This is a genomic window from Aliiroseovarius sp. (assembly GCF_965228805.1).
In the GTDB taxonomy this organism is placed as follows: domain Bacteria; phylum Pseudomonadota; class Alphaproteobacteria; order Rhodobacterales; family Rhodobacteraceae; genus JASBTN01.
Genome location: NZ_CBDDIE010000003.1, coordinates 1213412 through 1271082, shown reverse-complemented (window position 1 = coordinate 1271082; position 57671 = coordinate 1213412). Strand labels below are relative to the sequence as shown.

Here is a 57671-nt window from a genome sequence, read left to right as displayed (position 1 = left end):
AGTCCTATGCTTCTACTTGGTTTTTCTCCATTTTTATGCCGTTGTCGAAGGCGCACTGTTGCTTGCAATACCTGCGGCAATCCTCTTCTTTGGAATCTACCGCCACTATCGACAGCTTACGAACGAACGATTTATGCTTGAAACAAGGTTGATTGAAATTAGTGATAGGCAAGGTGCAATTGAAACATCCCGAATCCCCAACGCCTAACGGTTTGCTGACCAAGGTACTGGCGCTAGACCATGGTCTGACTCAATATAGCGGATCTGTAGACTTAGCGACTTTGAGGTGCGTTCTTTCTGAAGCAACACCTCACTTCGGTTCTGTCGTCATGAACTATGGGATGGCTCGACACTTCAACAGCCTTCTTGAGTTGCCACTGATTGTGCAATGTTTCGGGGCTCCCTTCACGCATTATAAGTTCACAGTATGTGGGGTGAGCCAGGCGATTGACCTTGGTGCAGTAGGCATTTCAGTTCAGGTTGATTTTGACTTGGAGGAAGAGCAATTGTCTCAGCAATTGAGCAGTGTTTCGAGAATTATCGGAGAAGCTCACCAGAACAAGTTACCCGTAATGTTCATGGTTTCAGTACCGAAAGAGAAAAACTCAGCAAACCTGATGCAGCAAATCCGTTTCTGCTATGAATTAGGAGCTGACGTTATAAAAACTTGGCTGCCTGATGAGAGCGTAGTCTCTGAAGAAACGAAGCAGCAAATTCATGATAAACTGGTCAAATATCCACCGGTTGTGATGGCCGGTGGAGAACAAAGCTCAAAAATCGTGGAGCGGGCGAAGTTCGCAAGATGCCTTGGGCTTTCGGGCTACTGCATCGGCAGAAATGTTTATCAATCAGACAACCCAGCAAAAGTTGCAATCGCAATGGAAGAAATATGGAAAGACAAAATATGACCAACACAAAGGTTAACCCGACGGAACTTCGAATTCCAACCAAGGCCTACAGCCAAGGCGTTATTGTACCATGTGGCGATACCAACCTAATGTTCGTGACTGGCCAACTCCCGCAAGACATTGATGGTAAGATCGTCCATATTGGTGACCCAGAAGCCCAGACCCGACTGGTTTTCGACCGGATAGGTGCAATTCTCCGCGAAGGCGGAATGTCGTTTGATGATGTCGTGAAGCTCCAAGTCTATGTAAAAGACATCGCAAAGGCCAGCGTAACATCAAAGGTGCGAGATGAGTTGTTCGTCAACAGCAAACCGACCAGCACACTCGTTGAGGTTTCCGGATTTGTTAAGGAAGGCTGCTTTGTGGAGATTGATGCAGTTGCGGCAAGGAAGGTAAACGACTAGTAGATTACTCAGTTTATCGGCACACTTGGTAGTGTGGTTGGTTCGTCCCCTCACTTGTGCACAACTGTACAACTCACCTTGCGGCGAGTCTCGGCGAATTAGTCTTCTGGGGAACTACCAGGCTACATCAGATTGAAAACTGCCTGCAGCTCACGAGGGATGCGTATAGTTCGGTCTGTGTGTCGGTGTGGGGCACATTGCAAAATCTGCCAGACAGCACTTCTCGACGGATTAGTCGTCTGTGGCACTACCACGCTTCATCAGGTTGAAAACTGCCTGCAACTCGCGAGGGATGCGAATAATTCGATCTGTGTGTCGATGTGGGGCACCTTGCAAAACTTACCAGGCAGCACGTCTGGACAAAAGAAAAAGGCCGGATCTTCTGGCCTTTTCCAGATTTCCGACCAATGAGGCTTAACTGGGGTATCTGTCGGTCAACAGCATACTTCCGCCATCAAAGAGGGGTTTGACCAGCACTCTTCCATCCCTATCTTTCCATATTCGTGAATTGGAACAATTCGGGCATCCATGCTCCTCACCGTTAACTACAACCCATTTGGTTCCATCACATTTTTCACAAGACATTACGTTCTCCCTTGTTGATCTACATTCAGTTGTTGTCTGCAGATCTCAAGGGACAACTCTGACTTCAGTAAATCAAATTTATCAAATATTTCAACTACTAACCCAATTAATGCAAGGCGTTACACCTAGGCTGACTAGTCGTCTGTGGCTTTACCGCGCTTCATCAGATTGAAAACTGCCTGCAGCTCGCGAGGGATGCGATTAGTTCGATCTGTGTGTCGATGTGGGGCACCATTCAAGACACTCAGGCCTGTTTCGGCCTCTTCGAGCCAAGAATACGGCTCTAATTCTGGCATTTTCCCAGCGACGGTTCGGTTCGAGAAGGCGTTTTCGATGAACTCCCTTTTTTCGTTCGGCTTGAGGCTTTCGTAAAGCTCTGCAAGGGTTTTCATGAGTTCGATAAACTGTCGGGTATTGGCCTCAACGTCAGCTGGATCAGGCAGTTTTCGAAGTTCTTCCTGCAGCCGTGCGATGGTCAGAGCCGCTTCTTTCTTCTTCTCAAGGTAGGTTTCGTTGTCGAGTGTACCTTCGATTAAGAGGTCCGTGGCTCGGCGCATCCCTTGCTCAACGGAACTGATACGTAACTCGATGGATTTCCGCGTTTCGTCACGCGTGGTTTGCTCCTGGGTATCAAGCCAGTCCTTTTCAAGCTTATCGGCGTCTTCAGTGGAAATCTGGAACTTGCTGAACACCCGATAGATAAACGCGTCGAGCACATCTTCTCGGATGGTTTTGGTGGCACAATCGGGTCGTTGACACCGGTAATACACCCGTCCTTTTTGAAGCTCGGGTGACATCGGGTTGCCGCAATGGCCGCACCGAAACAGCCCGCGAAACAGGTGGTTGTGACGGGTGACTTTCGGGCCACATCGCCCCGCCTTTATGTCCTGAACCAACTGGAACAGCGATGGCGATATGATTGGTTCGTGAATGCCCTTGAAGACTTCGCCCGAGTTCTTGATTTCAATGATGCCCATGTAGAAGGGGTTTTTGAGAATGGTTTCGACACCATGGAGGCTGAGAGGTTTGCCAGCATGATTGAGCAGGCCCCGCCTGTTCATCTCGGATTGCAGGCTGCGCAATGAATGCTGACCTGACCCGTAGAGATCAAACATTTCCCTGACTAACGATGCCTTCCGTGGGCATTGCGCCTTTGGATTGCCCTTGCCGGTGTCGAGATATCCGATTGGCGCACGAAACGGGTAAAGCCCTTGCTTCAACCTGCCCCGAATGCCCTTCCTGGTTTCTTCGCGAAGGTTGCGGATGAAGTCGGCGGCGATAACAGCCAGCATGTCTGCGGTGAGACGGCCACCTCGCGTGGTGAAATCCAAGCTTTCGGTCGCCACATAGACATCAATGCCCTGGTCAGGAAGCTCGGACACAATCGACCAATCCTTCAGGTTACGGGCAGAGCGGTCAATCTTGTGCATAATCAACCCGGACGCCTTGCCGCGTTTCAACTGCCGGAGCATCTGATTGAACTTTGGGCGCCCGCTTTTGGCTGCGGTCTCTTTTTCCTCAAACCAATCAAGGACATCGAGATTGTTCCGACTCGCAAAAGCCAGGATCGCGTCCTTTTGTTCTTGCAGGGACACGCCCTCGCCTTGCTTGAGCGTGCTGACCCGGATGTATCCGAAGCAGGGTTTCATAGGTCATTGGGAATATCCGCTGACTCTAGCACATCCTCGGATTCTGTCGAATCTGCGCCCTCCTTCCACGGCCAGGAACCGTCTGCCGACATACGTTGAAAAACGCGGCGGCAGAGTTCGAGATGGCGTTGTAAGTGTTCGTCTTTGTCCATTGGTCTCAGGATACCCGAGCTGCACGGTTTCGAAAGACGGCCCGGCTTTCAGAAAATGCAGCCGTCGGGTGGGATGGTTGTCATCGAAAAGCTGCGGATGCGTTCTCCAGATACCAAAAGGCGCACGAAAGCGTTGTAGTTGGGCTGCATCGTGATGTTGTGCGGTTCCACCCGCCCGAGCTGACTGCTCATCAAGGGTGTGTCGAGCGCGCCGGTGCGAAAACAAATCAGATTGCCGCAGTTGCCCATTACCGAGGCAAACACTGCCGGATCAGACTGCTGTGCATGTTGCTGGCTGAGGGTGACACCAAGCCTGTACTTGCGGGTCTCAGATAAGAGGTCTGCGATGGTCTGCGTGGTGAAAGAATGGAATTCATCGACATAGAGCATGAAGGGACGGCGTTCGGTTTCAGCCTGGGCGGACCTCGTGAAAGCGGCGTGGGTCATGCTGGAGACAAGCAGCCCACCCAGGACATTGGCGATATCCGATCCAAGCCGTCCCTTTTCCAGGTTGATGATTAGAACCCGTCCTTCATCCATGATCTGACGAAAGCGCAATGGCTCGCGTGGTTCGCAAACCGCTCGACGCACCACCGGGTGAGCCAGGAAAGCACCGAGCTTGTTGGCGATCGGAGCGATGCCATCGGCGGCGGTTTTGTAGTTCATGGCCGGGAATTCTTCCTGCCAGAAACGTAGCACCTGCTCGTCTTTCACATGGTGCAAAACCTCCGCACGGAAATCATGTTCTAGGTAGAGGCGCAGAATGTCCTGCATATTGGTCTGCGGCCTCTCGAGAAGCGCCAAGACAGCATAACGCAGCAGGTGCTCCATACGCGCTCCCCAGGCGTCTGCCCATTGCGCCTTCAAGGCATCCACAAGGCCGGACACGACCAATGGTCTGAGGGCAGAGCTGGTACGGGTCAGCGGGTTGTATCCGTAGGGGCTGTCAGGGTCGGCAACACGCCAATACAGGGTTGCCTCGCCCAGGGTGCCCGCCAGATGCTCTGCCAGATCGCCATGGGGATCAATCACACAGAACCCGATACCAGCAGCAGCATCCTGCCGGGCCATGTGCTCGATCAGAGTGGATTTGCCCGTTCCGGTCTGACCGATGATGTATAGGTGCGACAGGCGGTCCTGCAGGCGGATGCCAAAAGGAAAGCTGCCGCTGTTTCGAAAGGCCAGCCCCAGGGTCGTTACGTTTTCCAGGGAAAATCTCACCCAGTTATTCTGCACCTCGGAGTGTTCAGCTTCCAGACGGCTCCGTACGCAGGAAATCGCAACTTGCAGCAAATGCAAGTGGGTCCGTCTTTTCGGTCAATCCGATCTGCCGCACAATTTCATTGGAGCGTTCCTGCCTCGCCTCGCGGCGCATGGGTCTGAACTGGTCAGGCCCATGCAAGCGCGAGGAGAGAGACATGCCAAAAGACATCGAAACCTGGGAACTAATCGGCGCCTACCCCACCTGCAGCATTTGTGGATCACCACAGGTGGTGCGGGATGCCTGGGCGGAGTGGAGTGTCACCTTTCATGACTGGGTGCTGAAGACTACCTTTGACGAGTTCGCCTGCGACAAGTGCGGTGGTCAAACGAACCCGGTCTGGAAGGTGGACGAAGAATTTCGCACCAAACGCATTGCCCGACTCAATGACGCTTTGCGTCATGGCGAACTCGATCACGCAACGGTTGTTGTAACCTGTGGCGTCCAATCCATGGGTGAAGCGTTCTTAGCTAAAGCAGGCCGTGCCGTCATCGCCTATGACGACTTCTCCGAGGACAATGACCCTCGCGGAGAGCATGATTTTGGTGCGTTTGAGGTGGATGGTGAGAAGCTGTTTTGGAAGATCGATCCGTTCGATCATCAGATGAAATGGCATTCGCCGGATGCTGCCAACCCGCATTTGACCCATCGGGTGCTGACAATCATGCTGGCGAGCGAATACTAGGCGCCCAGGGAACGGGTCGCGGCATTCAGCCCATCCTGAAAAGGGTGGGCTGTTCTTTTCGACTTGCGTGAAACTACGGGTCGGCCCGTCTGGCGCGGGGTAGCAAAATGCGCAAAAATACCCGTAGGGAAATGGTGAAAACGGGTTTTGCCGCCGGTCTGCAGGGGCGGGTCCTGGCGAGGCGAAAGGGGCTTTGCCCTTTCGCTTCTCGATCCCTCAGCCAGGATCCGATCTCGGTTGGAACCGGCAAAACCCGTTTTCAAACACTGCAACCCGTCACCAGTTTCCCGACGTGGAGCGAGGGGCTACCATGGAGTCCGTTATTCGCTAACCAAACCAAGTATGTTTGATGAGTTCATTTTTGATCTTAAGGCCGCGCGTAAGATGTCCGGCCTGACCCAGAAGGATTGCGGTCACCTTATCGGTGGATCCGAATACCGGATCAGCCAATTAGAACGTGGCCAGCGCCTGCCGACGATACGGGAAATCTGCACCCTTTCTCTTGTCTACGGGAAGAACTTCGAAAGCCTCTATGGGGCAATATTCGATGAGATACGCAAAAAGCTGGATCAGCGTCTGAGCAACCTGCCGGAGCCAGAAAAATCCATCCCGGGCCACCACAACCGGGTACAGACGCTTGAGCGTCTGCAGCAGCGATTATTAGACGAAAGCGGGACGGAACATGACCGCTAGCGGAAAGCGGGTGCTGGCGGTGGCGGTGCGCACAAAACGGATCGCTTGTGTGGTGTTTGAGGATGGCATTCCGGTGACTTGGGATGCGGTCGGGAAGAAACACAAGACGCCGGAGAGAGCCGCCGAGAAACTGCGGAGCTGGATCGACGAACACAAACCCGATGTGTTGGTAAGTGAGAACCCGGACACGGCGACCAGAAAGGGCAAGCGACAGATCGCGGTGTTGAAAGCCTTCCAGGCGGTCGGTGAAGAGTTGCCGCTCATCCATTTCATCGTTGAGCGTAAAAGGCGGTTCGACAATGTCTATGTAGAGGCCGCTGCCTTCGGAGAACAGTTTCCAGATTTGGCCGGGCTGGTGCCGAGGCCAATAAAGCCATGGGAAAGCGAAGGGCACAATGTGGTGTGCTTTGAGGCGCTCGCTCTGGCGCGCGATGCTGGGGTGATTGCCGACACGAAATCAGGTTCTTGAATCCAGCCCCTTCTCAACCGTCCTCGATGAGGGCGGTTTTTTTCTTCGGGTGCGACATGATGGAGCATGTCCGTTTCAACTATTGAGAGATCATGGCTGCTGTGCAGGATGTTTTCCATTAGGAAATTCTATTCAAAGGACCAGCAAAATGTCCGAGCAAATGCGTTCATACGGCGTGGCACGCACGTTGTTTTCTATTCTGGAGATTGTCGGTTGGCTTGTAGTGGTTGTCGGGATCATTGCTGGCTTTACGCTGGCTGGCAGCGCTGGACGTTACGTGCCCGACTCCCAAAAAGTGCTTCTCTTTCTCATGGGGGCCAGCAGCTCACTGGTCGGCCTGTTCTTTGTAGGGGCAGTGCAACACTGGCGCGCTGGTGTCGATAGCGCCGAATACAATCAACAGATGCTCAAGGTGGCGCGTGACCAACTGGCCGTTTCCAAGCAGGGCTTGAAACAGAACAACAGCTCGCCGCACGGCTATGCCGCTAAGACGGAGGAAAGCCCAATTGCCAACCGTCGCAGCTTTTCAGCGGAAAAGCGTGAGGCCTCCCGGGCGCCAAAAGTACAACCCGAGCCTCAAACAAGTGCGGGACAGAAGATCGAACACAGTGGGAAGACTATCCTCGTTGAAGGCGACACCTACTCGTACGACGGCATCCCGTTCAAGAGCCTGGAAAAGGCCCAGCACTATATCGATACCTACGCTTCAAAGTCGTTGCCGGAGCCCTTCCGAGTGCCGGAATGACCCCCATACGAACCCCCAACCCCTATGGGTATTCCGTATGTGTGTTCAGCCCGGAACATCGGGCCACATAGCTGAACAAAACGAGGCCCTTTCAAACCATGACTTCATCCGCTTTCGCGTCTTCACCCGCCGCCCCAAATTGCAAAGTAGCCTGCCCGGCTTAACCTGATGCGTATCTCCATCGATCATCACACCATCCGCAAAGGGCTTCTGCTGAAGAAGACCTTTCACGAGGTTCATCTCACTGTCGCCTTTACCCACGAGGAGAAGCAAATCATCCGCCAAAGGGGACTTGTGAAAACCAAGCTGGTGGATCGTCGCCCGGCCAATGCCAAGGTGGATGATCGCGATGAGAAGTTCGAGCTGCGGGTTGAACATCTGATGGATGGACGCACGGATCGCTTTCTCTGCGCCACACCTTCGCAATCCAAGATCTATGAGGAAGAACTACTGGCAATGCTCACCCAGATGAAGGCTTGGCTGGATGACAACGCCGAGACTGGCAGCCGCACCGTGGTGGAACTCTGATGAGCACGTCTCCGCTGGATGGTTTCTTTGGCACTTATGTCACCTTCGTCATAGTGGCGCTGTTTCTGGCCTTGGCGATCATTGTGACGCCTTTCCTGATTTTGGGCGCGGTTCTCTATGTCGGTATCCGCATGTATCTGGAAAGCCCCGCCCGTCTGGAACGTCTTGCCCGGGAGGAAACTGACCTGCTGTACCGCCACGCTCTCTCAGGCACAGCACAACTCTCGGATGAAGAGATCAACACAGCCCTGGCGCATCACTGGCCACCGGACACGCCGGACCATCTGAAACTGCAGCTCCTTGAAATCGGTCGGGGCCTGTTCGAAGCGGAAGGCTTGCAGCCGGACATCCCGCCACCCCCGGCGCTCTGCAACACGGTAGAAGGTGCCCGCTATCGCGACATGCTGGCCCGGGCAGGCCAGGCGCGTAGTGATCGGGTGATGGTGCTGTCAGCCTTAGAGGTGATCTCCGAGAGCCTGGCCACGTTTGCCGAGGCGGTGCCACCGATTGATGGCGATGTGCTGGTTGAGGTGACCCAGTTCGTTCACCCGCTTGGCAATGCCGTGCAGAACGTGATTGCCCCCTTCTTCCAGGACAATGACTACAACCACTTCAAGCGGCTGCGCGAACGGCTTGATGCAAATCTTGCTAAGACCCACCGCAGCCAACCGGTCTTCCCGCGCGACTACAAGGGCGATGATGTGGTTGGCACCTACCTGTCCGGCACGTTCCTGAAAGAGCTCTTCGCGCTCAAAACCCCGTTTGAAATCCCGGAAGAGCGCCGATTTGAACACAGCCATATCGTGGCAGGATCGGGTCACGGCAAAACCCAAACGCTGCAGTATTTCATTGCCAGAGATCTGGAAGAGGTCGCCAGAGGGGACAAGTCTGTTGTCGTGATCGACAGCCAGGGCGATCTGATCAATACGATTCTCAAGGCCAAGCACCTGCCACCGGAACAGATCGTATTGATTGATCCAGAGGACATCGCCTTCCCCGTCAGCCTCAATCTCTTCTCCGTGGGGCAAGAGCGGCTCCAAAACTACGACGCCCTGGAGCGTGAACGCCTCACCAACTCGATCATCGAGCTTTATGACTTCGTGCTGGGATCGCTTCTCTCGGCGGGCATGACCGCCAAACAGAGCGTGGTCTTCCGCTATGTGACCCGGCTGATGTTCCATATTCCTGATGCCACCATTCACACGCTCCGCGAGTTGATGGAACCCGGCGGCACGGACGCCTACCAGGAGCACATTGCAAAGCTCGACGGCACGCCTCGGCGTTTCTTTGAGACCGAGTTTGACAGCAAAGAGTTCACCAACACCAAGACACAGGTTCTGCGCCGCCTTTATGGCGTGCTCGAAAACCAGACCTTTGAGCGCATGTTTTCCCACCCACAATCAAAGCTCGACATGTTCACCGAGATGAATGCGGGCAAGCTGATCCTGATCAACACCTCAAAGAGCCTGCTCAAAGAACAAGGCACGGAGATCTTCGGGCGGTTCTTCATTGCGCTGATTGCCCAGGCGGCTCAGGAACGCGCCACCCTGCCAGGTCATGACCGCCTGCCGGTGATGGTCTATGTTGATGAAGCCCAGGACTACTTCGATCAGAATATCGGCGTCATTCTCAGTCAGGCGCGCAAATACAAGGTCGGCATGATCATGGCGCACCAATATCTGGGGCAACTGTCGAGTGGCCTCCAGGAAGCCTTTGAAGCCAACACCTCGATCAAGCTGGCAGGCGGTGTCTCGGCCAGAGATGCGCGCGCCCTGGCCGGTCAAATGGCCAGCACACCGGAGATCATCCAGAAACAACCCAAAGGCACATTTGCCACTTTTGTGCGCGGTCTCACCCAATCTGCCGTGCCGATCAGCTTTCCATTCTTTGTGTTGGAAAATCGACCCCGTACAACCAAAGACGAGTTGAAAGCCATCCGCGAACACAGCCGAAGAACCTATGCCTCCCCATGGCAGGACAAACCGGAACATAGCGAACCAGCAAATCACCAAAACCAGGATAAACCTGAAGAAAATCAGGACGATGATCCAACTTCTCGTTCTCCGGAACTGTGATCCCGGCTAGTGTTCAGCCCATGAAGATGACCGACAGCATCGGCAGATCGACGTTTTACCGGATTGCATCGCAACCAGATGTGCGACCAACGGCCAGAGAGATCCGCTGGCTGAAACACATTGAACGCCACGGACCTCAGTCCTCCCAATATCTCTATGAACTGACCCGGGACACACACCGCTGCAAAGACACGGCACTTCGGCAAATGCAGAAACTGCGCGCCGGTGGTTTCCTGTGTCTTCCACCACAACAGCGTGCCACCGAACAGGCTGACTTCAATCCCTATATCTATGATCTGACGAAAGCGGCGAAGGATCACCTCAATGACCTCGGCATTGCTGAACCCACGGTGCGACCCACTGGCCATTGGTGGCACGGCTATGCCACGTCCTGTGTGACCAGCTCCATCGACATTGCGGCTGCCAGGCAGAGCGTGCGCTACATCCCAGCCCACACCATCCTGGCCAAACGCAATGCCTCATACGAAATCCCGCTGAACCGAGGCAAGCTGATCCCGGATCAACTTTTCGCCCTCGACTATGGTGGCAGTTTCCGCGCCTTCGCTTTGGAGGTGGATCGCGGCACCGAACCGATCCAATCGAAAGCCGCGCGAAAAAGCCTGGCACGGTCAGTCGATCAATATGCCGAGATTCTGGAACGCGGTGTCCATCGCAACCACTACGGCCTCAAGGCCAATCTTTTGGTGCTTTGGGTGTTCATAAGCCGGATCAGGCAGGAGCGGTTTCTTGAGAAGCTAGAGGGGTGTTCGCCGCTGGTGCGGCAGAGCGTATTGTCGACGGTTGTTTCCGAGAAGGAACAAAGGAAGTATCCAGTTACGGACCTCTTGATCAGCCCCACCTAAGTGGTCCAGTCTGAATGTTAGTGCATGATTGGCCTGGGTTCCATCGGGACGATGGTTTCCGGGGCCGGTGGGCGGTAGCCCAAGGCACTATGTGGCCGTTTGGTGTTGTAGTGCTTCCTCCATTGTTCAATCAGGATTTGCGCCTCCCGTAAGCTGTAGAAGACTTCACCATTGAGCAGCTCGTCGCGGAACCGGGCATTGAAGCTTTCACAGTATCCATTCTCCCATGGTGATCCCGGTTCAATGTAAGCGGTCTTGGCTCCGACGGCTGCAATCCAGTCCCGGACAGACTGTGCGATAAACTCAGGGCCGTTATCGGAGCGAATGAAAGCAGGGACACCACGCAGGATGAACAGGTCCGTCAGCGCGTCGATGACCTCGGTCGAGTTCAACTTCCGCTGCACACGGATCGCCAGACATTCCCGACTATATTCATCCAAGATGTTGAGGGTGCGAAACACCTTTCCATCATCCGTTCGATGATGAACGAAGTCATAGCTCCAGACATGATTGCGATACTTCGGTCGCAGCCGGACGCAAGAACCGTCATTCAGCCAGAGCCGCCCTTTTTTGGGTTGCTTCATCGGTACTTTGAGCCCCTCGCGTCGCCACAGACGTTCGACACGCTTGTCGTTCACCAGCCAGCCTGCATCTCTCAGCAAAGCGGCGATCCGGCGATAACCATAGCGACCATACTGGCGCGTCAGCGCGATCATGTCGGCCACCAGGCGATCTTCGTCAGCACGCCCAACAGGCATCCGTCTTTGTGTGGATCGATGCTGTCCCAAGACACGACAAGCGCGACGCTCTGAGATGTGAAACTGGCTTCGCACATGCTCAACGCAGGCGCGGCGACGCGAAGGGCTCAGTAGTTTCCCCGTGCGGCCTCCGATAGGATCAGCTTGTCCAGCGTCAGGTCGGACACGGCCCGGCGCAAGCGATCATTCTCTTTCTGGAGCCGTTTGAGTTCTTTCAGTTGGTCGGTTCCCATACCGCCATATTGCTTACGCCAGCGGTAAAACGTCTGCTCGGTTATCTGCACCTGGCGGATCGCATCAACTCGCGGCATCCCTTGGCCGCATAGCACCTCAACCTGCCGCAACTTCGTGACAATCTCTTCCGGTTTGTGGCGATTAATTCCCATCTTTGATCCTCCGTTTCCTAACTATAGGGGCGGACCACTTCAGTGGGGGAGGATCACGTCCGGCTGCCGGTCTCGGCATTGTCATCAAGCCAGAGCTTCATCTGAGCGAGCACTGCGAGAAGATCTTCTTCATAGATCTTGGCCTGAGATGGCGTGGCGCAGAGGAAGCGATCCACGCGCCCATCCATCAGATGTTCGACGCGCAGCTCGAACTTCTCATCGCGATCATCTACCCGGGCATTGGCGGGACGCCGATCCACGAGCTTGGTCTTGAGCAGTCCCCTTTGCCGGATGATCTGTTTCTCTTCATGGGTAAAGGCAACAGAGAGATGGACCTCATAGAAGGTCGTCTTGAAGAGCCAGCCTTTGCGAAGGGTGTGATGGTCTATTGAAATACGCATGGGGTTAAGCCGGGCAGGCTATCTTGCAATTTGGGGTGGTGGGTGAAGACGCGAAAGCGGATGAAGTCACGGTTTGAATGGGCCTCTTTCTGGTCAGCTATGTGCATCAATGTTCCGGGCTGAATACACATAGGCGATACACATAGGGGTTGGGGGTGCCTATGGGGATCATTCGGGGGCTCGGAAGGGCTCTGGCAAGGACCTCATTCCGGGTTCGTCGATATAGGCCTGTGCCTCTTCCAGGGTTTCGAAACGAAGGCTGTTGTAGGCATAGGCGCCGTTTCTGATCTCGATGGTCTTGCCCTTGTATGCGATGGTCTCGGCCCCGTTCGGTTGGGGTTGGGCGCGGGCCTGTGCCTGAGGCTGGCTCTGTGGTTCAGGCCGAGGCGGCGCCGTCGCTTGGCGCCTGTCCGCCGCGAAACCGTGTCGGCTGGTTGGAGGCGTGTCCTGTGTCGCGGCGGCAAAGCCCTGGGGCTGAGTGGTACCTTGTCTCAGGGCCTGTCTGGACACCGCCAACTGGTCACGCGCCACTTTCAGCATCTGCTGATTGTACTCCGCCGAGTCCACACCGGCGCGCCAGTTCTGAACGGCGCCAATCACGATGAGGCCAATGAAGGAGGCGCCGAGACCAACGAGAAGAAACAGGAGAATTTTAGTCCCATCCGAGACATAGGTTTCGACCGATGCCGCAAGGATGTATCCCACGATGAGACCGATAGCGATGATCACCCGGCCGCCGAACTCGAGAATGGAGAATAACCTGCGCGCGGTGCTATATGAACGCATTTGCTCGGACATAATGCCGATCCTTTCAATGTCTTTGTCTAATGGCTGATATCCTGCACAGAGCCATGACCTGCCTCAACAGATGAATGCTGGCTGCTCCGACATGTCGCACCCATCAGACAACCGCCCTCAATGAACAGCTTCGTCAGGCCCTGTGGGGTATCTAAACTGGTTTTGTAAAGGATGGTATTTCGCTCTCCAAGACCACCAAGTAGCGTGTATGAGAAAGAAACCCGGATCGTTCTGGAAGGCTTGCGCAGCGAGAAAAACATCGCCGAGCTCTGCTGGCGCGAGCCAAGGCTTCTGTTTGATGGCGACTACATTGAAGAGAGTTGGGTGGATCGCACGCTGGATGGCGGTAAGAAAGAGCTAATGAGGATGCAACTTGCGGCATAATGACCGTTGACCCCAACAGTCAGAATTATAACTTGCGGAAATGAAGTTTTCGTTTGTGCCGTCGGCTCACAGACGTATGTATTGTTTAAGGGGCGGATGTTGATCGTGCGTTATTTTTTAGAGAAGGTTAGCGACCTTTCGTTTAGCGTCTTGCTAAGTCTGGCACAAAGATTGCTCGGCAAGAGGTCTGTGTCTCTCTCCCTGTCTTTGACCAGTACGTCAAGTACAAGGGCCGCTCAGGCGACGTGGCCGACGGACGAAACAAACACGGAGGCTGGTTGTGGCACAGGCCGACGGCCCCTTAATTCAGTCATCGTTCTTGGGCTTGCAGTTTGCCTGTTGAGTGCGCAAGCCGCCTTCAGCCAGATTGCTTCGGGCGCAACAACTAAGGGCGGCGTTACCAGCGGCAAAGTCCAAGAGGTAGATGAAGCTGGGCTACTGTTGCTGGACAATGGCGCAACGATTGACCTTTGGGGCTTGCACATTCGAGACTATGACCGATTTGCTGAATGGTTGGTCGGGCGCGAGGTGCTGTGCTCGATCCTCGGCGGCACGTCCGCTGTCTGGCTGGCAGATTGTGTGCTAGCTGCGGAACGATCTGATCCGCCAATCGTCGCCAGATCAATCACTAGCCTGCACCTCTATGTCTGGCTGCCTGAATTCGGAATAGCCGAGCACCGTTGCTCGAAGGATGATATTTCAATTGGCACAGTCCGGCATGCTAGGGGCTTAACCTACAAATGCCGCGAGGATGGGCAGCCCTACAGGGCTGCCCCCCTTTCGATAAGATGACGAAATAATTAGAGGAAAAACAAATGTCTATTCAGGCTTTGATTGACGAGGGGTTTATCTCGTTTGTGATCGGCATTTCCCCGGAAGACGAGACGGTTCTAACATCTCATTTGAATACTATCTATAATTTGCCTGGTGGGGCTGAACTTTTTGAGTCACTTAGGAGTTATGATCGCACCGTCGTGTATGGAACTGATCAGCCCCACCTAAGTGGTCCAGTCTGAATGTTAGTGCATGATTGGCCTGGGTTCCATCGGGACGATGGTTTCCGGGGCCGGTGGGCGGTAGCCCAAGGCACTATGTGGCCGTTTGGTGTTGTAGTGCTTCCTCCATTGTTCAATCAGGATTTGCGCCTCCCGTAAGCTGTAGAAGACTTCACCATTGAGCAGCTCGTCGCGGAACCGGGCATTGAAGCTTTCACAGTATCCATTCTCCCATGGTGATCCCGGTTCAATGTAAGCGGTCTTGGCTCCGACGGCTGCAATCCAGTCCCGGACAGACTGTGCGATAAACTCAGGGCCGTTATCGGAGCGAATGAAAGCAGGGACACCACGCAGGATGAACAGGTCCGTCAGCGCGTCGATGACCTCGGTCGAGTTCAACTTCCGCTGCACACGGATCGCCAGACATTCCCGACTATATTCATCCAAGATGTTGAGGGTGCGAAACACCTTTCCATCATCCGTTCGATGATGAACGAAGTCATAGCTCCAGACATGATTGCGATACTTCGGTCGCAGCCGGACGCAAGAACCGTCATTCAGCCAGAGCCGCCCTTTTTTGGGTTGCTTCATCGGTACTTTGAGCCCCTCGCGTCGCCACAGACGTTCGACACGCTTGTCGTTCACCAGCCAGCCTGCATCTCTCAGCAAAGCGGCGATCCGGCGATAACCATAGCGACCATACTGGCGCGTCAGCGCGATCATGTCGGCCACCAGGCGATCTTCGTCAGCACGCCCAACAGGCATCCGTCTTTGTGTGGATCGATGCTGTCCCAAGACACGACAAGCGCGACGCTCTGAGATGTGAAACTGGCTTCGCACATGCTCAACGCAGGCGCGGCGACGCGAAGGGCTCAGTAGTTTCCCCGTGCGGCCTCCGATAGGATCAGCTTGTCCAGCGTCAGGTCGGACACGGCCCGGCGCAAGCGATCATTCTCTTTCTGGAGCCGTTTGAGTTCTTTCAGTTGGTCGGTTCCCATACCGCCATATTGCTTACGCCAGCGGTAAAACGTCTGCTCGGTTATCTGCACCTGGCGGATCGCATCAACTCGCGGCATCCCTTGGCCGCATAGCACCTCAACCTGCCGCAACTTCGTGACAATCTCTTCCGGTTTGTGGCGTTTAATTCCCATCTTTGATCCTCCGTTTCCTAACTATAGGGGCGGACCACTTCAGTGGGGGAGGATCAACTGAATCGACGCGGAAAATCTCACAAATTCAGTCAAAGCGTCGTAGCGTTCCCAATCCCATGTGTAGAACCTCACGCGACCTGAGCTAAGAAGACATTTTTGCCCCAATGCCAAAAGGCATTATACTAACAGCGACTTGGGGGAACGACCTATTTTAAAGGAGAGAGTTCATGAAAGCGCTTCTTTACAGCACAGTTATTTGGGTACTTACTTCAGTTTCAGTCAGCGCGGGTACGCTCGATCAGACCTGTCAAAGCGAATGCTTCAATCGCTGGTCCCACTGCCTTCAGACAACAGGTGGCTGCCAAGGCAGTTATGATTTTTGTGTTGGTACGTGTTTGACCGATGGCAAACCAGCGAAGTCGGGTTGTACCTGGTACGGCTTCGCTAATCACAAAGGTCCTGCGGATAGAGACAGCGAACTAATCGATCACACAGGCGGTTTCACAAGGGTCATAGATGGGCATGATCATTGGGCTGGGTTGTGTGCAAGCCAAGGACTAAAATGCCAATACGTTATGGATTGGACTGGGCATCAGGGCCACCTTTGCGATGGCGTAGGTCGTGATGGAACCCGCGTGGCTTGCTGCAAGTAGCAAACAGTAGCTTCGCCCCCGATAGGTCGCTGCCTTGCAAGCCGAGTGCTGCGATCGCAGTGTGCCGCTGCCAGTCCGCAGCGGGCATCTGGCTTGGGGTTCTGCTCGGGACTTAGACAGCCGCCAAATCACCAAGCTTTTCGATATTGAGGATCCGCTCGGGCGGGGTTGCGACCTGCTGCATCATGCAACAGTCGGTTTGTAGCTTTGCGATTTCAAAGCTTGGTTTCGCTGTTTTGAATGCCCAAGCGTCCAGAAAGGTCCGCGCAAGCCCAGGGATTTCGCCCATGTCGACGACGTCGGAATAGCTGGAGTATGGGTGAGTTCCTCGAATGAGCTCCCCACCATTGATGCGGACATGAACAAGGATAGGAACAGTCTCAGAGTTCAGCAGCTGAAGGCCTGATCGATCACCAAACAAACGCCGCACAACGTGCTGATCAAACTCAGACCCGTGGGTCAAGTAATGGTCGAAACCATTGACTAGACCTGACCTAGAAAGGCTAAAATGGACTTGCCTTTCTCTCCGGCCTTGCTTTTCCCCAGGACCAACATCTGCAAGCACTTCACAGAGTTTGTCTTTTACAGAAAACCATTTGGGATGGCGATCAAGGATTTCTCTGAGGCGTTGTTCGCGGTCTGTGGCTCTTAGGGGTTGCAGCCCTGTCCGTTGCACAGAGAGAATTTCTTCGGGTAACAATCTCGTTCCATGGAAAACACAAAACTCACGTGACTGAAGCCAACTCTGAATTTCGCTTGAGGCGGTTAAAATGTCCGTATGGGTGGCCAAATAGTCTCCTGCATCTTCAACATACTCGAAACTAGATGCAGCGAGGTTACCAACTACATGCTTACCCACCAGATCAACTATCAGGTCGCGGAAATCCCCCGCCCACGTCTCAAACTTGTCATAGTAAATCATCAGATCTCCAGTGATGTTAGGCGAACCTGCAACGTCACTGGTCTAGCTTGTTTGGTAAGCGTTGCAAGCGGCGTTCCCTGCACAAAGCGGACTCAGGTTGATGTACAGGCTACTCCTGCAGCTGCTCTGTTGGGTAGATAATAGGTAGCCCACCCAGACAATGCGAATAGCTGGGTCGACCTAGGCCGGCCCTTTTCTATTGCCTGCGGAAAGGAAAATCTTTGCTTCAAAAAAGTTAAGAACTTCAGGGGGTTTTGGAGCTCATGACAAGATCTGTTCAGGAAATCATGCCCTGCAATGGAAAACCTATGCTTCAAAGGCCAACAATTGGAGCATGAAGCATTGGTCTTCCATTTTGGAAGCATAGTTGTTCCATTTTGTTGACTAGCTAGTTTCCCAGATCATCATCAATTCAGAGGGCAGGTAAGTAAGAGTGCTTGGCCTCCGTCGCGTTCCGTGGGCATCTCTGTCATTTCACCTGATCAATGATCCCTTGTTCCCACATCGAGACATCCACGGCTGTTGAACTGGAGAGTCGGGCGGTTAGCGGACGTTCGCTGCGCATCGCGTGAATTGCTGGTATGCGCAGATCGCGGCGTTTGCAAAGTCACACGACGGCCCACAGCGGACAAGCAGCCCGACCTTTAGAAAGGTCCGCTATGGCGTTCCCCTACTCCGGTCCTTCCTTATGAGGGACAGCAGATGCCAGCGGTATTCTGCAGTCTGGGAATCAACAAGTGATCTGCTGAAGAGAGTTCAAGATGAAACCTGCAGGAAAGGGCGGATGCGACGCGTTGAACTTTAATGAGTCAGGAATAGCTGCTCCTATCAGGCAGTATTGAGCCTCCCTCATTGAAGTGGTCTGCACCCACAGTTGGGAAACGGAGGATCAGGTGGTTCAACAACAATGCAGCAGCAGACCGTCCAAGGCGATGGGGACGGTCAGGTGACTGCCTCTTCCTGGATTAGGCGTGCTATGGGCATAACGTTCTGACCCGAGGCAATGCAAATCGACCTTATCCGGTCCAGCGCGAAGTCAAACCATCTCTGGCGGAAAGCTTCGAAGCTCTCATTTGCTGCAACCCCTGGCCCGGGCTCGCAGTCACAGACGATCCTGGCGCCCTTCCAGTAGCTTGCCACCCAGACGATCGGCAGACCGAACCGATGTGCAAGCTGCGGAATGGAATCCGGAAGCGCAAAGTTCACCCGCTCGTGGACCGTCCGATGCAATTGACTTCCCAGCGTGCCGTCGCATGCCAGTCCGACGATCCGCCTCTCCTGGATGTGGCGCATCAGGACGCGAGCGGTTGCGGTCGGGCTTTGGTCCTTTGGGATCGAGTTCAGGCGGTTTCCACCATCCAGGAGCCGAGACATGACGAAGTTGCCCCCGACGATCTCGACAGGAATACTGTTCTTCTCGAGCTGTGCCAGGGTGCCCATTAGGACCCCCGCATGTGTGGTGGCCAGAATAGCAGGGGCCCTGGTTTCGGCGAGTGCACGCAAATGCCCCAGATCAGCCATCTCAAGGGATTCCATGAAGTTGGTCCAGGCAGCAGGGTCTGCTTGCAGGCGAGCCTTGATCTCCTTGCGGTCGGTCGCTCCCTGCCAGACAGAACGCGCCCATGCGCCCGGCGCCTCCACGGGCAAGCCCAGCCATTTCCGGAGCAGATCGCCATGTGGTACCGCGTGGTCCACATCCGCGTGGGGGCGGGTTTTCTTGTGCTGATCAAGGCCGCGATCCGGTGAAGCGCCATGCCGAGCCCGATACTGACGCACCAGATCGAGTGCGGTTTCGGACTTGCCGTCATTTATCAGGAGGTTGCTAGCAGCGGAAAGCAATGTCGGCGACCCAGCACAAATGGCGACATCGGCCAACGTGGTCGAAAGGCTGCCCTGCTTTTCTTCGTCGGAAAAGGTGGCCCAGGCCCGCCTCAAGTACATGTCGAAGCGGTTGTTCGACAAGCGTTCTATTGCAGGCATGCCCTTGATGATTGCGGCTGCGTGGCCATGACGCAGACCACGTTCGATAAAATCAATGAAGGCACTGTGGGGGACCTTGTCATCGACCGTCAAGGTCGCGATCAAATCCGCTGTCTCATCAATGGCGCCAACAGCGAGAAACGACAATGTCGATTGCCGCCGCAATGCCGGGTTGCCGGGATGCGCAGCCAGCGCCTGTTCGGCGATATTGGTGACCTGGGCCCGGTCTCCAAGATCCGTTGCCGCACGGAGTCGCAGCAGGGCGTCGGTTTCTTTGGCCGGCTTGTCATCTGCCTTGATCGCAGCGTCGATCGCATCCAGCGCGGCCCGGGCATCACCGCTTTGATAGTAAGCCCACGCGATGACCCGCAGTTCAGCGGGTCTCGGCGTTTCCATGCCGCGCAACACCTCTATAGCAGCCTCGGGAGTTCCTGCTCGCAGATGTATACGCGCCTGCAGAAGCGCGCCCTGACGGGCATTGATTTCGTCCCCTGATTGGTCAAGCATCGACTGCGCCAGCCCTGGATCGTTGCCGAGAAGGGCTTGGTGGACTTTTGCTTCAGCGCTTGGCATCGCTTGCGTCATGCCGAGCGTCCTTGCTCCATCCGCAGCTGCGCCTTGGAAATCTTGCCAGATGGCGTCATGGGCATCGCCCCAACCTGTACCAACCTGCGCGGGACCTTCCAGCTTACAAGACGGTCCTGGCACCATGTCCGCAGCGCCTTGGTGTCGAGTTCCGGTGTGCCCGTGAAGTAACCGACCACGATTTCGCCAACCCCGTCGTGGGGCTGGGCGATGACCGCCGCTTCGCCGACCCCGGGGTGATCGCGCAACACCGACTCGATCTCTGATGGATAGACGGTATTGCCTGCGGTCTTGATGATTTCCTTTAGCCTGTCGATGAGTTCAAGGTGACCGTCGGCGTCAATACGACCTATATCGCCTGTGCGGAACCAGCCGTCATGGAAGGCTGCGGCGTTGGCAGTGTCATTTTGCCAGTACCCCGGCGTCACAACCGCCCCACGCACCAGGATTTCACCAGGCTCACCCGGTTTGACGGGGGCGAAACCCGTGTCGACAATCCGCATCTCAACGCCCTTTGCAACACTCCCGACATTCCCACCGCCAAGCTGCGCTGTATCCAGCATCATGGCCAGGGGAACGGCTTCGGTCATTGCGTAACCGGTCATGACTTCGCAATCAAAGCGCCGGGCAATCGCATTGGCCATGTTGGGGTCCAGCTTTGTGCCCGCGAGAAGCACCCGCTTCAGATCAGGCAAGGGGTTCTTGGTGTCTCCGGTGGCCTTGAGCATCATGCCGCCCACCATCGGCACGCCAGCCATGAACGTGACCTTGTCGCGGCGCATCGCCTCCAGGATCGTGTCCGGCCGCGGTACAGCAGGTATCGACAAGGTGGCGCCGGCCCGCAGCGCCGTTGCGACAAGGGCGGTTCCGTAGACATTCGCAAGTGGCGCGGCCAATAGGAGCGTGTCCGTGTCATCGACTCGGAAGAAGTCGTGCACCAGCCGGTCGGTCATCGCAAGGAGATTGCCAAGCGTGATGGTTACGCCCTTGGGGGCGCCGGTGGTACCGGATGTGTAGAGCAACGCGGCGATCTGGTCCGCGCTGCCTGACAGTGTCGGGGCATGGCAGGCCACGGGATCGAGGCGGGAGCTTATGTGCGCGATGGTGTCTGCGCCGGTCAAGTCGGCGAAGTCCCCGTGGTCACTGATCATCGCCGCCGCGCCGCTGGCGACGAGCAGCCCTGCCGTGGCGGCCGGTGGAGAGGACGGGTGAACGGGAACCGCAACGAACTCCGTCATCAGCGTGGCAATGAACCCGATGATGGCGTCAGCGGGGGAACGGCAAAGAAGCGCGACCCTGTCCCCCGGTTTCAGGCCAGCAACTTCAAGAGCATCAGCGACGGCCCGGGCTCGCGCGAAGGCATCAGCGCGCGATAGACGTCCGCTGGCGTCGGACAACAGGTCTGATTTACTGGTTGTGAAAAGCTCATCGGACAAAGCTATATTCCGTTCTGTAGCTATAATGGCGACCCGATGCCGCGGATCCATCACATTAGTAAACACGCTGGCACCTGAGTAAACAAGGCACTGCGGTACAACGGCTCGCACCTTTGCCCGTTTGCTCCTTCACTTGCTCGCATCGATCAGATTGCAGAGTTTTGCTGATCGCATTGCCGGCGTCGGCTTGAGCTCTCCAAGCTCAACTCATTTCTGGGATGCTGCCTGGACCATGAAGGCAGTATTCATGGGGGAACCGGCAAATGACTGCTGCGGTCCACCTAGCTGACCTTGAGGCTAATCGCAGCAAAAGACCGCTTCCCGCCCTGGGTGAAGGACGGTCACGACCGCTTTGGGCTGCCTGCGGTCATTCGCCACGATTGCCAAGAGTAGCAGCCTCGGGCCGAAACCGGTCGCAAGATCTTTCAGATCGTGCTGGTGGATGTCACCGACCCCGGCTCCGTCCATGCTGCTGCCGCTGCTGGTCGAACTGATGATCATCGCCGTGCTGCTGACCGCCCACCTGGCGCCCGTGATGTGAGGTGATTCTGTAGAAGTGACACCCCCGGTTGACCTGCCAGGCCCGCACATATCTCGAAGGCCGGACAACACCCGTTTTACGGCGTGTTTCAGCGCTGGCAGGTCCACAATGCTTGACAAACTGCCGCAGGCCGGATTTCTGTAGCGCTGATGGTTCCCGCCAGACCCAAGGTCGCGGGATGAAAAGGGAACACGGTGAGGTGTAGCCATCAGGCGCCAATTCCGTGACTGCCCCCGCAACTGTAAGCGGTGAGCGACGTCGAAGATACCACTGACCTCGAAGGGGTCGGGAAGGTCGACCAAGCTTTGACCCGCGAAGTCAGGAGACCTGCCATCCAAGTTGAAACTGACCCGGAGCGGGGCGCTCTGGAAGGAGGCTGGATGACACGTCTTTCGCGTAAGGACAAACTGGGCACCTTCGTTCTGCGCTTGATGGCAAGCGGGGGCGACCATGTCCCAAACAGATAATCACCAAGACCACACTTTGTTGGTCTGCACGACATGTGCGGGGCCAACTGCGGCGGCACGAATGCGGGCTGCGTTGACAGCGCGACTGCCAACCGGCTTCACCATCCGCCCGGTTGACTGCATGGCGGGATGCGACCACCCGGTGGCCGTCGGCTTTCAGGCGCCAGGCAAGGCCACCTATCTGTTCGGCCCCATCGCCGGGGACGAGGATATCGCGGCCATTGCGGAGTTCGCCCATCAATATGATGCGCATGAAACCGGTTGGACCTCGGCAACCGAGCGCCCGCGCGCGCTCTATGACAAGACCCTGGCCCGCCTGCCCGGGCACAAGTCGCGGGGGTGGGCGCATGCATGATTTTTTGAGTGTCGATAACCTGGAGTATTTTGCGCTGAACGGCGACCGGCTGATCAGCGATGTCTCGTTCGACCTGCCCCGCGGCGCTCGACTGGCGATTGCCGGGCCAAACGGGGCGGGCAAGACCACGCTTTTGAACCTGTTGTCGGGGATCGAGGAAATCGCCCTGGGCGACGTGACCATCGAAGGGCAGAGCCTGCGTGACATGCCGCTGGAGCAGCGGGCCCGCCGCATTGCCCTGGTCAGCCAACATTCGGCCCCGGATGGGCGGTTGAAGCTGCGGGAGTACGTGGCCTTGGGGCAAATGCCGATTTGGGCCGATCATTCTGCCACTGAACATGCCGAGGCCATGGACCGCATCCTGGGCCTGACCGGGCTTGCCGCGCTGGCCGACAAGCCGATGGACCGCTTGTCGGGTGGCGAACGTCAACGGGCGCATATCGCCCGCGCCCTGGCACAGAAGCCGCAGATCCTGTTCCTGGATGAACCGACCAACCACCTCGACCCCGATGCCAAGGGACGCATGCTGTCGCTGGTGGCCGCGCTGGGGGTGACGGTGATCATGGTGGTGCATGACCTTGTGATGATCCCGGAGTTCGCGACCCATGTCGCCCTGATGAAGGACAGCCGCCTGACCGGGTTCGGCTCGGTTACCGAGGTTCTGACCCCCCAGGCAGTCCATGACACGTTCGGCGTCAATTACCTGCTGTTGCCCCATGGCGACCGGCAGATCCCGACGCTGGATATCCGAAAAACAGAAATCCACATCTGAAGGAGTGAGTGAGGATGAAGATGTACCTGCCCGCAGCCGTGCTGCTGGGACTGGCCCAGGCCGCCTCGGCCGAGGTCACGGTGGACAATTGCGGCGCGCCGCTGGTGTTCGAAAAGACGCCCGAACGCATTGTCGTGCATGACATGAACATGACCGACATGGCCTTTGCCCTGGGTCTGCAAGACAAGATCGTCGGCCTGACCGGCATTACCGGCTGGTACAAGACCAGCCCGGATTTCGACGCCATGCGCGGTGACATCCCGGAGCTGGCGCCGAAATACCCCACGGTGGAAAACCTGGTCGCCGCCGAGCCCGACATGTTCTTTGCTGGCTGGTATTACGGCATGAAACCTGGCGGGGACGTGACCCCGGACACGCTCGCCCCCTTCGGCATCCAGACCATGGTGCTGACCGAAAGCTGCGTGCACCTGCACGAAGGCCGCCCGGTCGCCTCGATGGACCTGCTGTTTGGCGACGTGCTGCGTCTGGGCGAGGTCATGGACGTGAGCGACAAGGCCGAGATGCTGGTTTCCGGCTGGAAAGAGCAGCTGGCGGCGATCGAAGCCAAGACGGCGGATGCCGAAAAGCCGCGTGTCTTCCTGCTGGACGGCCCGGCGGACGCGCCCTTTACCTCGGGCAAGTTCGCGATCCCCGACGCGATGATCTCTGCGGCTGGGGGCACCAACGTGACCCATGACATGGACACCAGCTGGGGTCGCACCTCGTGGGAGGCCGTCGCCGCCGCCAACCCGGAGTTCCTGGTCCTGCTGGATTATCAGACCGGCAATGGCGCCGCCGACACGTTCAAGTTCCTGCAGGAACATCCGGTCATGGCCCATATTGACGCGGTCAAAAACGAGCGCTGGATCGGCCTGCGCTACGAAGAGCTGACCCCTGGCCCGGCGAATATCGACGCGATCGAAGCCATAGCGAAAGCCATGCACCCGGATCTGTTCTGAAGTGGGTCGTTTCGGCCTGATACTGATGGGAGGGGCGGCCGTTCTGGTCGCCCTGATCCTTCTGTCCGTGCTCTACGGCACGACCGCCATTCCCCTGGCCGAGGTCTTCGCCGCCATCGCCACGGGGCTTGGCTGGAGCGACGCGGACCCCACCCCGATGGGCCGCATCATCTTTGACCTGCGCCTGCCGCGCGCGCTGTTTTCCGCCATCATCGGCGCGGGGCTGGGCATTGTCGGCGTCGTACTGCAAACCACCACACGCAATGACCTGGCGGACCCGTTCCTGTTCGGCCTCTCCTCGGGGGCCGCTGCCGGCGCCGTGCTGGTCATTACCGTCACCGGCGATGTGCTGGGCATCTGGACCCTGCCGCTGGCCGCCTTCTGCGGCGGTATCGTCGCCTCAGGCATCGTGCTGGCGCTGGTGCAGCGCCTGCGCACCAGCGCACCCGAGAAACTGATCCTGGCGGGCCTCGCCGTGTCCTTCCTGTTCGCCGCCATTACCAATTACCTGATCTTCGCGGGCGATAGCCGCGCGGCCCATTCCGTGATCTTCTGGATGCTCGGCGGGCTTGGCCTGTCGCGGTGGGAGACCTTTCCCCTGGTCCTGCTGGGCCTTGGCATGATCTTCGCCTATGCGCTCTTTCGCCGCCGCTGGCTGGACGCACTTTTGGCGGGAGATGTCACGGCGACCAGCCTGGGCGTGCCTGTGCATCGTCTACGCATGATGATGTTCCTTGTTGCCGCCCTGTCCACGGCGACCTTCGTCTCGGTCGCGGGCGTGATCGGCTTCGTCGGCCTGATGGTGCCCCACCTGGCACGCGGGCTGGCCGGGCCGCTTCATACCCGCCTGGTGCCCACCGCCGCGCTGATCGGTGCGATGCTGCTGACCGCGTCGGACATCCTCTCGCGCCTGCTGCTGGCCCCGCAGGAGCTGCCGGTCGGCGTGGTCACGACCTCGCTGGGGGCGGTCTTCGTCTTTGCGCTGCTCCTGGGAAAACGCGCGCGTCACTAGCGCCCGCACCACCCCGTTGGGTTTCGCCCGCTTTGGCGCTATCACGGGGGCACTCCGGACAGTCACGAGGCTCCCATGACCCAATTCGCCACCTACCCCAGTCTTGAAGGCAAGACCGTCCTCGTCACCGGTGGCGCGTCTGGCATTGGGGCCGAGATCGTGCGCAGCTTCGCAGAACAGGGCGCGCGGGTGGGCGTTGTCGATTTCGACGTGGATACCTCCCACACCCTGCTGTCGACACTCGATGACCGCCACGCCTTCGCTCCCTGCGACCTACGCGACATTGCGGCACTGCGGGCGGCCTTCGCCGATCTGACGGCCCAGCTCGGCCCCGCCCAAGTGCTGGTCAACAACGCCGCACGGGACGATCGGCATGGGTGGCAGGATGTAACGCCGGACTATTGGGATGAACGCATGCAGACCAACCTGCGGCACATGTTTTTCGCGGCCCAGGCGGTCGCGCCCGCGATGATCGAGGCCGGTGGCGGGGCGATCATCAACATGGGCTCCAACGCTCCGAAAGAGGCGGTGGGCGGCATGGCGGCCTATACCACCGCGAAACAGGCGGTACACGGGTTGACCCGCAGCCTCGCGCGGGACCTGGGTCCGCACCGCATTCGCGTGAACACCGTCGTGCCCGGCTGGATCATGACCGAGCGGCAAAGGGCGCTGTGGGCCACGCCCGAAGCCCTGGCGAAACATCTGGACAAGCAATGCCTGCCCGATGCCATCGACCCGGTCCATGTGGCGCGCATGGTGCTGTTCCTGGCCTCGGATGACGCCGCCATGTGTACCGCCGGCGAATACCTGGTCGAAGCGGGCACCGCCTAGGCCAAACATCGGAAATCGGGGAATTTCCGCCGATTTCTGTCAAAAATGACAGTTATATATGTGACTGCCTTTACATTGGGCGGGCAGGCCCCATGTTCAGGGCATTCGACACGGCAGGGATGTTCTTATGCGCGACGACAAGCAGACACAGAGGTTGGAGTTTACCTCGGACCCCGGGGCGGGGCGCTCCAAATATGTCGCGGCAGCGCTGCTAGGGCTTGTCGTCTTGTGGATGGGCAGCGGGATCTTCTTCCCGTCCGCCCCCGAAGAGGACGCGGAAGGCGGCTCCGAGGCTGCCGCCGCAGTAGCGGTGCAGGTCCTGCCCTCAGAAGCGGCCCCTGTCACCCGCCGCTTCGTCGCCAAGGGCCAGGCCCTGCCGCATCGCGACAGTCAGGTGCGCGCGGAAACCTCGGGCAATGTGGTCGAGCTGCTCTTGGACAATGGCGCCACGGTGACCAAGGGCGCGGTGATCGCTCGGATTGACGATACGCAATACCAAAAGGCCGTAGCCGCCGCGCAGGAAGAATTCGACCGCGCCCAACGCGAACTGGACAATGCCCGCACCCTGCGCGAACGGGGCACCGCCACCAATGACCGCGTGATCCAGGCCGAAGTCGATCTGGCCGCCGCCGAAAACACCCTGACCCAGGCCCGCGAGGCTTTGGACGATACCGCCGTCATCGCGCCCTTCGACGGGCGCCTGGAAGAACTGCCCATCGAAGTCGGCGAGTTCATTTCAGCAGGCGAACCCGCCGCTCGGGTCGTCGATATCTCGCCCCTGACCGTCACCATCCAGGTGCCGCAACAGCTGCGCAACCGCCTGATGGTCGGGGCCGAGGCCCAGGTCGCCTTCCTGACCGGCGAGGCCACCACCGGCACGATTCAGTTCGTCGCCGCCGCCGCCGACCCTCATACCCGCACCTTCCTGACCGAGATCGAAGTCGCCAATATCGACGGCGCCATTCCCGCCGGGGTCAGCGCCGAGGTCATCATCGCCACCGGCGAAGTCACCGCGCATTTCATCTCGCCCGCGATCCTGTCACTGGACAGCCAGGGACGGCTGGGCGTGAAGACGGTCACCGAAGACGACCACGTCGCCTTTCACGAGATCACCATCGCCACCGCGGGCACGGACGGGATCTGGGTCACCGGCCTGCCCGATCAGGCGCGCATCATCACTGTCGGCCAGGGTTTCGTCACCGAAGGTGACCTGGTCGCCCCACAGGACACGGCGCAATGAACGCGCTGATCGATTTCGCCTTCGCCCGCACCCGGGTGATCCTGCTGGCGCTGGTGGCCATTCTGTCGATCGGCACATGGGCCTATGTCTCGATCCCGAAGGAGGCCAACCCCGAGGTACCGATCCCCATCGTCTATGTGGTCACCACGCTGGACGGGGTTTCGCCCGAGGATGCAGAACGGCTACTGCTGGAACCGCTTGAGACCGAATTGGGTTCGCTCGAAGGACTGGATGACATCGTCGGTCACGCGGGCGAGGGATACGCAAGCGTACAGATGGAGTTCAACCCGGACCTGCCGGTGGACGAGGCCATCGACAAGGTGCGCGAGGCGGTGGATCGCGCCAAGGCCGACCTGCCTCAGGACGCCGACGATCCCACGGTGCACGAGATCAACACCGCGCTCTTCCCGATCCTGAACATCGTGCTCTCCGGCGCTGTACCAGAGCGTACGCTCAACGACATGGCCACCGCGCTTCAGGACGACATCGAAGGTCTGTCCGGCGTGCTGGAAGTCGATATTGGCGGCACTCGCGAAGACCTGTTGGAGGTCATCGTCGACCCGACCGTCTTCGAGACCTACAACATCACCTTTGCCGAGCTGATCACCCAGGTCACGCAGAACAACCTGCTGGTGGCGGCGGGTTCGATCGACACGGATGCGGGTCGCGTGGTCTTGAAAGTGCCCGGGTTGATCGAAAACGTGCAAAGTGTGCTGAACCTTCCGATCAAGGTTTCGGACGGCACCGTCGTGACGTTCTCGGATGTGGCCACCGTGCGACGCACCTTCAAGGATCCCGAAAGCTTTGCCCGGATTGACGGTCAACCTGCCCTGGTACTTGAGGTCAAGAAACGGGTCGGCGCCAATGTGATCGACACGGTCGCCGCCGTGCGAGAGGTGCTGGCCGCCGCCCAGGCATCCTATCCTGAAACGGTGCAGGTGCAGATCACCTATGACCAAAGCGACGAGGTGGTCACGATGCTGGACGACCTCGAGGCCAACGTGATCACCGCGGTGATTCTGGTAATGATCGTCGTGGTCTGGGCACTGGGCTTCCGATCGGCCCTGCTGGTCGGGCTCGCCATCCCGGGCGCCTTCCTGGCCGGTGTCGCGGCGATCTGGGCGATGGGCTATACGATGAACATCGTCGTGCTCTTCGCGCTGATCCTGGTGGTTGGTATGTTGGTCGATGGCGCCATCGTCACCACCGAACTGGCCGACCGCAAGCTGCAGGAGGGCGTCGAGGTGCACGAGGCCTATGCCTCCGCCGCCAAGCGCATGGCCTGGCCGATCATTGCCTCGACCGCGACCACCCTGTCGGTGTTCTTTCCGCTCCTGTTCTGGACCGGCATTATCGGCGAGTTCATGAAATACATGCCGATCACCGTCATGCTGACCCTGGGCGCGAGCCTGTTCATGGCGCTGATCTTCATCCCCGTGCTGGGCGGCATCATCGGCCGAAGGCAACCGCAATCCGCCCGCGCCAAAGCAACACTGCAAGCCGCCGAACATGGCGATCCGCGCGACATTCCCGGGCTGACCGGCGCCTATATCCGCCTGCTGCAATGGGCCATCCTGCGTCCCGGCGCAGTGGTCATGCTGGCCGTCGCCGCCCTGCTGGCGGGGTTCGGCATCTACGGGCAGTTCGGCCGGGGCCTGGCCTTCTTCCCCGAACCCGAGCCCAGCGCCATGGTGATCGAGGTGCGCGCGCGCGACAATTATTCGATCTGGGAACGCGACGCCCTGGTGCGCCAGGTCGAAGAACGCCTGATCGGCCATGCCGAAATCGACACGGTTTATGCCCGCACGGTCCTGTCCGACCGCGACGACGCCGAGATCATCGGCACCCTGCAACTGCGCATGAACGACTGGGATACCCGCCGCAAGGTGGCCGAGATCATCCCCGAGATCCGCGCCGACATGTCCGACATCGCAGGCGTCGTGGTGCAGGTGCAAACACAAAGCGAAGGGCCTACATCCGGCAAGCCGGTCAACCTGAACCTGGCCTCCGACGACCGGGCAGCGCTGACTGTCGCCACAGAACAGGTGCGTGCACTGATGGACGGGATCGGCGGCTTTACCGATGTGACCGACACCCGCCCCCTGCCCGGCGTTGAATGGGCGCTGGTTCTGGACCGCGAAGAGGCCGCGCGCTTCGGCGCCGACGTCGCCCAGCTGGGCCAGGCGGTGCAGCTGCTGACGCAAGGTGTGGGCGTGGCGACCTATCGCCCCGATGACGTGGATGGGTCGGTCGATATCCGCGTGCGATTCCCGTCCGAGGACCGCACCCTGGACGAGCTGCAAACCCTGCGCATCCCCACCGCCGCAGGCCTGGTGCCGATCAGCAACTTCGTGCGTTTCGAACCGGTTCCCCGGTCTGGCCAGATCACCCATGACGACCAGCGCCGCGTGATCACCATCGAGGCGGACGTCGCCCCCGGCCTGTTGGTCAACGACCAGATCCTTGCGCTGGAGGCCGCCATATCCGAGGCCGGTCTGCCCGGCGACGTGACCCACAGCTTCGCGGGTGAGGCCGAGGAACAGGCCGACGCCATGACCTTCCTGGTTGGCGCCTTCATCACCGCCATCGTGCTGATGTTCGCCACGCTTCTGCTGCAGTTCAACAGCTTCTACCAGGCCTTCGTGGTGATGAGCGCGATCGTCTTCTCGATCGCCGGGGTGCTGGGCGGGCTCTTGATCACCGGCCAGCCCTTCGGCGTGGTCATGGGCGGGATCGGCGTGATTGCCCTGGCGGGCATCGTCGTGAACAACAATATCGTGCTGATCGACACCTACAACGACCTGCGTCGGACCGGTCTGCCGCCGTTGGAGGCCGTCTTGCGCACCGGTGCGCAACGTCTGCGTCCCGTTCTGCTGACCTCGATCACCACCGCCTTGGGGCTGATGCCGATGGTGCTGGCGCTGACCATCAACTTCGGCGCGCGCACGATCCAGGTCGGCGCGCCCTCGTCGCAATGGTGGACGGAACTCAGTTCCGCCATCGCCGGTGGGCTGGTCTTTGCCACCGTGCTGACCCTGGTTGTCACGCCCGCCATGCTGATGCTGGGCGAGCGCAAGTGGTTCAAGGCGCAGCATGCGGCCAAGGCCGCCGCAGCCAAGTAGCGCTTACAGGAAGGGTTTGGCCTTCATCGTCTCGGGGATCGGCACGCCCAGACGCTTGAGAATGGTCGGGGCCAGCTGCAGCTGGTCCAGCCGCTCGTCATAGTCCGGCCCTTCCGCTTCGCCGAAGTAATAGAGCGCAAAGTCCTGCTGCAGCTCACTGTGCCCGCCATGATGGCCGCGCTCGTCCTGGCCGTGGTCAGCGGTCACGATCACCTCGTATCCCGCCTCGCGCCACTTTCGGATGAAGGGGGCCAGCATCTCGTCGGCAACGAAACAGGCGTGGTCCATCTCCGGGCAATCATGATGGAACCGGTGCCCCATGCTGTCCAGCGTACAGGTGTGCAGGATGCCATAGTCCAACCCGTGACGCTGGCACAGGCTGGTGAGCGTGGCATAAAGGTCCACGTCCGAGGGCGTCATCTGATTGGCGTGCCCATAGCCGGTCATCGAATGGAAGCGGCCATGGTTGATCGTCATGCTCTCGGGCTCGTCATATTCGATGTCGCGTACGTAATCGAAAGGGTGGCGGTTGAAGAACTCGGACCAGAAGCTGTGCGTCACCGCCCCGGTTACCCCACCCGCCTTGCGCACTTCGGAAAAGATGTCGGGATGGGACAGGCGGAAGACATTGCCATTGCCGGTGCAGCCATGTTCCTGCGGCGTCACCCCGGTGTGGATCGAGGCGTAACAGCTGGCCGAGGTCGACGGCAGCACCGCGCGCATCTTCCAGCGCTGTGCCTCGCCGCTGTCCACCCAGCCTTCCAGGTTGCCGAACAGGCGGCGCCAATTTCGCCAGGGCACCCCGTCCAGAATGATCAGCAGAAGTTTCCGGTCCATTGCGCGGTCTCCTTTATGCGCGTCGGTTTGGTTGAGCCTAGTGGGGCCAGATCACCGTTTTATGCCAGGTCGCGCCAAGGTTGGTCCTTTTGCGACAGGAATTGCACAAGAATAGGGGCCGCCTTTCAGCAGCCCCCTTCAATCCGTTACGAGGATCAGTTCCCCGCGCTTTCCATCTTGCGGTTGGCGATCACCTCTTCCAGCCAGCCCAGGCGCATTTCCGGCACCGAGGACAGCAGAAGGTCGGTGTAATCGTCGAACGGCGGGCTCAGGACCTCGGTCTTGGTGCCATAGCGCACCAGGTTGCCCTGATACATCACCGCGATGCTGTCCGCGATGGCGCGCACCGTGGCCAGGTCGTGGGTGATGAACAGATAGGCCACATCCTCGATCTCCTGCAGATTCAGAAGCAGGTTCAGGATCTCTTCCGCCACCAGCGGATCCAGCGCCGAGGTCACCTCATCGCAGATGATCAGCTTGGGTTTGGCCGCCAGCGCGCGGGCAATGCAGACACGCTGTTTCTGCCCACCCGACAGCTCGGCCGGATAGCGGTCGATGAAGCTCTCGCCCATCTCGATCTCATCCAAGAGCTCGACGATCCGCTTGCGCTTCTCCGCCCCTTTCAGGCCGAAATAGAACTCCAGCGGGCGGCCGATGATCGTGCCGACGGTCTGGCGCGGGTTCATCGCCACGTCCGCCATCTGATAGATCATCTGCAGCTCGCGCAGGTCGTCCCGCGTGCGGCTTTCCATGTCGCGGGACAGCTCACGCCCATCGAACTCGATCCGCCCGTCGCGCGGCGGCAGCAGGCCGGTGATCACGCGCGCAAGCGTCGACTTGCCGGACCCGGATTCACCAACAACGGCCAGGGTTTGCCCCGGGTGCAGCTCGACATTCACATCATGCAACACGTCGAAGTTCGTGCCTTTGTAGCGCGCGGTGATGTGTTCGCATTTCAGCACCGCTTCTGGGGTCGGCGGCTTTTCCGGGTGTTCGTTGGAGCGGACCGAGACCAGCGCCTTGGTATACTCCTCCTGCGGGGCGTTGATGATCTGATCGACCGTGCCGTATTCCACCGTGTCGCCCATGCGCAGCACCATGATGTCATCGGACACCTGGGCCACGACGGCGAGGTCATGGGTGATATAGAGCGCGGCAACGCCGGTATCGCGAATGGCCTCCTTGATCGCCATCAGCACGTCGATCTGGGTCGTCACATCCAGCGCAGTCGTCGGCTCATCGAACACCACCAGATCAGGCTCGGGACACAGCGCCAACGCGGTCATGCAGCGTTGCAGCTGCCCGCCCGAGACCTGGTGCGGGTAACGATCCCCGATGTTCTCCGGGTCCGGCAGACCCAGTTTCTTGAACAGCTCGATGGCCTTGGCTTCAGCGTCCTTTTTCGAGAACTTGCCCTGGCTGACGGCCGCTTCGGTCACCTGGTCCATGATCTTCTTGGCCGGGTTGAAGCTGGCCGCCGCCGATTGCGACACATAGGTCACCTCGGTCCCGCGCAGGGCGCGCAGGTCCTTCAGCGAGGTGTCCAGGATGTTGCGGCCGTTGACCCAGACCTCGCCGCCTGTCAGCTCGACCCCGCCACGCCCGTAGGCCATGGCGGACAGGCCAATGGTCGACTTGCCGGCACCGGATTCACCAATCAGCCCCAACACCTTGCCCTTTTCCAGGTCGAAGGAGACACCGTGCACGATCTCGATATCCTTGGGCTTTTCGCCCGGCGGATAGACCGTTGCACCGATCTTGAGGTTGCGGACCTTGAGAAGTTTGTCGTCGCTCATCCGCGGCCCCCTTTCAGGCTGGTGGTGCGGTTCAACACCCAGTCGGCAACAAGGTTGACCGAGATGGCCAGCGTGGCGATGGCCACGGCAGGCCACAACGCGGCGCCAATGCCCCAGACGATCCCGTCCTTGTTCTCCTTCACGATCCCACCCCAGTCAGCGGCGGGGGGCTGCACGCCGAGACCCAGGAACGACAGGGTCGAGACAAAGAGCACCATGAAGATGAAGCGCAGGCCCATTTCGGCGACCAGTGGCGACAGGGCGTTTGGCAGGATCTCGCGGAAGATGATCCAGATCCGGCCCTCACCGCGCAGCTTGGCGGCCTCGACGAAGTCCATCACGTTGATGTCCACCGCAACGGCGCGCGACAGGCGATAGACGCGAGTGGCGTCCAGCAGGCCCATGACGATGATCAGCATCGGGATGGTGACCGGCATCACCGACAGCACCACAAGGGCGAAGATCAGCGTCGGGATCGACATGATCAAGTCGACGAAACGGCTCATCGCCTGGTCGATCCAGCCACCGATGACAGCGGCGGTAAAGCCAAGGACCGACCCGGTGGTAAAGCTCACGAAAGTCGCCGCTGTGGCGATGAAGATCGTGGTGCGCCCGCCGTAGATCATGCGGCTCAACAGGTCGCGGCCGATGTTGTCGGTGCCCAGCCAGTGCTTGGCGCTCATCGGTTCCCAGACACCGCCGACCACCTCGGCCATGCCATAGGGGGCAAGCAGAGGAGCGAAGATGGCGACCAGGAAATAGGACGCGGTGAAGATCAGGCCGATCATTGCGGCCAAGGGGATTCTCATCATTTCGGATGCCTCAGACGCGGGTTGGCCAGGATCGAGACGATATCGGCAATCATGTTCAAGCCGATATAGACCGCGGCGAAGATCAGGCCGCAGGCCTGCACCACGGGCACGTCCCGTTTGGACACGTGGTCGACCAGGTACTGGCCCATGCCGGGATAGGCAAAGACGACCTCGACCACGACGACGCCGACGACCAGATAGGCCAGGTTCAGCATCACCACGTTGACGATCGGTGCGATGGCATTCGGGAAGGCGTGACGCGCGATCACCTGGAAGGCCGACAGGCCCTTCAGCTCGGCGGTCTCGATATAGGCCGATTGCATCACGTTCAGGATGGCCGCACGGGTCATGCGCATCATATGCGCCAGAACCACCATGGTCAGCGTGATCGCGGGCAGCAGTACCAGCGTCAAACGCTCACCGAAGGGCATACCGTCATAGACGGTGGCCAGCGGCGGCAGCCAGCGCAGTTTCACCGCAAAGAACAGGATCAACACATAGCCGATGAAGAACTCGGGCAGCGAGATCGAGGCCAGGGTGACGCCCGAAATCAGCTTGTCCGGCCAACGCTCGCGGTAACGCACGGCCAGCAGACCCAGCAGGATCGCCAGCGGAATGGCGATCACCGCCGCTACCCCGGCCAGGAACAGCGTATTGCCCAGGCGGGCGCCGATGGCCTCGGAGATATCAGTGCCGGAGGTCAGGGCAGTGCCGAGGTCCCCGGTCAAAGCCCCACCCAGCCAGGTGAAATAGCGGGTGACGGCAGGTTCGTTCAGACCCATATCGCGGCGCAGGTTGGCCAGCGCTTCGGGCGTTGCGGATTGTCCCAGGATGGATTGTGCGACGTCACCCGGAAGGATCTGGGTGCCGGCGAAAATCAGGACCGAGACGGCGAGGAGGAGGAGGAGGCCCAGCGCAAGGCGCTGGACCACCAGTCGTGTTGCAAGACCCATCTTAGCCCACGAGCCACAGTTTCGCCGGAGCGTAGTTGTTCATGATGTCGAAGCCGGCGGACGGACCCCAACCCGCAACCTTGTCGGTGGTCGCGTCGATGAAGTCGTTGAACATCGGGCAGATCAGCCCGCCCTCGTCGCGCAGGATGGTCGACAGGTCGGCATACATCTGGGTCCGGGTCGCTTCGTTCAGCTCGGCACGGGCGGCAAACAGCAGCTGGTCGAACTGTTCGTTGAAGAAGCGGGTGTCGTTCCAGTCTGCGGTCGACAGGTAGGCGGTGGACAGCATCGCGTCCTGGGTCGCCCGGCCCGACCAGTAGCTGGTGCAGAACGGCTTGTTGTTCCAAACTTCCGACCAGTAACCGTCATTCGGCTCACGCTTAATCTCCAGATCAATGCCGGCGCCTTTCAGCGACTGCTGGAACAGCGCGGCGGCATCCGGCGCACCCGGGAAGGAGTTGTCCGAGGTGCGCAGCAGGACCGAGCCTTCGTGGCCCGAGGCCTTGAAGTGCGCGGCGGCCTTCTCCGGATCATACTCGCGCTGATCGGTCTCGGTGAACAGCGGGTAGGAAGCGTTGATCGGCGTGTCATTCCCGACCGAGCCATAGCCGAACAGGATCTTGTCGACCATTTCCTGGCGGTTGATGCCGTATTTCAGCGCCATCCGCAGGTCCTTGTTGTCGAAGGGCGCGGTGTTGGCATGCATGATGAACACATAGTGGCCCGGACCGGCGGTGGTGTGCACGTTGACGCCCGGTGCGCGCGAGATCAGACCGGCGATCTTCGGCGGCACGCGGTTGGCGATATGCACCTGACCCGACTGGATCGCGGACATGCGCGCGGTGTCATCGTTGATCGGCAGGATCTCGATGCTTTCGGCATAGCCCATGCCGTCCAGCCAGGCATGCGGGTTGCGCTCGAACACGGTGCGCACGCCAGCTTCGTGTTCCTTGATCATGTAGGGCCCGGTGCCGATCGCGGCGGTCGGGTTGTCCTTGCCACCATTGGGCTGGATCATCAGGTGATAGTCGGTCAGCAGATAGGGAAGGTCGGCGTTCGGCGTGTCCAGCTCGATGACGAAGTCACCGTTGTCGACGCGCATGTCCTTGATGCCCCGCAGGATGCCCAGCGCACCGGATTTCGACTCCTCGCCCGCGTGACGTTCCAGCGTCGCCAGAACATCCTCGGCCGTCACCGGCTGACCGTTCGAGAAGCTGATCCCCTTGCGGATCTTGAAGGTCCAGGTCTTTGCATCCGCAGAAGCCGAGAATTCCTCGGCAATGATCGGGTCCAGACCACCGGTTTCGCTCAGCTCCAGCAGCGGCTGGGCCCACATGCGGATGATGGTCGCCATGGTCGGGTTGGTCGACAGCGCCGGGTCAAGGCTGTCAGTGGCCGAGCCGCCCGACACCGCAATCTTGATCGTGCCGCCCATGACCGGACCGGCGGCATTGGCCGCAGTCGACAGGAAGGTGCCGGCGGCAGTGGCGCTGAGGCCCAGGGCCGAAGCACGGCCCAGGAAGGATCGGCGGTTCATCTTGCGCTGAATCACGCGCGAGGCGAGATAGTCGAGTTCTTTGGACATTGAGAGCTCCCTGAATGGCGGCCCCTTTGGGGCCCTTGTTGTTTTTTGCACCGGTTAAGCTTTGCCCAATAATTTGCATCGGGCAAGGGTTCTGTCGTTTTCAGATGGCCTGAAAGCGACACACCTACAAGCAATTGCGAATTATCTGCGGTTCTTCGTCGCGGGCATGCAGAAGTGTACCGCCCTCATAGGCCTCGATTCGTGCGCGAAGGTGGAAATGGGTCGCGTCAGACCACATACGTGTCGAGGCTTCGGTCCGCACCGACCAATCGCCCCGCCGCAAGGTCTGGGTCCAGCTGGTTTCCCCAACGGCAGATGTGGGGTCATCCGGGTGAATGACCCAGCGTTCCCGCGCAATGGTGCCTGTGATCAGACCATGATCGGCATCCTCAATCTCGCCAAAATCATCCTCGATCATCAGGGTCATGTAACCGGTGCCGTGATCGGTCTTGGTCACCCGGCTGTTGGAAGCTTCACGCAGGGTGCGCGTGACCCAGGGATCCGCCGCATCCGGGGTCTCGAACTGCCACTCGTCATGCTCCGCCGTGGGCCGCACCGGCAGGTCCAGATACCCCCCCGTCAGGGTCAGCATGGCCTGTTCCGGCGCAGGCCAGACCATCGGCCAGTAGGCGTTCGAGATCGACACGCGCAACCGGTGCCCGGCGGGCAGGCGGTAGGCAATCTGGTCCAACTGCAGGGTCAGCCCGACCTCTTCCCCCACAGGCATAGGCTGAGGGGCGGCTGCGCTGTCGCGATGGGCCAGGTTCAGCACACCCCATGTGATCCGGGTCGAGGCACCATCCGGGTGGACGTGGCACAGGCGAACGGCAATCTGCCCCTGCGGCTTGTCCGACATCAGACGCAGGCGCACCGCAGGAGCGCCGACGATATCCATATCCGCCGCGATCGGCGCGCTGTCGAAACAGATCGACAAGCTGTCATCACGCCGCTGGTCGCCCGGCAGTTCCGGCCCCAGCCAGATCGCGCAATATTCACCGCCCGCATAGCCGGTGGTCTGGATCGACGAGATGATCTCGGACAGCTCGGCACCACCATCCCCCAGGCTGCGCCCGCGCCCGAAGGGCAGGCGCTGCACAGGCACTTCGCCGGGGTCCCTGGACATGGCAATCCAGCGGCCCGGGCGGTGTTCATACCAGGTCGCAGGCCGCACCCCGTCCATCAGGTAATAGCGCAGGTCCGGGTCGTCCTCGACGCCCGTTTCGATCCCCTTCAACCACTTGTCCCACCAACGCAGCGCCTCCTGCAGGAAACCGATGCGCGGCTCGGGCACGGCAAAATGCGGGTATTTGTGCACCCAGGGGCCGATGATGCCCTTCGCGGGGGCGGAAAGGTTGCGCACCAGCGCCGGGACGGCGTTCTTGTAGGCATCGCCCCAACCGCCCACCGCCAGCGTCGCGGCCTTGATCGCCGAGTAATCCTCACTGACCGAGCCATGCTGCCAATAGGCATCCCGTGATTGATGTTCGAGCCATTTGGCGGCCAGGAAGGGCAGGCTTTCCAACCGCTCCAGCCACATATCCCGCCATTTGTCGCCCACCAGCGCCGGGTCGGGCGGGCGCGAGCTGTAGCTCCACATCGTGCCACCCCAGCCGAGGTTTTCGCTCAAGAGGCAGCCGCCCTTGTAGTGGATGTCATCAGCAAAGCGGTCGACGGTGGAACAGAGGGTAATGATTGCCTTCAGCGGCGCCGGGTCCAAGGCCGCCACCTGCAGCGCGTTGAACCCGCCCCAGCTGATCCCCATCATGCCGACGTTGCCGTCGCACCACAGCTGGGCGGCGAGCCAGTCGATCACCTCCAGCGCATCCGCCTGTTCCTGCGGCGCGTATTCGTCCTCCATCAATCCTTCACTGTCGCCGCTCCCACGCATGTCGACACGGATGCAGGCATAGCCCCGCGCGGCGAAATACGGATGCGTCAGCGCGTCCCGTGCGCAGGTGCCGTCGCGTTTGCGATAGGGCAGGTATTCCAGGATGGCCGGAACCGGCCTGCCATCCGCCGGGCGCCAGATACGGGCCGACAGTCGGGTGCCGTCAGAGAGCGTAATGCCCTCGTCCGGCAGTTCGATGATCTCATGCAGGGTCATGGGACCATGGGGAAAGGAAAAGGGCGCCCCGTCAAGTGCCGGAGCGCCCTTTTCAATGTCGTTTTGAACCGATCAGAAGTTCAGCGAGATATCGCGGTGGTAGGACGAACAGCTCGCCAGCTCCAGCGCCTGCTCGCGCGTGAAGCGCTCTTGCAGGCGCACGCCCAGCGTGCCGCGGATCCCGTCCATATAGGCCTGGATCCCCGGTTTCAGGGCCTCCGCCTCGGCACGCCAGACGAGCTGTTCCTCGAAGGCGGCGACGGCCTTGTCGAACTCCTCAAGCGCCTTCTCGCGGTCCGGCGTGCGGGCGCGCAGGGCCTTGCGGGCCTTGTCCAGCGCCTTCTTGACGTCGCTTGCCCCGTCAACCGAACCGAACTGCCGTGCCAGATCCTTGACCAGTTCCTGGCTTTCATCCTCTGACAGGCTTTCGATCTGGCTCCGCAGCTCACGCAGCGGGGTTTCGAGCGCAGCAAAGGCCTCGTTCGCGTCGATCACTGCCAGCACCTCGACCGCGCCTTCCCAGGCGCCATCGGCGGCCCGGCGATAGGTGGTGCGGGCCTTGGTTTCGGCCGTGGTCAGCTCAGCGAAGGTCTTGTGCACCTCCTCCCACGAGCCCGGGATAGTGGCGTCCAGATGTTCGGCTTCGGCCCGCAGCGCAGCAACCTCGGCTTCCAGCGCGGCACGGGCGTCGGCCTGCGCCTCATCGCGCATGCGCCCGGCGCGGGTTTGCAGCTCCTTGGCTTCGGCTTCCAGACGGCGGATCTGCTTTTCGATCCCGCGCACAAGAGTCAGCTGCGGACGGTAGTCGCCCGAGGCCGCCTCGACCGCGTCAGCCGCGACAAAGACCGCCTTGATCTGCTCAAGCGCCTTGTCGGCATTGCCGAGCGTATCCTCGAAGTCGCCAGCCAACCCCTTGGGCAGCACCGACAGGTCCAGACCACGCGCGGCCTCGATCGCCTGCACGGTCGCGGCTTCCTCGGCCAGCTTCGCGCCGACATAATCCTCAAGACACAGTTGCAGCTTCGGGTTACGCGGCGGCGGGCTGCTTTCCGACAGGAAGCTCACCCGGTTCGGCAGGTAGTTCACCAGCGGCGGGTAAAGCCCGACGATGGCCAGCGCGATCAGCTGCAAGGTAATGAAGGCGATCACACCCTTGTACATCTGCACCGTCTTCACCACCGCCGGCGCCACGCCGCGCAGGTAGAACAGCGCAAAGCCGAAGGGTGGGGTCAGGAAACTGGTCTGGATATTCAGACCGATCATCACGCCCAGCCACACGGCGGTAATGTTCGCCTGCGGATCGGCCAGCAGGATCGGGGCGACAATCGGCACCACGACCACGGCGATCTCGATGAAGTCCAGGAAGAAGCCCAGGATGAAGATCACCAGCATGACGATGACGAACTGTGTCCAGAACCCACCCGGCAGCGAGTTCAGGAACTCGCGCACCAGCTCTTCGCCCCCGAAGGCGCGGAAGGCGGCGGTCAGCATCGCGGCGCCCAAGAGGATGATGAAGACCAGCGCAGTCGTCTTGGCGGTCTCCAGCATCACGCCTTGCAGGGTGGCTTCCAGTTTGAACACACGCCAGCCCGACCAGATCAGCGCGGTCAGGAACATCAGCGTGGCAAGCACGCCCAGCGCGATGCCCAGCTGATCACTGCCATTGCTGACGGCTTTCACGTTCATCTCGAAATTGGACAGCGCAAATCCGACCACCACCAGCGAGGCGATGGCCAGAAGGGCGGGTGCGTAAAGCCCCTTGGACTGTTCCGGCAGGCGATAGCCCGCCATGATCATAGCGCCCGCAGCGCCGATGGCACCGGCCTGGTTCACCGTGGCGATACCGGCAATGATCGAGCCCAGAACCAGAAAGATCAGCGCCAGCGGCGGCACCAGGGTGATCAGCACGTTCTTGACGAAATCGCCATCATACTTGCCCTCGTAGGGCACGGCAGGGGCCTGTTTCGGACGCAAGATCGCGTAGACCAGGATATAGACCATGTAAATCGCGACCAGCAGAAGACCCGGAACGAAGGCACCCAGGAACATTTCGCCGGCAGAGGTCGAGGCCACGTCGAAGGTCGAGGGCATCGACAGCTCGCCGGTCGCGTCCTTGTGCAAGGCCTTTCGCAGCGACGACGCCTGGTCTGTGGCCGAGGCCAGCTGGTCGGCCAGGATGATCAGCACGATCGACGGCGGAATGATCTGCCCCAGCGTACCGGACGCGGCAATCGTACCGGTCGCCAGCGACGGCGAATAGTTGTTGCGCAGCATTGCAGGCAGCGAGATCAGGCCCATCGCCACGACGGTGGCGCCGACGATCCCGGTGGTGGCGGCCAACAGCGCGCCCACGAAGACGACCGAGATGCCCAGACCGCCCGGCACCGGGCCGAACAGGCGGGCCATGGTGACCAGAAGGTCCTCGGCGATCTTCGAACGTTGCAGCATGATCCCCATGAAGATGAAGAGCGGGATGGCGATGAGCGTATCCCTCTCGACCTCCCAAAAGACCCCTCGGAGGTTGGTCACCCCCGCCGACAGCCATTGCTGCGGTCCGCCGGAGTGGAAGAAGGCATCAGTGCCTCCTCCGAACAGGTAACCGGTTCCGGCCGCCAGGCCGATGGTGATGATCGCAGCACCCGGCAGCGCGAAGGCGACGGGAAAGCCCGAGCCCAGCGCCATGGCCATGATCAGGATGAGAAGGGCGAGGAAGAAAAGTTCCATTGTCGTGTCCTATCCGTTCTCAGTGCGCCGCGGGGGTGATGTCACGGTGACCGGGCTCATCCCGCTTGTCCGCGACCGCGTCGAAGAAATAGCTGACGAACTGGATCAGCATGGTAATGGCGAAAAGGCCCAGGAAAGCGGCCATCTGGTATTTGATGAACATGCCGACCGAGCCGGTCTGCGAAACCTCGAAGTTTGCAACCGGGCTGTTGATGATCGACCGGGCGCCGTTGAAACCGATGCCGATGATCACCCAGCAGGTGCTCATGCCCAGGGCGATGGCGCCGATGGCGTTGACGAAACCGCGGGTCGTGGGACCAAAACCCGCGTACAGCACGTCGACGCGCACATGGCCTTCCTCGAACAGCGTATAGGCCGAGGCGAACAGGAACAGGGCGGCGTACCAGTAACGCACCAGGTCGCCCATCAGCGCCTGTTCATAGGAAAAGACGAAGCGCGAGATCACGATCAGCAGCTCGGCGACCACGACCATCAGCGCCAGCCAGGTAAAGCCCAGCGTGCGGGTGAAGAAGGCCAGGATGAAGCCGACGGCAATCAGCGGCATGTGGATATAGGGACCGACCCAGCGCGCCTTGCCGAACACCCGGGCGGTCTCTTCGCCCAGGAGCGCGTCAAAGATGTTTTCGACCCGCATGAAGGCGACCGTGGCATCGACGATGCCGACGAGGAAGACCGCCCAGAACAGCGCGCGGATCAGATAAACGTTGAAACTGTGCACCAAATGCGCATCCCAGCGCAGCGCGGTGGTGGTTGAGCGCATCACATACGCCACGGCAATGACGATGGAGACGCCGTAGATGGCAAGCTCCAGCCAGGTGCCGGCAGTGGCGCCGCCCGAGATGAGCGAGGTCACCGGCGCGATGCCGAAGCCGACGGTCAGCACGTTGTTGACCAGGAAGGCGAACAGAACCGCCAACATGCACCAGCCGAACAGGCGGGCAAGGATAGCGGGATCGCCGGTGCGCGGAATTTCGATGGGTGTGCTGGCCATTTGGTCCCCTCAACTGGCAGCGCGGGCGGGTTTTGACGCCTGCCCGCTTTGAAAAAGAGCGGGACCGAAGCCCCGCTCCCATGTGTTTTGCAAGCGGTATGGGCTTAGCCGCCCAGACCCAGCACGCGGTTGCGCTCGTTCACGAACTTGGTTTCGAACAGCGCCATGGCGCCGCCGATTTCGCGCAGCGCGGCCTGGAAGGCGTCGTCGACTTCGACGGCCAGGTCCGAGTGATCGCGGGTCTCTTCGAACACTTCCGCGGCAGCTTCACCGAAGGCATCCCAGACGTCTTCGCCGAACTCGCGCACTTCCACGCCCTGCTCGTCGATCAGTTTGGCCAGGTACTGACCGTTCAGCGCCATCGCCTCTTCGTACATGTTGGCGGTCTCTTCGGCCGAGGCGGCCTCGATCACGGCGCGCTCCCAATCCGACAGGCTTTCCCACCAGGCTTTGTTCATGCCCAGCGCCAGGTTGGCGTTCGGCTCATGCATGCCGGCGGTGTAGTAGTACTTGGCCGCTTCATAGAACTTCATGAAGTAGTCGTTATACGGACCCACCCATTCGGTCGCGTCAATGGCGCCCGAAACCAGGTTTTCGTAGATCTGGCCACCCGGCAGAGACACGGTCGACACGCCCAGTTTCGACATCACGTTGCCGCCCAGGCCCGGGATACGCATCTTCAGACCCTTCAGGTCTTCGGGGCTGTTGATTTCCTTGTTGAACCAACCACCCGCCTGGGTGCCGGTGGCGCCGCAGACCAGCGATTTCAGGCCGAACTCGCCCGACACCTTGTCCCACAGGGCCTGACCGCCGCCGAATTTGACCCAGGCGTTCCATTCCACCACGGTCATGCCGAAGGGCACGGCGGTGAAATAGGCAAACGCCGGGTGCTTGCCGACCCAGTAGTAGTCCGCGGCGATATAGGCCTGCGAGTTGCCCGAGGCGACTTCGTCAAACGAGTCGAACGCACCGACGCGTTCCCCGGCGGCGAAGTATTCGACGTTGATCGCGCCGTCCGACAGCTGGCCGATACGGGCAGCCAGACGCTGGGCCGAGATCCCCAGACCGGGGAAGTCGCGCGGCCAGGTCGACACGATGGTCATGGTCTTACCGCCTTGGGCGAGGGCCGGGGTCGCCAGCGCGGTGGCACCGGCACCAAGGGCTGCGCCCTTCAGGAATTTACGACGTTCCATTTGAAAAAATCTCCTCCGAGTTTGGACAGTATTCTTGTCACAACGCACCCGGCCGGGTGTCCCGGCAGGGGCTGCACGCCAATTACTACGGAAGTGGGACTAGATTTCAAATGGATTTTTCCTGAAGTGGTAATATATCTTTACCAACCAAATGCCTCGTTTGAGGCAAGCCCAGCAAAATCACGACCTGCGCCGAGGACATTAGGTATTTCTACCCTACGCCCGCCTGACGAGAGTCCGGTTTGCTTGACGCAAGGTAATGGCGTGGAGCGAAGCAGCTTCCCCACCTACTCTACAGTGCTTGGTTGAAAGCGAAACAAGGCGCTCTCCTTTCGCACGGCGCTGACAATGAAATCGGCCGCGGTGCGAATGCGGGGTTGGTCGCGAATATCCTCGGGGATCAACAGCCAATAGGCGCGTTGAAATGCAACACGTTCAGGCAGGACCGGCACAACGCCCCGGTCCCGCGCCATGTAGCTGGGCAGGACGCCCAGACCCGCTCCGCCGCGCACCGCATCCAGCTGGGCCTGCACGGTGGCGGCGCGGTAGGTCTCGACCAGGCCCGGATGGATCGCGCGGTTGAAGTCCAGCTCGTCTGTATAAAGCAGATCACCGATATAGCCGACGAAGGGAAACCGCCGCAGATCCTCGGGGCTCCCGGGCGGCCCCAACCGCGCCAATAACTTGGGTGCGCCATAGAGCCGCAGGTCATAATCCACCAGCTTGCGCCGCACCACACGCCCGGTTTCGGGCCGTTCCAGGCTGATCGCGATATCCACATCGCGTTTCCACAACTTGTGTGCACGGGGCACCGGCACCAGCTCGAAAGCCATCGACGGCTGCGCCACTGCCAACTGCGGCAGCACGCGCGACAGGAAGGCATTGCCGAACCCGTCCGGCGCGCCGATCCGCACCGTGCCCGACACATCGCCCTGCCCCGCCAGCCGGTCGCCAATGGCCGTACCCGCATCCTCCATCCGCTGCGCAAGCGCCAGGATCTCGACCCCGGCCTCGGTCAGGCGAAAGCCTTCACCCCGCTCGAACAGCTCCACCGACAGGCTGTCGGTCAGCCGCGCGATATGGCGGGCTACGGTCGTATGGCTGACCCCCAACCTCCGCGCGGCCCCGGTCAGGCTACCCGCGCGATGCGCCTCCAGAAAGAAACGAATATCGTCCCAGTGATAGAGCATTTGAACCCTTTCGAACGATCCCTGTGCGTAATCGTTCATTGCTTGCGGTCACTCTTGCCCCGATCCTGCACGCGATCAAGGGAGGCGGCCATGAAACAGCTGGGCAATTTCGACTATATCATCGTCGGCGCGGGCTCGGCGGGCTGCGTGCTGGCCAATCGGCTGTCCGAGGATGGCACGAAACGCGTGCTGCTTCTGGAGGCCGGGGGCAGCGACAATTACCACTGGATCCACATCCCGGTCGGCTACCTCTACTGCATTGGCAACCCGCGCACGGACTGGATGTATTCGACCCAAGCCGAACCCGGGCTGAACGGGCGCGAGATCCTCTATCCGCGCGGCAAGGTTCTGGGCGGCTGCAGTTCGATCAACGGCATGCTCTACCTGCGCGGCCAGGCGCGGGACTACGACATGTGGCGCCAGGCCGGGAACACAGGCTGGGGCTGGGACGACGTGCTGCCCTATTTCCTGAAATCCGAGGACCACTTCGACGGTCAGACCCCGATGCACGGCGAAGGCGGCGAGTGGAAGGTGAACAAGCAACGCCTGAGCTGGGAGCTTTTGGACCGTTTCGCCGATGCCTGCGAGGCGGCAGGCATTCCGCGCACCGATGATTTCAACACGGGCACGAACGAGGGCGTGAGCTATTTCCAGGTCAACCAACGCAACGGCTGGCGCTGGAGCACCGCCAAAGGCTTCCTGCGCCCTGCCAAAGGCCGGGCCAACCTGGTGGTGGAGACGGGCGCGCAGGTCGAACGACTGCTGTTTGACGGCAAACGTGCCACCGGTGTGCGCTTCATCCAGAACGGCGGTCCGGTGGAGGCGCGAGCGAATGCCGAAGTCATCCTGTCTGCCGGCGCCGTGAACTCGCCCCAGATCCTGATGTTGTCGGGCATCGGACCAGCGGATCATCTGAAGGGTCACGGGATCGAGGTCCTGCACGATGCGCGTGACGTCGGTGGCAACCTGCAGGACCACCTGCAACTGCGGCTGAGCTATAGGGTCGAGGGGGTCAAGACGCTGAACCAGCAGGCGACGACGCTTTGGGGCAAGGCCGGTATCGGGCTGCAATACCTGCTGACCCGCTCGGGCCCCATGTCGATGGCCCCAAGCCAGCTGGGCGCCTTCATCCGATCCCATGAAAGCGTCGAGACGCCGGATCTGGAATACCACGTGCAACCCCTGAGCCTTGCCAGTTTCGGTGGTGATCTGGACCCGTTCCCGGCCTTTACCGCCAGCGTCTGCAATCTGCGTCCCGACAGCCGGGGCAGGATCCGCCTGGCCTCGGCCAACGCAAGTGACGCACCGCTGATCGCCCCCAACTACCTGTCGACCGAAAGCGACCGCCTCACCGCCATGCGCGCGATCCGGCGCACGCGTGAGATCGTCGCCCAGGCTCCGCTGGCGCAGTTCAATCCCGAAGAAGTGCGCCCCGGCCCCGCCTATGAGACCGACGAAGAACTGGTCGAAGCGGCGGGCAATATCGGCACGACCATTTTTCACCCGACCTGCACCGCCCGCATGGGGCAGGATGAGCACGCGGTGGTCGACGAACGCCTGCGCCTGCGCGGGGTAGCGGGGCTGCGGGTGGTGGATGCCTCGATCATGCCCAATATCGTCTCGGGCAATACCAATTCACCCACCATCATGATCGGCGAGAAAGCTGCAGCAATGATCCGCGAGGATGCGCGGTAGGAGTTTTCGGAAACGGAAGGCTCCCGCCCGCCGGGGCTGCCTTCGGCATCCGCGACCGTTGGGCATGGCTCATGCTGCGCATGAGCCTTGGGGGGATCACCAAGGGAAAAGCCCCAGCGTTTCCGCCGGGGCCTAGATCATTCCATCAGGGTCCATTCAGACCTTGCGCACGGCCCCCTTGGCCGCCGAGGTGGTCATCGCGGCATAAGCCTTCAGCGCGGTCGAGACCTTGCGCTTGCGCGGCTCGGCCGGGTGCCAGCCCTTTTCGTCCTGCGCCTTGCGGCGGGCGGCCAGCTCCTCGTCCGAAACGGCCAGGTTGATGGTGCGGTTCGGAATGTCGATCTCGATCTTGTCGCCGTCCTGCACCAGGCCGATCGCGCCGCCCTCGGCGGCTTCCGGCGAGGCGTGGCCGATCGACAGACCGGACGTGCCGCCCGAGAACCGCCCGTCCGTCAGCAGCGCGCAGGCTTTGCCCAGGCCCTTCGATTTCAGATAGGAGGTCGGGTAGAGCATCTCCTGCATCCCCGGACCACCGCGCGGACCTTCGTAGCGGATGACGACCACGTCGCCCTCTTTCACCTTGCCGGTCAGGATGTTGTTCACCGCCGCATCCTGGCTTTCGCAGACATGGGCAGTGCCGGTAAAGGTCAGGATGCTTTCATCCACACCAGCGGTTTTCACGATACAGCCATCCTCGGCGATATTGCCGAACAGGACCGCCAGACCACCATCCTTGGAAAACGCGCTTTCAGCCGAGCGGATCACGCCATTGTCGCGGTCCGTGTCCAGCTCCTTGAACCGGTTCGCCTGGCTGAACGCCTGGGTCGTGCGCACGCCACCCGGCGCGGCCTTGAACAGGCTTTCGGCCTCGGGGTTGTTGGCGACCTTGATGTCCCACTTGGCAATCGCCTCACCCATCGAGGCCGAGTGCACGGTGGACACGTCATTGTGCAAGAGACCCGCACGGCTGAGTTCGCCCAGGATCGAGAAGATGCCACCGGCGCGGTGCACATCTTCCATATGCACGTTGTGGATATTCGGCGCGACCTTGCACAGGCAGGGCACCTTGCGGCTGAGCCGGTCCATGTCGGTCATGTCGAAATCGACCTCGCCCTCCTGGGCAATCGCCAGCAAGTGCAGCACGGTGTTGGTCGACCCACCCATGGCAATGTCCAGGGACATGGCGTTTTCAAACGCCTCAAAAGTCGCGATCTCTCGCGGCAGCAGGCCCTTTTCCTCGTCCTGGTAATGCCGCTTGGTGATCTCGACGATCTTGCGCCCGGCCTCCAGGAACAGCGCCTTGCGGTCGGCATGGGTGGCGAGCGTCGAGCCATTGCCCGGCAGCGCCAGGCCCAGCGCCTCGGCCAGGCAGTTCATCGAGTTCGCGGTGAACATGCCCGAGCACGAGCCGCAGGTCGGGCAGGCGTTTTCCTCGATATGCTGGACCTGCTCGTCGGTGAACTTGTCATCGGCGGCGGCAACCATGGCGTCAACCAGGTCGATCTTGTTCATGTCCAGATCGGCAATGTCGATCTTGCCCGCTTCCATCGGCCCGCCCGAGACAAAGATCACCGGGATGTTCAGACGCATCGCGGCCATCATCATGCCGGGCGTGATCTTGTCGCAGTTCGAGATGCAGACCATCGCGTCGGCACAGTGCGCATTGACCATGTATTCGACACTGTCGGCAATCAGCTCCCGCGAGGGCAGCGAATAGAGCATGCCGTCATGGCCCATCGCGATGCCATCATCCACGGCGATCGTGTTGAACTCCTTGGCGACACCACCGGCGGCCTCGACCTCGCGCGCGACCATCTGGCCCAGGTCCTTCAGGTGCACGTGCCCGGGCACGAACTGGGTAAACGAGTTCACGATGGCGATGATCGGCTTGCCGAAGTCACCGTCTTTCATCCCCGTCGCGCGCCAAAGGCCACGCGCGCCCGCCATGTTGCGGCCGTGGGTCGAAGTTCTGGAGCGATAGGCTGGCATGGTTGCACCTGGCTTGATTGATTGGACGGCACCCTTTTGGTCCTTCGCGGGTGAAGAAACAAGGGGGGAGGCCGCCCAGGCGGTGCTTTCGTGATCTTCCTGGGAGAAAATGGCGCCTGTGTCTCGCGCAAACTACTTGAAGCAACGCAGATATTATCCCCAGATAAGAGGATCGTGCAGTAAATGTTTAGTGACTAACGCTCACTAACCAGGTTGCAAATGCCCCCAATGCCGCCTTACCGTCGCGGCATTCACACAGCAAAAGGCATTTTTTGTAAATGGCACGAAGGAAACCTGTTCGAGTCTACCTAGATTCTCAAGATTTTATTAATTTTTCCCATTCGCCTAGGAGCGTACGAAGCGAAGAAGTGTTCCTAGAACTCCTCACGCTGAAACAGGAGGGAGTGGCAGAGTTCGGTATCTCGTTGCTTCACGTCGCAGAGGTACTTAACCCGGACAACCGTGACTATTCCGGCTACCATAGGCACACAGGAAAAGTGATCCACGCGCTGACAAACGGTAATGCTTTTCCTTACCTATCTGAGGCCCTCGACGGGTCAGCCAGCTTCCCCAATGGCGGGCTTTGGTTCCCTAAGCAGGGCGTCGATGGCTTGAAGGGGCTAATTGATGAAAAATATATCAAAAAGACAATCCTAGAGCAGATTGGTAGTGATCCCGCAATTACGCGACAACAGAGAAGGGCTGTCACTAAACCCAAAAACCTCGCGGAGTTCTTTCATAAGAGTGACTTCGAGCTCCCGCCACTGTTTGACGTTATTGGATTTTCGAAGAGAGACATTGCAATACTGATTAGCTCACCCGCTTTGAAGCGCAGAGACCTTAGAGATCGACTAATGCGTTTCCTCTCAGACCCGCGATACTACTGCGAAGCAATTTCAAGTGTACGCCCCGGAGAGAACCCGGTTCGGGAGTTGCTAGATCAGTTCTTTGAAACCGCAAAGTGTGACCTATTAAAACTCCAAGACGCCTTACGCGAATACAAAGACGTTTACGAAGGTGCTCAAAAAAATGCCCGTGAAATTGAAGAAATTGAGAAGCGGCATCTCGGAGCGAAAGGGTCTGGCACGAAGAGAGCAAAGGAGCAGCTAAAGCAGATGAGGCGCGAGAAGAATGCAATAATAAACGGCATCTCAATCCCGCTAGACCCCGAACGTTTCTCCTACCTGCGCTCCTATTTCGAAGGATTGTATCGGGTTGATGGAGACTCACAGCCTTCCGAAGTGATTGACCTCTTACACTTGGGATACCACTCAGATGTTGACCTCATTCGAGTAGACGGACGAGTAGCAGAGATTTTGAAGAATGACCCACTTCTAAAAGGGAAATTGGTTTCGCGTCTTTCTGATCTACCCAAGGAGATTGACCGCATCTACCAAACGATAGGGTAGAAGGTTTTCTTGTTCCCAACTTTTCCCAAGGGAAAATGGTGCCGATGATAGGACTCGAACCTACGACCCACGCATTACGAATGCGTTGCTCTACCAGCTGAGCTACATCGGCACGCGCGGCGTCTTTAGCATCCCCGCAAGGGATTGGATAGCCCCAAAATACGGGGCCACCGTCAGTGTTTTGCTTCGACTTCCGGGGCCAGGATTTCACCGTCCACGGGGGCGTCTGCATCCACGTAATCGGCGTGGGGCGGTTCGGGGGTGGTCTCTGGCTCGACCTGCGCACCATCCATCTGTTCCGCCTCTTCGACCACCTCGGCCTCGACCTCCGGTGCCGGTTCCGATGTCGGTGCGGCGACGATCAGGGGCAGCATGTCGGAACCTGCCATGACAGAAGCTTCGCTTTCCGGTGGGGTCTGCCAGGACAGGGTGTCGAAGCCACCGCAATTGTCACAGACCGGCGCCCAGGTGCCGTGGATGTGGTTGCAGTTGTCGCAGACCCATTGCGGCCCGCGCGGGGCGGTCACGGCCTTGGCAAGCCAGGCGCGGATCACCGCGTCCTCGGCCCCTTCGCCGCGTTCGATGGCGGCCATCAGGGTCAGCGAGCGCTGGGTCGGCTGGGTGTCTGCCAGGTCACCCAGGGCAGCGCGGGCGGCCGGGAAATCCTCGGCCGCGATATGCAGCTCGGCCAGCAGCATGCGGGTGTCAGCGTCGCCCTCGCGGTGTTTGGTCAGCGCGCGGAAGCGCTTGAGCCGCGCGGCAGGCGCCTCGTCCGGTTCGATGGCGGCAAAGGCCGCGGCCAGATCCGGGTGGGGCTGGGCGATCCAGGCCTTGGTGATCACCTTGGTGGCCTGACGTTTCTTGCCCTGTTCGACCAGCGCGCGCGCGGCCATGGCGGCGGCGGGCACCAGGTCGGGGCTTTGCTTGTTGGCCTCGATTGCAGCCAGCTGTTCGGCCTCACTGGCCGCGCCATTCAGCAGCACACCGGCCTCCGACAAGGCCAGGACCGCATCGCGCCGCTTGTGAACGTCGCGCGGCAATGCGCCGTATTTCAGCTTGGCACCCAGGGTTTGGCGCGCGCCGGTCCAATCGCCGCTGTCGGCCTGCAGTTTCAGCAGAGTATCCTGCGTGTCCACATGGCGCGGCTGCAGGGCGAAGGCCTTTTCGGCCAGCTTCATCGCGACGTCGGTGTTGCCCTTGTCCAGCTCCGCTTTCATCAGCCCGCGCACGCCGACAAATCGGGTGCGATCATCCTTGAGCAGTTTCTTGTAGGCCTGATCGGCGCGGATCTTGTCGCCCTGCATCTCGGCGGCCTGGGCAACCAGCAACGTGGTCAGCTCGGGCTTTTGCAAGTGGCGTTCGGCCTTGGTGGCCTTGGACAGCGCCGTCGCCCCGTCGCCCGAGGCCAGCGCCATCATCGCCTCGCCCACCTCGCGGTAACCCTTCTGTTCGCGATTGCGATCGAAATAGCGGGAGATGGCGGTTTCGTCGCCATTTAGGAACTTGAACACTGCATGCAGGAAACCCAGCACCATCAGGCCCAGCCAGACGACCGCGACCAGCAGCACCGCCGCGATGGCGGCTTGCAGCACGCCCAGCGACAGCTCCCACCCGCCGAACTGGATCAGCAACCCACCTTCGCTTTCCAGCAGCCATTCAGCGCCAAGGGTCAGCGCGGCAACGGCGACCACGAAGAGGATGATCTTGAACAGGGACCACAGCATCGTCGTTACCTCACTTGTTCAGTTGGGTGGCGAGCGCCTGGCCCGCATCCAGGGCCGCCGCGCGGGCCTGGGCAGTGGAAATCCAATCGGCCAGCGCCGGTTGCGCGGGGTCGGGCAGGCTGGAAAGCTCGCTCAGCGCCACGGCAATCTGACCATGGCGCAGCGCCTCTTCGGCGCGCGACAGCACCGCGTCGGCATCGTCGCCCTCCTTGGGCTCCAAGGAGCGCACGCCAAGTTGCGTGCGCAGGAAGGCCTGGGTGCGGCTCATCGAGCCATCCTCGACCGCCGCCTGGATGGCGATGTCGAGCGCTGCGCGGGCCGCCTCCGGAAAACTTTCTTGGAGCGCAGCCAGGGTCGGCACACCATCGGCGGCCATGGCGGGCAGCGGATCGGGCAGAGGGGCGCCCATAACTTCGGTCAACTCCGCCGCGGAATCGGCGAACGGCGCACCGCTGTCCAGCGCGGCCATAACACCGGCAAGAGCAGCCCGGGTCGCGGCATTGGCCGACAGCGCCTGGGCGTCCTCCTGTACCGCACTGACCTTGGCCAGTTCCGCTTCGAACATCGCGCGCAGCTCGGTCAGCTCGCGCTGATAGGCGGCGGCTGCCGCCTCGGCCGCCTCAGTTCCGTCGCCGGTGGGCAGCTTTTCCACAGCGGTCAGGCGGTCATCCAGATCAGCCAGAGAGGCGGTTACACCGGCCAGCGTTTCGGTCAGCTGCGCCACCGCATTGTCACCCTGCAGTGCAGAAATCTGCGCCGCGGCTTCCGCGTTGGCCGCATCTATCGCGTCCAGACGCGCCGCCTGCGCCTCGACCTGCGCGGCCAGCGGGTTCGGCTGTTCGGCCGCTTCGGGAAAAGGCCACTGATCCGGATATTGCGCGCCGACAAAGCCCAGCCCGGCAGCGATCACACCGCCCAGAACCATCGGTGCGAAACCACCCCGGCGCGGGGCAGGCTCGGCGGCGATCGGGGTCGGGTCCGCGGGTGGACCAACGGCAGGTTCGGGTGCCTCGTCGGCGAGTGCGTCTTCCGGCGTGTCCTCGATGGGTTCGGCGTCGGCATCTTCCACCTCGACGCGGTCCTCTTCGCTCAGAACAACTTCAGGCAAATCTTCGACAGTTTCCGCCTCGGCTACACCACCGTCTTCGTCGACTTCGGGCTCCGAGACCTCTTCCACCGTATCAGGCGCCGCCTCCTGCGGCGCCTCCTCGGGGGTGGTTTCTTCCAGGATCACGGCTTCCTCTACCGGTTCCTGCACCTCTTCCTTCGGGGTTTTCGGGGACTTGGCCACGTGTTTGAAACCTCTCGAATCTTCCCGGCGACATCGGCCGCCCTCGGTTCTCAACCCTATATGTGCGCCCGTGGGGCCTCAAGCAATCTCGCCACGCAAGGCTGCGGCAATCCGCTCAATCATGACGTGCCCCTCGGGGCTGGCGCAGATTTCGGCATCCCGCCCGGTCACCGACGCATATTCCTGCGCCACCGCCTCGGACAAGGCAATGACATGCACCTTCGCCCCCGGACGCGCCGCCTTTCCAACCAACCGGGCAGAGCGCGGCGAATAAAGGGGAAGAACCAGGGGGCCGTCCCCTTCGATCAGCCGGATCGCATCGCGGGTCATGTCAACGGCGTCCTGCGCATAGACCACCGCCTCATGCGTCTCGATCCCGGTCGAGCTGAGCGTCTGCGCGATCTCGCCCCGCGCATGTTCGCCCCGCAGATGCAGCAGAGGCGCAGGCGCGCCGGTTTCCAGGATCCGCTCCACCAACCGCGCCGCGTCCAGCGCGACAACCCCCACGTCTGCGCCCCGTTCGCGCGCGGCCTCGCCGGTGCGCGCACCGACGCAATGCACCCGGCGCCCCACCAGGTCGGGGGCCGCCGCCACTCCATTGACCGAGGTCAGGATCAGCCCGGCATAACCGTCCAGCTTGACACCGACATCACGCTTTTCGATCTCAAGCACAGGGGAGATCAGACAGGCGATTTCCTCGCCCATCGCGTCCTGCACATCCGCCAACACGCGGCGCGACTGCGCCTCGGGTCGGGTCAGAAGAAGGATCGGTTGGCTCATGAAACTGGCGGGATTGTCTGAAACACCCTCAGGTGTTACCCCGGCAGAACCCTTTGCGCAATGGCGGTGAGATGACTGATAGCGTAACCATCCTGGGGCTTGAGAGCTCCTGCGACGATACCGGCGCCGCGGTGGTGCGCCACGTGGTCGGCGAAGCGCCCGAGCTTCTGTCCAACGTGGTGGCCGGACAGACCGAGCTGCACGAGGCTTTCGGCGGTGTCGTGCCCGAGATCGCCGCGCGTGCGCATACTGAAAAACTGGACCTCTGCGTCGAACAGGCGCTGGCCGAAGCCGGGCTTGGTCTTGGTGATCTTGATGCCATCGCCGTCACCGCCGGACCGGGTCTGATCGGCGGCGTGCTGGCCGGTGTCATGTGCGCCAAGGGGCTGGCCGCCGGAACCGGCCTGCCGCTGGTGGGCGTGAACCACCTGGCGGGCCATGCCCTGACCCCGCGCCTGACCGACCAGGCAGAATTTCCCTACCTGATGCTGCTGGTCTCGGGCGGCCATTGCCAGTTCCTGATCGCCAAGGGCCCGGACGAGTTCACACGTCTGGGAGGCACGATCGACGACGCCCCCGGGGAGGCTTTCGACAAGACCGCCAAGCTGCTGGGCCTGCCGCAACCGGGCGGCCCGTCCGTGGAACGCGAGGCGCGCGAGGGCAACCCCAAACGGTTCAAATTCCCCCGCCCGCTGCTGGACCGCCCCGGCTGCGACATGAGCTTTTCCGGGTTGAAAACCGCGCTGCTGCGTGAACGCGACCGGTTGGTGGCGGAACATGGTGGGCTGCGGGTTGTGGATCGCGCCGACCTCTGCGCCGGGTTCCAGGCCGCCGTTACGGATGTGCTGGCCGAGAAATCCCGCCGCGCCCTGCGTGAGTATATGGGTTTGGCACCGTCGGAACCTGTGCTGGCCGTCGCCGGGGGCGTCGCCGCAAATCAGGCCATTCGGGCCGCATTAGAGACTGTTTGCGCCGAGTTCGACACCCGTTTCCTGGCCCCACCGCTCGCGCTCTGCACCGACAACGCGGCGATGATCGCCTGGGCGGGGATCGAGCGGTTTCGCACCGGCCATCGCGACGGGTTCGACCTGGCGGCGCGGCCCAGATGGCCCCTGGACCGCAGCGCCCCGGCCATGCTTGGATCGGGCAAGAAAGGGGCTAAGGCATGAGCATTTCGATCCTCGGCGCGGGGGCTTTCGGCACCGCACTGGCCATTTCCATGGCGCGCGACGGGCGGCCGGTCACGCTCTGGGGCCGCGATGTGGCCGATATGGGCCGCGAGAACGCCCGCCGCCTGCCCGGCCATGCCTTTCCCGACAGTCTGCGCGTGACCTCGGACCTTGCCCAAGCAGCAGAGTCCGACGTCCTTCTGCTGGCGACGCCAATGCAGCAACTGGCCGGGTTCCTGGCGACGAACAAGGCTCTATTTCACCTCAGAACGCTGGTTGCGACCTGCAAGGGCGTGGATATGCAGTCCGGGCTGGGCCCGGCCGAGATCATCGCAAAGACCGTACCCGATGCCGCGCCCGCGATCCTGTCCGGTCCCAGCTTCGCCGTCGACATCGCCGCAGGTCTGCCCACCGCCCTGACCCTGGCCGTCGAGGATGGCGAGGCGCTGCAAGCGGAGCTGTCCACCGACAACCTGCGGCTCTATCGTTCCACCGACCTGGTGGGCGTCGAACTGGGTGGCGCACTGAAGAATGTCATCGCCATCGCCTGCGGCCTCGCCATGGGCGCGGGCCTGGGCGAAAGCGCCCGCGCCGCGCTGATCACCCGCGGTTTTGCGGAGATGCAGCGCTTTGCCGCCCTGAAAGGCGCGCAGCCGGAAACGCTCGCCGGGCTTTCGGGTTTCGGCGACCTGGCCCTGACCTGCACCAGCTCCAAATCCCGCAACTATGCTTTCGGACAGACCCTGGGCCGCGGCGAAACGCCCCCAGAGGGAACCACCGTCGAGGGGCGCTGGACCGCCAAAGCAGTCTCTAATCTGGCCCAAGAGGCCGAAATCGACATGCCGATCACCAATGTCGTGGTGGGCATTCTGGACCAACACATCACCATCCGGGAGGGGGTGGACATGCTGCTCTCCCGTCCCTTGAAGGAGGAATGAATGCTCATCGCCGTGATCTGCACCGACAAGCCCGGAGCCCTGGAAACCCGCCTGGCCAACCGTGACGCCCATGTCGCCTACCTCAAGGAAACCGGCGCCGTGCAGGCCGGGCCCTTCCTGAACGACAAGGGCGAGATGTACGGCTCGCTGGTGGTCCTCGACATGGACAGTGTCGACGACGCCCACGCCTGGGCGGCGAATGACCCCTATGCGAAGGCCGGGCTTTTTGCCGATGTGCGCATCGAGGAATGGAAGAGGGTGATCGGATGACCTACTGGCTGTTCAAATCCGAAGTCTCGACCTGGAGCTGGGACCAACAGGTCGCCAAGGGCGACGAAGGCGAGGAATGGGACGGTGTGCGCAACTACCAGGCGCGCAACCACATGCGCACGATGAAAGTGGGCGACCTGGGCTTCTTCTATCATTCCCAGAAGGAGAAGGAGATCGTCGGCATCGTCGAGGTCATTGCCGAAAGCCACCAGGATTCGACCACCGATGACGAACGCTGGGACTGCGTCGACATCAAAGCGGTGCGCAGCCTGCCCACCCCCGTCACGCTCTCCATGTGCAAGGACGACCCGCGCCTGGCCGACATGGTGTTGGTCAACAACTCTCGCCTGTCGGTGCAGCCCGTGACCGAAGCCGAATGGCAGGTCGTGCTGGAATTGGCAGGCGACAAGGGCTGAGATCTGACCCATACTGCCTCGCAAAACGCGAACAGGGAGAGAAACATGGGACTTATCAGCGTGATCGTGGCTGCCATCGCGGCCTATGCCTTCGGCGCCATCTGGTACATGGCGCTGTTCTGAAGAAAAAAGAAGGGGTCCGACCCCTCGGACCCCTTCTTCCACCCCACGTGCTCCCTCAGCACCGCACGTGTCTCTGAAATTTCGGGTCCGACCGTCCTGGCCTTCAACTAGAAGCTAGGCAAAAGACCTGAGTCGGGCAAGCCTGTTTCCCCGCAAAATTCGTTCAAATACAGCACGTTATCGGAAAGCTCGTATTAACCAAACAAAAGGGGCGCGCGAAACCCGCACGCCCCTGAATTCCTTGGAACTTCTGGCAAACCAGCCGGATCAGCCGTACACGGCTTCCTTGCCGAAATGCTTGACCAGCATGTAATAGACCACCGCGCGGTACTTGTTGCGCTCGGACCGGCCGTAGGTTTCGATCACCGCGTTGATCGCATCCATCAGCTGCGGCCCGTCGTTCAGCCCCAGTTTCTTGATCAGGAAGTTGTTCTTGACCGTCTCCAGCTCCCCTTCCTGGGTCGCGGCAACGGTCGACGCGTCGTCATTGTAGATCGCCGGACCACAGCCGATCGTGACCTTGGTCAGCAGGTCCATGTCGGGGCTCATCCCGCATTTGTTCTTCAGATCGTCGGCATATTTGGCGATCAGATCGTCACGTTTTCCCATATCAAACTCCTGAGTTGCAAAACCGGGACCCACCATGCGCCGAGCCCCCACCGGCGACAGGTTAGGGGCAACACGGGCGATCACAAAGGAAAAGATTGCCGCGCTTTTCCCCGTCACCCACCTGACCCGACGTCAAGTTTTGCGCAAGATTCTTGCAAAACCGTCCATGCGGTCGAAACTTTCCTCTTGAGCCTCGGGCGGATTCCCTGTCAGATCGCCCGGAAGAACACGCAGAGGGACTGACCGGTATGGGCTATTTGAAATCCACCCCGAACAAGGACGGCTAT

General features: G+C 60.3%; 49 protein-coding genes, 1 tRNA gene and 1 riboswitch (2 of these 51 running past the window's edge). Of the genes, 25 read left to right on the top strand and 25 right to left on the bottom strand.

What is annotated here, in order from left to right; genetic code table 11:
- The 3 genes in view from ACO07D_RS07515 to ACO07D_RS07505 are tightly spaced (each overlapping or abutting the next) and all read left to right on the top strand, a layout consistent with a single transcriptional unit that may run on beyond the window.
- A protein-coding gene (locus ACO07D_RS07515; RefSeq protein ID WP_421702339.1) for a hypothetical protein crosses the window boundary here: on the top strand, positions 1-208 show its 3' end. Its footprint begins 437 nt before the window's first position; only the last 208 of its 645 coding nucleotides appear in the window; its start codon lies off the left edge, out of view; the stop codon is at positions 206-208.
- Positions 174-908, top strand: coding sequence for a class I fructose-bisphosphate aldolase (locus tag ACO07D_RS07510; protein ID WP_421702338.1), 735 nt, complete (start codon positions 174-176; stop codon positions 906-908). The genes ACO07D_RS07515 and ACO07D_RS07510 overlap by 35 nt, the downstream gene beginning before the upstream one ends.
- Complete coding sequence (locus ACO07D_RS07505) at positions 905-1312, top strand: RidA family protein (RefSeq protein ID WP_421702337.1); 408 nt, start codon at positions 905-907, stop codon at positions 1310-1312. The genes ACO07D_RS07510 and ACO07D_RS07505 overlap by 4 nt, the downstream gene beginning before the upstream one ends.
- A 719-nt stretch (positions 1313-2031) precedes the next feature.
- Here ACO07D_RS07505 and ACO07D_RS07500 read toward each other — a convergent pair.
- Together ACO07D_RS07500 and ACO07D_RS07495 are read right to left on the bottom strand one after the other, a co-directional pair.
- Positions 2032-3546, bottom strand: coding sequence for a recombinase family protein (locus ACO07D_RS07500; RefSeq protein ID WP_421702336.1), 1515 nt, complete (start codon positions 3544-3546; stop codon positions 2032-2034).
- A gap of 200 nt (positions 3547-3746) precedes the next feature.
- Complete coding sequence (locus tag ACO07D_RS07495; protein ID WP_421702335.1) at positions 3747-4997, bottom strand: type IV secretory system conjugative DNA transfer family protein; 1251 nt, start codon at positions 4995-4997, stop codon at positions 3747-3749.
- 119 nt (positions 4998-5116) lie between these two features.
- On the opposite strand from ACO07D_RS07495, the gene ACO07D_RS07490 reads away from it, so the two are divergent.
- From ACO07D_RS07490 to ACO07D_RS07460, 7 genes are all read left to right on the top strand, one after another.
- Positions 5117-5644, top strand: a complete 528-nt coding sequence (locus ACO07D_RS07490) for a DUF3768 domain-containing protein (protein ID WP_421702334.1) — start codon at positions 5117-5119, stop codon at positions 5642-5644.
- Between the two features lie 342 nt (positions 5645-5986).
- Positions 5987-6337: a helix-turn-helix domain-containing protein gene (locus tag ACO07D_RS07485; protein WP_421702333.1), complete on the top strand. Its 351-nt coding sequence runs from the start codon at positions 5987-5989 to the stop codon at positions 6335-6337.
- Positions 6327-6806: a hypothetical protein gene (locus tag ACO07D_RS07480; protein WP_421702332.1), complete on the top strand. Its 480-nt coding sequence runs from the start codon at positions 6327-6329 to the stop codon at positions 6804-6806. Before ACO07D_RS07485 ends, ACO07D_RS07480 begins: the two co-directional genes overlap by 11 nt.
- 148 nt (positions 6807-6954) lie before the next feature.
- Positions 6955-7551, top strand: coding sequence for a hypothetical protein (locus ACO07D_RS07475; RefSeq protein WP_421702331.1), 597 nt, complete (start codon positions 6955-6957; stop codon positions 7549-7551).
- A 168-nt stretch (positions 7552-7719) separates the two neighbouring features.
- A complete protein-coding gene (locus ACO07D_RS07470; RefSeq protein WP_421702330.1) occupies positions 7720-8079 on the top strand; it encodes a hypothetical protein in 360 nt (119 codons plus the stop codon).
- Positions 8079-10154: a type IV secretory system conjugative DNA transfer family protein gene (locus ACO07D_RS07465; protein WP_421702329.1), complete on the top strand. Its 2076-nt coding sequence runs from the start codon at positions 8079-8081 to the stop codon at positions 10152-10154. Before ACO07D_RS07470 ends, ACO07D_RS07465 begins: the two co-directional genes overlap by 1 nt.
- A 20-nt stretch (positions 10155-10174) precedes the next feature.
- Complete coding sequence (locus ACO07D_RS07460; RefSeq protein WP_421702328.1) at positions 10175-11017, top strand: replication-relaxation family protein; 843 nt, start codon at positions 10175-10177, stop codon at positions 11015-11017.
- A 17-nt stretch (positions 11018-11034) separates the two neighbouring features.
- On the opposite strand, the gene ACO07D_RS07455 is transcribed toward ACO07D_RS07460, so the two are convergent.
- The 3 genes from ACO07D_RS07455 to ACO07D_RS07445 form a co-directional block, all read right to left on the bottom strand.
- Positions 11035-12161, bottom strand: a protein-coding gene (locus ACO07D_RS07455; RefSeq protein WP_421702160.1) for an IS3 family transposase whose coding sequence is annotated in 2 segments (ribosomal slippage) — positions 11035-11897 and positions 11897-12161 — 1128 coding nt in all. Because the reading frame shifts where the segments join, the coding sequence is not laid out codon by codon here.
- A gap of 53 nt (positions 12162-12214) precedes the next feature.
- Entirely contained in the window at positions 12215-12562 is a 348-nt protein-coding gene (locus tag ACO07D_RS07450) for a hypothetical protein (RefSeq protein WP_421702327.1), read from the bottom strand.
- Positions 12563-12730: 168 nt separating this feature from the next.
- Positions 12731-13360: a hypothetical protein gene (locus tag ACO07D_RS07445; RefSeq protein WP_421702326.1), complete on the bottom strand. Its 630-nt coding sequence runs from the start codon at positions 13358-13360 to the stop codon at positions 12731-12733.
- Between the two features lie 204 nt (positions 13361-13564).
- Here ACO07D_RS07445 and ACO07D_RS07440 point away from each other — a divergent pair, with 204 nt between their 5' ends.
- Entirely contained in the window at positions 13565-13744 is a 180-nt protein-coding gene (locus ACO07D_RS07440) for a hypothetical protein (RefSeq protein ID WP_421702325.1), read from the top strand.
- 1019 nt (positions 13745-14763) lie between these two features.
- Here the strand turns inward: ACO07D_RS07440 and ACO07D_RS07435 are convergent.
- The 4 genes from ACO07D_RS07435 to ACO07D_RS07420 all read right to left on the bottom strand — a co-directional run bounded on the left by ACO07D_RS07435 (position 14764) and on the right by ACO07D_RS07420 (position 21427).
- Positions 14764-15890 (bottom strand): IS3 family transposase gene (locus tag ACO07D_RS07435; protein ID WP_421701028.1). Its coding sequence is split into 2 segments (ribosomal slippage): positions 14764-15626 and positions 15626-15890, totalling 1128 coding nucleotides; the frame shifts between segments, so codons are not numbered across the junction.
- Between the two features lie 765 nt (positions 15891-16655).
- The gene (locus tag ACO07D_RS07430; protein ID WP_421702324.1) at positions 16656-17465 is read right to left on the bottom strand and encodes a hypothetical protein; all 810 of its coding nucleotides are present in this window, start codon (positions 17463-17465) and stop codon (positions 16656-16658) included.
- A gap of 942 nt (positions 17466-18407) precedes the next feature.
- Positions 18408-20030 (bottom strand): hypothetical protein, encoded by a 1623-nt coding sequence (locus ACO07D_RS07425; RefSeq protein WP_421702323.1) that lies wholly within the window; start codon positions 20028-20030, stop codon positions 18408-18410.
- Positions 20027-21427 carry a class I adenylate-forming enzyme family protein gene (locus tag ACO07D_RS07420; RefSeq protein WP_421702322.1) on the bottom strand — a complete coding sequence of 467 codons (1401 nt, stop codon included), beginning with the start codon at positions 21425-21427 and terminating at the stop codon, positions 20027-20029. Before ACO07D_RS07420 ends, ACO07D_RS07425 begins: the two co-directional genes overlap by 4 nt.
- Before the next feature lie 713 nt (positions 21428-22140).
- A riboswitch (cobalamin riboswitch) is annotated at positions 22141-22356 on the top strand.
- A gap of 101 nt (positions 22357-22457) precedes the next feature.
- Between ACO07D_RS07420 and ACO07D_RS07415 the strand changes: the two genes are divergently transcribed.
- From ACO07D_RS07415 to ACO07D_RS07385, 7 genes are all read left to right on the top strand, one after another.
- Positions 22458-22829, top strand: coding sequence for a DUF1636 family protein (locus ACO07D_RS07415; protein ID WP_421702321.1), 372 nt, complete (start codon positions 22458-22460; stop codon positions 22827-22829).
- On the top strand, positions 22822-23601 hold the full coding sequence (locus tag ACO07D_RS07410; RefSeq protein ID WP_421702320.1) for an ABC transporter ATP-binding protein: 780 nt from the start codon (positions 22822-22824) through the stop codon (positions 23599-23601). The genes ACO07D_RS07415 and ACO07D_RS07410 overlap by 8 nt, the downstream gene beginning before the upstream one ends.
- A 14-nt stretch (positions 23602-23615) precedes the next feature.
- Positions 23616-24560 carry an ABC transporter substrate-binding protein gene (locus ACO07D_RS07405; protein ID WP_421702319.1) on the top strand — a complete coding sequence of 315 codons (945 nt, stop codon included), beginning with the start codon at positions 23616-23618 and terminating at the stop codon, positions 24558-24560.
- Positions 24561-24585: 25 nt separating this feature from the next.
- Entirely contained in the window at positions 24586-25572 is a 987-nt protein-coding gene (locus tag ACO07D_RS07400; RefSeq protein WP_421702318.1) for a FecCD family ABC transporter permease, read from the top strand.
- Positions 25573-25647: 75 nt separating this feature from the next.
- On the top strand, positions 25648-26403 hold the full coding sequence (locus ACO07D_RS07395; protein WP_421702317.1) for an SDR family NAD(P)-dependent oxidoreductase: 756 nt from the start codon (positions 25648-25650) through the stop codon (positions 26401-26403).
- A 127-nt stretch (positions 26404-26530) separates the two neighbouring features.
- Positions 26531-27643 (top strand): efflux RND transporter periplasmic adaptor subunit, encoded by a 1113-nt coding sequence (locus tag ACO07D_RS07390; RefSeq protein WP_421702316.1) that lies wholly within the window; start codon positions 26531-26533, stop codon positions 27641-27643.
- Positions 27640-30765 (top strand): efflux RND transporter permease subunit, encoded by a 3126-nt coding sequence (locus ACO07D_RS07385; RefSeq protein ID WP_421702315.1) that lies wholly within the window; start codon positions 27640-27642, stop codon positions 30763-30765. The genes ACO07D_RS07390 and ACO07D_RS07385 overlap by 4 nt, the downstream gene beginning before the upstream one ends.
- Positions 30766-30768: 3 nt before the next feature.
- On the opposite strand, the gene ACO07D_RS07380 is transcribed toward ACO07D_RS07385, so the two are convergent.
- The 10 genes from ACO07D_RS07380 to ACO07D_RS07335 form a co-directional block, all read right to left on the bottom strand.
- Positions 30769-31602: an alkaline phosphatase family protein gene (locus ACO07D_RS07380; protein WP_421702314.1), complete on the bottom strand. Its 834-nt coding sequence runs from the start codon at positions 31600-31602 to the stop codon at positions 30769-30771.
- A 155-nt stretch (positions 31603-31757) separates the two neighbouring features.
- Entirely contained in the window at positions 31758-33398 is a 1641-nt protein-coding gene (locus ACO07D_RS07375; RefSeq protein ID WP_421702313.1) for an ABC transporter ATP-binding protein, read from the bottom strand.
- The gene (locus tag ACO07D_RS07370; protein WP_421702312.1) at positions 33395-34210 is read right to left on the bottom strand and encodes an ABC transporter permease; all 816 of its coding nucleotides are present in this window, start codon (positions 34208-34210) and stop codon (positions 33395-33397) included. Before ACO07D_RS07370 ends, ACO07D_RS07375 begins: the two co-directional genes overlap by 4 nt.
- A complete protein-coding gene (locus tag ACO07D_RS07365; RefSeq protein ID WP_421702311.1) occupies positions 34207-35163 on the bottom strand; it encodes an ABC transporter permease in 957 nt (318 codons plus the stop codon). The genes ACO07D_RS07370 and ACO07D_RS07365 overlap by 4 nt, the downstream gene beginning before the upstream one ends.
- A 1-nt stretch (position 35164) precedes the next feature.
- Positions 35165-36748, bottom strand: coding sequence for an ABC transporter substrate-binding protein (locus tag ACO07D_RS07360; protein ID WP_421702310.1), 1584 nt, complete (start codon positions 36746-36748; stop codon positions 35165-35167).
- Positions 36749-36872: 124 nt separating this feature from the next.
- A complete protein-coding gene (locus ACO07D_RS07355) occupies positions 36873-38852 on the bottom strand; it encodes a CocE/NonD family hydrolase (RefSeq protein WP_421702309.1) in 1980 nt (659 codons plus the stop codon).
- Positions 38853-38924: 72 nt separating this feature from the next.
- Complete coding sequence (locus ACO07D_RS07350) at positions 38925-41576, bottom strand: TRAP transporter large permease subunit (RefSeq protein WP_421702308.1); 2652 nt, start codon at positions 41574-41576, stop codon at positions 38925-38927.
- 19 nt (positions 41577-41595) lie between these two features.
- The gene (locus tag ACO07D_RS07345) at positions 41596-42588 is read right to left on the bottom strand and encodes a TRAP transporter small permease subunit (RefSeq protein ID WP_421702307.1); all 993 of its coding nucleotides are present in this window, start codon (positions 42586-42588) and stop codon (positions 41596-41598) included.
- A gap of 104 nt (positions 42589-42692) precedes the next feature.
- Positions 42693-43781 (bottom strand): TRAP transporter substrate-binding protein, encoded by a 1089-nt coding sequence (locus ACO07D_RS07340; protein WP_421702306.1) that lies wholly within the window; start codon positions 43779-43781, stop codon positions 42693-42695.
- A gap of 287 nt (positions 43782-44068) precedes the next feature.
- The gene (locus ACO07D_RS07335) at positions 44069-45010 is read right to left on the bottom strand and encodes a LysR family transcriptional regulator (protein WP_421702305.1); all 942 of its coding nucleotides are present in this window, start codon (positions 45008-45010) and stop codon (positions 44069-44071) included.
- A gap of 51 nt (positions 45011-45061) precedes the next feature.
- On the opposite strand from ACO07D_RS07335, the gene ACO07D_RS07330 reads away from it, so the two are divergent.
- Positions 45062-46666, top strand: a complete 1605-nt coding sequence (locus tag ACO07D_RS07330; RefSeq protein WP_421702304.1) for a GMC family oxidoreductase — start codon at positions 45062-45064, stop codon at positions 46664-46666.
- A 156-nt stretch (positions 46667-46822) separates the two neighbouring features.
- Here ACO07D_RS07330 and ilvD read toward each other — a convergent pair whose 3' ends face one another.
- A complete protein-coding gene (gene ilvD / locus ACO07D_RS07325) occupies positions 46823-48655 on the bottom strand; it encodes a dihydroxy-acid dehydratase (protein WP_421702303.1) in 1833 nt (610 codons plus the stop codon).
- A 368-nt stretch (positions 48656-49023) separates the two neighbouring features.
- Between ilvD and ACO07D_RS07320 the strand changes: the two genes are divergently transcribed.
- Positions 49024-50064 (top strand): hypothetical protein, encoded by a 1041-nt coding sequence (locus ACO07D_RS07320; RefSeq protein WP_421702302.1) that lies wholly within the window; start codon positions 49024-49026, stop codon positions 50062-50064.
- Between the two features lie 36 nt (positions 50065-50100).
- Here ACO07D_RS07320 and ACO07D_RS07315 read toward each other — a convergent pair.
- The 4 genes from ACO07D_RS07315 to ACO07D_RS07300 all read right to left on the bottom strand — a co-directional run bounded on the left by ACO07D_RS07315 (position 50101) and on the right by ACO07D_RS07300 (position 53859).
- Positions 50101-50176, bottom strand: a tRNA-Thr gene (locus ACO07D_RS07315).
- A gap of 61 nt (positions 50177-50237) precedes the next feature.
- Entirely contained in the window at positions 50238-51788 is a 1551-nt protein-coding gene (locus ACO07D_RS07310; RefSeq protein ID WP_421702301.1) for a heme biosynthesis protein HemY, read from the bottom strand.
- Positions 51789-51798: 10 nt separating this feature from the next.
- The gene (locus tag ACO07D_RS07305; protein ID WP_421702300.1) at positions 51799-53079 is read right to left on the bottom strand and encodes a hypothetical protein; all 1281 of its coding nucleotides are present in this window, start codon (positions 53077-53079) and stop codon (positions 51799-51801) included.
- A gap of 78 nt (positions 53080-53157) precedes the next feature.
- Complete coding sequence (locus ACO07D_RS07300; protein ID WP_421702299.1) at positions 53158-53859, bottom strand: uroporphyrinogen-III synthase; 702 nt, start codon at positions 53857-53859, stop codon at positions 53158-53160.
- 71 nt (positions 53860-53930) lie between these two features.
- Between ACO07D_RS07300 and tsaD the strand changes: the two genes are divergently transcribed.
- The 4 genes from tsaD to ACO07D_RS07280 are packed head-to-tail and all read left to right on the top strand — an operon-like array spanning position 53931 to position 56652.
- The gene (gene tsaD / locus ACO07D_RS07295) at positions 53931-55028 is read left to right on the top strand and encodes a tRNA (adenosine(37)-N6)-threonylcarbamoyltransferase complex transferase subunit TsaD (protein WP_421702298.1); all 1098 of its coding nucleotides are present in this window, start codon (positions 53931-53933) and stop codon (positions 55026-55028) included.
- Positions 55025-55966: an NAD(P)H-dependent glycerol-3-phosphate dehydrogenase gene (locus ACO07D_RS07290; RefSeq protein WP_421702297.1), complete on the top strand. Its 942-nt coding sequence runs from the start codon at positions 55025-55027 to the stop codon at positions 55964-55966. The genes tsaD and ACO07D_RS07290 overlap by 4 nt, the downstream gene beginning before the upstream one ends.
- The gene (locus ACO07D_RS07285) at positions 55967-56236 is read left to right on the top strand and encodes a YciI family protein (RefSeq protein WP_421702296.1); all 270 of its coding nucleotides are present in this window, start codon (positions 55967-55969) and stop codon (positions 56234-56236) included.
- Positions 56233-56652, top strand: a complete 420-nt coding sequence (locus tag ACO07D_RS07280) for an EVE domain-containing protein (RefSeq protein ID WP_421702295.1) — start codon at positions 56233-56235, stop codon at positions 56650-56652. The genes ACO07D_RS07285 and ACO07D_RS07280 overlap by 4 nt, the downstream gene beginning before the upstream one ends.
- Positions 56653-57042: 390 nt before the next feature.
- Here the strand turns inward: ACO07D_RS07280 and ACO07D_RS07275 are convergent, their stop codons facing one another.
- Entirely contained in the window at positions 57043-57384 is a 342-nt protein-coding gene (locus ACO07D_RS07275; RefSeq protein ID WP_421702294.1) for a DUF2853 family protein, read from the bottom strand.
- Between the two features lie 248 nt (positions 57385-57632).
- On the opposite strand from ACO07D_RS07275, the gene trpB reads away from it, so the two are divergent.
- Positions 57633-57671: the start of a tryptophan synthase subunit beta gene (gene trpB / locus ACO07D_RS07270; protein WP_421702293.1), read on the top strand. The gene runs 1167 nt beyond the window's last position; 39 of the gene's 1206 nt are visible here — the first part of the coding sequence; it begins with the start codon at positions 57633-57635; its stop codon lies off the right edge, out of view.

Excerpts from the sequence above, each read along its gene's own strand:
- ACO07D_RS07505 (WP_421702337.1), top strand. The coding sequence starts at position 905 with ATGACCAACACAAAGGTTAACCCGACGGAACTTCGAATTCCAACCAAG.
- ACO07D_RS07500 (WP_421702336.1), bottom strand. The coding sequence starts at position 3,546 with ATGAAACCCTGCTTCGGATACATCCGGGTCAGCACGCTCAAGCAAGGC.
- ACO07D_RS07490 (WP_421702334.1), top strand. The coding sequence starts at position 5,117 with ATGCCAAAAGACATCGAAACCTGGGAACTAATCGGCGCCTACCCCACC.
- ACO07D_RS07485 (WP_421702333.1), top strand. The coding sequence starts at position 5,987 with ATGTTTGATGAGTTCATTTTTGATCTTAAGGCCGCGCGTAAGATGTCC.
- ACO07D_RS07480 (WP_421702332.1), top strand. The coding sequence starts at position 6,327 with ATGACCGCTAGCGGAAAGCGGGTGCTGGCGGTGGCGGTGCGCACAAAA.
- ACO07D_RS07475 (WP_421702331.1), top strand. The coding sequence starts at position 6,955 with ATGTCCGAGCAAATGCGTTCATACGGCGTGGCACGCACGTTGTTTTCT.
- ACO07D_RS07470 (WP_421702330.1), top strand. The coding sequence starts at position 7,720 with ATGCGTATCTCCATCGATCATCACACCATCCGCAAAGGGCTTCTGCTG.
- ACO07D_RS07465 (WP_421702329.1), top strand. The coding sequence starts at position 8,079 with ATGAGCACGTCTCCGCTGGATGGTTTCTTTGGCACTTATGTCACCTTC.
- ACO07D_RS07460 (WP_421702328.1), top strand. The coding sequence starts at position 10,175 with ATGAAGATGACCGACAGCATCGGCAGATCGACGTTTTACCGGATTGCA.
- ACO07D_RS07450 (WP_421702327.1), bottom strand. The coding sequence starts at position 12,562 with ATGCGTATTTCAATAGACCATCACACCCTTCGCAAAGGCTGGCTCTTC.
- ACO07D_RS07445 (WP_421702326.1), bottom strand. The coding sequence starts at position 13,360 with ATGTCCGAGCAAATGCGTTCATATAGCACCGCGCGCAGGTTATTCTCC.
- ACO07D_RS07430 (WP_421702324.1), bottom strand. The coding sequence starts at position 17,465 with ATGATTTACTATGACAAGTTTGAGACGTGGGCGGGGGATTTCCGCGAC.
- ACO07D_RS07425 (WP_421702323.1), bottom strand. The coding sequence starts at position 20,030 with ATGACGCAAGCGATGCCAAGCGCTGAAGCAAAAGTCCACCAAGCCCTT.
- ACO07D_RS07415 (WP_421702321.1), top strand. The coding sequence starts at position 22,458 with ATGTCCCAAACAGATAATCACCAAGACCACACTTTGTTGGTCTGCACG.
- ACO07D_RS07410 (WP_421702320.1), top strand. The coding sequence starts at position 22,822 with ATGCATGATTTTTTGAGTGTCGATAACCTGGAGTATTTTGCGCTGAAC.
- ACO07D_RS07405 (WP_421702319.1), top strand. The coding sequence starts at position 23,616 with ATGAAGATGTACCTGCCCGCAGCCGTGCTGCTGGGACTGGCCCAGGCC.
- ACO07D_RS07400 (WP_421702318.1), top strand. The coding sequence starts at position 24,586 with ATGGGAGGGGCGGCCGTTCTGGTCGCCCTGATCCTTCTGTCCGTGCTC.
- ACO07D_RS07395 (WP_421702317.1), top strand. The coding sequence starts at position 25,648 with ATGACCCAATTCGCCACCTACCCCAGTCTTGAAGGCAAGACCGTCCTC.
- ACO07D_RS07390 (WP_421702316.1), top strand. The coding sequence starts at position 26,531 with ATGCGCGACGACAAGCAGACACAGAGGTTGGAGTTTACCTCGGACCCC.
- ACO07D_RS07385 (WP_421702315.1), top strand. The coding sequence starts at position 27,640 with ATGAACGCGCTGATCGATTTCGCCTTCGCCCGCACCCGGGTGATCCTG.
- ACO07D_RS07380 (WP_421702314.1), bottom strand. The coding sequence starts at position 31,602 with ATGGACCGGAAACTTCTGCTGATCATTCTGGACGGGGTGCCCTGGCGA.
- ACO07D_RS07375 (WP_421702313.1), bottom strand. The coding sequence starts at position 33,398 with ATGAGCGACGACAAACTTCTCAAGGTCCGCAACCTCAAGATCGGTGCA.
- ACO07D_RS07370 (WP_421702312.1), bottom strand. The coding sequence starts at position 34,210 with ATGATGAGAATCCCCTTGGCCGCAATGATCGGCCTGATCTTCACCGCG.
- ACO07D_RS07365 (WP_421702311.1), bottom strand. The coding sequence starts at position 35,163 with ATGGGTCTTGCAACACGACTGGTGGTCCAGCGCCTTGCGCTGGGCCTC.
- ACO07D_RS07360 (WP_421702310.1), bottom strand. The coding sequence starts at position 36,748 with ATGTCCAAAGAACTCGACTATCTCGCCTCGCGCGTGATTCAGCGCAAG.
- ACO07D_RS07355 (WP_421702309.1), bottom strand. The coding sequence starts at position 38,852 with ATGACCCTGCATGAGATCATCGAACTGCCGGACGAGGGCATTACGCTC.
- ACO07D_RS07350 (WP_421702308.1), bottom strand. The coding sequence starts at position 41,576 with ATGGAACTTTTCTTCCTCGCCCTTCTCATCCTGATCATGGCCATGGCG.
- ACO07D_RS07345 (WP_421702307.1), bottom strand. The coding sequence starts at position 42,588 with ATGGCCAGCACACCCATCGAAATTCCGCGCACCGGCGATCCCGCTATC.
- ACO07D_RS07340 (WP_421702306.1), bottom strand. The coding sequence starts at position 43,781 with ATGGAACGTCGTAAATTCCTGAAGGGCGCAGCCCTTGGTGCCGGTGCC.
- ACO07D_RS07335 (WP_421702305.1), bottom strand. The coding sequence starts at position 45,010 with ATGAACGATTACGCACAGGGATCGTTCGAAAGGGTTCAAATGCTCTAT.
- ACO07D_RS07330 (WP_421702304.1), top strand. The coding sequence starts at position 45,062 with ATGAAACAGCTGGGCAATTTCGACTATATCATCGTCGGCGCGGGCTCG.
- ilvD (WP_421702303.1), bottom strand. The coding sequence starts at position 48,655 with ATGCCAGCCTATCGCTCCAGAACTTCGACCCACGGCCGCAACATGGCG.
- ACO07D_RS07310 (WP_421702301.1), bottom strand. The coding sequence starts at position 51,788 with ATGCTGTGGTCCCTGTTCAAGATCATCCTCTTCGTGGTCGCCGTTGCC.
- ACO07D_RS07300 (WP_421702299.1), bottom strand. The coding sequence starts at position 53,859 with ATGAGCCAACCGATCCTTCTTCTGACCCGACCCGAGGCGCAGTCGCGC.
- tsaD (WP_421702298.1), top strand. The coding sequence starts at position 53,931 with ATGACTGATAGCGTAACCATCCTGGGGCTTGAGAGCTCCTGCGACGAT.
- ACO07D_RS07290 (WP_421702297.1), top strand. The coding sequence starts at position 55,025 with ATGAGCATTTCGATCCTCGGCGCGGGGGCTTTCGGCACCGCACTGGCC.
- ACO07D_RS07285 (WP_421702296.1), top strand. The coding sequence starts at position 55,967 with ATGCTCATCGCCGTGATCTGCACCGACAAGCCCGGAGCCCTGGAAACC.
- ACO07D_RS07280 (WP_421702295.1), top strand. The coding sequence starts at position 56,233 with ATGACCTACTGGCTGTTCAAATCCGAAGTCTCGACCTGGAGCTGGGAC.
- ACO07D_RS07275 (WP_421702294.1), bottom strand. The coding sequence starts at position 57,384 with ATGGGAAAACGTGACGATCTGATCGCCAAATATGCCGACGATCTGAAG.